Source organism: Photorhabdus aegyptia, from assembly GCF_000612035.1.
Lineage (GTDB): Bacteria > Pseudomonadota > Gammaproteobacteria > Enterobacterales > Enterobacteriaceae > Photorhabdus > Photorhabdus akhurstii.
On sequence record NZ_JFGV01000027.1, the window covers coordinates 1 to 57,671 of the forward strand.

Annotated in this window: 51 protein-coding genes; 29 read left to right on the top strand and 22 right to left on the bottom strand. The window is 40.9% G+C overall.

Translation table 11 applies throughout. From position 1 onward, the window contains the following. Positions 1–84 precede the first annotated feature (84 nt). Entirely contained in the window at positions 85–1,038 is a 954-nt protein-coding gene (locus BA1DRAFT_RS10095) for a methyltransferase (protein WP_036778472.1), read from the top strand. 657 nt (positions 1,039–1,695) lie between these two features. Further along, on the top strand, positions 1,696–2,652 hold the full coding sequence (locus BA1DRAFT_RS10100) for a methyltransferase (RefSeq protein ID WP_036778474.1): 957 nt from the start codon (positions 1,696–1,698) through the stop codon (positions 2,650–2,652). Positions 2,653–2,923: 271 nt separating this feature from the next. On the opposite strand, the gene fdoI is transcribed toward BA1DRAFT_RS10100, so the two are convergent. Genes fdoI through fdnG form a run of 3 tightly spaced genes read right to left on the bottom strand, consistent with a single transcriptional unit; the run spans position 2,924 to position 7,550 of the window. Further along, positions 2,924–3,565, bottom strand: coding sequence for a formate dehydrogenase cytochrome b556 subunit (gene fdoI / locus BA1DRAFT_RS10105; protein ID WP_036778475.1), 642 nt, complete (start codon positions 3,563–3,565; stop codon positions 2,924–2,926). Then, positions 3,562–4,491, bottom strand: a complete 930-nt coding sequence (gene fdxH, locus BA1DRAFT_RS10110; RefSeq protein WP_036778478.1) for a formate dehydrogenase subunit beta — start codon at positions 4,489–4,491, stop codon at positions 3,562–3,564. The genes fdoI and fdxH overlap by 4 nt, the downstream gene beginning before the upstream one ends. 11 nt (positions 4,492–4,502) lie before the next feature. Beyond that, positions 4,503–7,550: a formate dehydrogenase-N subunit alpha gene (fdnG, locus tag BA1DRAFT_RS10115; protein ID WP_152544302.1), complete on the bottom strand. Its 3,048-nt coding sequence runs from the start codon at positions 7,548–7,550 to the stop codon at positions 4,503–4,505. 181 nt (positions 7,551–7,731) lie between these two features. On the opposite strand from fdnG, the gene fdhD reads away from it, so the two are divergent. Next, positions 7,732–8,562, top strand: coding sequence for a formate dehydrogenase accessory sulfurtransferase FdhD (fdhD, locus tag BA1DRAFT_RS10125; protein WP_036778485.1), 831 nt, complete (start codon positions 7,732–7,734; stop codon positions 8,560–8,562). An 89-nt stretch (positions 8,563–8,651) separates the two neighbouring features. Here fdhD and BA1DRAFT_RS10130 read toward each other — a convergent pair whose 3' ends face one another. After that, positions 8,652–9,434: a GNAT family N-acetyltransferase gene (locus tag BA1DRAFT_RS10130; protein WP_036778486.1), complete on the bottom strand. Its 783-nt coding sequence runs from the start codon at positions 9,432–9,434 to the stop codon at positions 8,652–8,654. A gap of 754 nt (positions 9,435–10,188) precedes the next feature. Between BA1DRAFT_RS10130 and BA1DRAFT_RS10135 the strand changes: the two genes are divergently transcribed. The 5 genes from BA1DRAFT_RS10135 (at position 10,189) to BA1DRAFT_RS10155 (ending at position 17,719) form a co-directional block, all read left to right on the top strand. Further along, positions 10,189–11,109: a carbohydrate kinase family protein gene (locus tag BA1DRAFT_RS10135; protein ID WP_036778488.1), complete on the top strand. Its 921-nt coding sequence runs from the start codon at positions 10,189–10,191 to the stop codon at positions 11,107–11,109. Positions 11,110–11,156: 47 nt separating this feature from the next. Next, a complete protein-coding gene (locus BA1DRAFT_RS10140; protein WP_036778489.1) occupies positions 11,157–12,374 on the top strand; it encodes an MFS transporter in 1,218 nt (405 codons plus the stop codon). Positions 12,375–12,557: 183 nt separating this feature from the next. Further along, positions 12,558–13,670 carry a protein adenylyltransferase Fic gene (gene fic / locus BA1DRAFT_RS10145; RefSeq protein WP_036778490.1) on the top strand — a complete coding sequence of 371 codons (1,113 nt, stop codon included), beginning with the start codon at positions 12,558–12,560 and terminating at the stop codon, positions 13,668–13,670. 330 nt (positions 13,671–14,000) lie between these two features. Further along, entirely contained in the window at positions 14,001–16,982 is a 2,982-nt protein-coding gene (locus BA1DRAFT_RS10150) for an N-6 DNA methylase (RefSeq protein WP_036778491.1), read from the top strand. Then, entirely contained in the window at positions 16,979–17,719 is a 741-nt protein-coding gene (locus tag BA1DRAFT_RS10155; protein ID WP_036778492.1) for a hypothetical protein, read from the top strand. The genes BA1DRAFT_RS10150 and BA1DRAFT_RS10155 overlap by 4 nt, the downstream gene beginning before the upstream one ends. Before the next feature lie 298 nt (positions 17,720–18,017). Here BA1DRAFT_RS10155 and BA1DRAFT_RS10160 read toward each other — a convergent pair whose 3' ends face one another. After that, positions 18,018–18,881, bottom strand: a complete 864-nt coding sequence (locus tag BA1DRAFT_RS10160; protein WP_036778493.1) for a YicC/YloC family endoribonuclease — start codon at positions 18,879–18,881, stop codon at positions 18,018–18,020. Between the two features lie 126 nt (positions 18,882–19,007). Here BA1DRAFT_RS10160 and rph point away from each other — a divergent pair, with 126 nt between their 5' ends. Next, a complete protein-coding gene (rph, locus tag BA1DRAFT_RS10165; protein ID WP_036778495.1) occupies positions 19,008–19,721 on the top strand; it encodes a ribonuclease PH in 714 nt (237 codons plus the stop codon). Positions 19,722–19,806: 85 nt separating this feature from the next. Next, on the top strand, positions 19,807–20,448 hold the full coding sequence (gene pyrE / locus BA1DRAFT_RS10170) for an orotate phosphoribosyltransferase (protein ID WP_036778498.1): 642 nt from the start codon (positions 19,807–19,809) through the stop codon (positions 20,446–20,448). Positions 20,449–20,507: 59 nt separating this feature from the next. Here the strand turns inward: pyrE and slmA are convergent, their stop codons facing one another. The 3 genes from slmA to coaBC all read right to left on the bottom strand — a co-directional run bounded on the left by slmA (position 20,508) and on the right by coaBC (position 22,878). Next, positions 20,508–21,107 (bottom strand): nucleoid occlusion factor SlmA, encoded by a 600-nt coding sequence (gene slmA, locus BA1DRAFT_RS10175; protein WP_036778585.1) that lies wholly within the window; start codon positions 21,105–21,107, stop codon positions 20,508–20,510. A gap of 117 nt (positions 21,108–21,224) precedes the next feature. After that, positions 21,225–21,683 (bottom strand): dUTP diphosphatase, encoded by a 459-nt coding sequence (gene dut / locus BA1DRAFT_RS10180; protein ID WP_036778501.1) that lies wholly within the window; start codon positions 21,681–21,683, stop codon positions 21,225–21,227. Next, on the bottom strand, positions 21,661–22,878 hold the full coding sequence (coaBC, locus tag BA1DRAFT_RS10185) for a bifunctional phosphopantothenoylcysteine decarboxylase/phosphopantothenate--cysteine ligase CoaBC (RefSeq protein ID WP_036778504.1): 1,218 nt from the start codon (positions 22,876–22,878) through the stop codon (positions 21,661–21,663). The genes dut and coaBC overlap by 23 nt, the downstream gene beginning before the upstream one ends. Positions 22,879–23,075: 197 nt before the next feature. Here coaBC and radC point away from each other — a divergent pair, with 197 nt between their 5' ends. The 7 genes from radC to BA1DRAFT_RS10220 all read left to right on the top strand — a co-directional run bounded on the left by radC (position 23,076) and on the right by BA1DRAFT_RS10220 (position 29,225). Beyond that, positions 23,076–23,768: a RadC family protein gene (radC, locus tag BA1DRAFT_RS10190; protein WP_036778505.1), complete on the top strand. Its 693-nt coding sequence runs from the start codon at positions 23,076–23,078 to the stop codon at positions 23,766–23,768. 240 nt (positions 23,769–24,008) lie between these two features. Next, positions 24,009–24,245, top strand: a complete 237-nt coding sequence (gene rpmB, locus BA1DRAFT_RS10195; RefSeq protein ID WP_011148921.1) for a 50S ribosomal protein L28 — start codon at positions 24,009–24,011, stop codon at positions 24,243–24,245. An 11-nt stretch (positions 24,246–24,256) separates the two neighbouring features. Continuing rightward, positions 24,257–24,424: a 50S ribosomal protein L33 gene (gene rpmG, locus BA1DRAFT_RS10200; RefSeq protein WP_010847629.1), complete on the top strand. Its 168-nt coding sequence runs from the start codon at positions 24,257–24,259 to the stop codon at positions 24,422–24,424. Positions 24,425–24,638: 214 nt separating this feature from the next. After that, positions 24,639–25,760, top strand: a complete 1,122-nt coding sequence (locus tag BA1DRAFT_RS10205) for a glycosyltransferase family 4 protein (RefSeq protein WP_036778508.1) — start codon at positions 24,639–24,641, stop codon at positions 25,758–25,760. Positions 25,761–25,947: 187 nt separating this feature from the next. Then, entirely contained in the window at positions 25,948–26,970 is a 1,023-nt protein-coding gene (locus tag BA1DRAFT_RS10210) for a glycosyltransferase family 9 protein (RefSeq protein WP_036778513.1), read from the top strand. Continuing rightward, positions 26,951–28,069, top strand: coding sequence for a glycosyltransferase family 4 protein (locus BA1DRAFT_RS10215; RefSeq protein WP_036778515.1), 1,119 nt, complete (start codon positions 26,951–26,953; stop codon positions 28,067–28,069). The genes BA1DRAFT_RS10210 and BA1DRAFT_RS10215 overlap by 20 nt, the downstream gene beginning before the upstream one ends. After that, positions 28,050–29,225, top strand: a complete 1,176-nt coding sequence (locus BA1DRAFT_RS10220) for a glycosyltransferase family 4 protein (protein ID WP_036778517.1) — start codon at positions 28,050–28,052, stop codon at positions 29,223–29,225. The genes BA1DRAFT_RS10215 and BA1DRAFT_RS10220 overlap by 20 nt, the downstream gene beginning before the upstream one ends. A 33-nt stretch (positions 29,226–29,258) precedes the next feature. Here the strand turns inward: BA1DRAFT_RS10220 and rfaL are convergent, their stop codons facing one another. Next, positions 29,259–30,476 carry an O-antigen ligase RfaL gene (gene rfaL, locus BA1DRAFT_RS10225; RefSeq protein WP_036778588.1) on the bottom strand — a complete coding sequence of 406 codons (1,218 nt, stop codon included), beginning with the start codon at positions 30,474–30,476 and terminating at the stop codon, positions 29,259–29,261. 119 nt (positions 30,477–30,595) lie between these two features. Here rfaL and mutM point away from each other — a divergent pair, with 119 nt between their 5' ends. Further along, positions 30,596–31,405 (top strand): bifunctional DNA-formamidopyrimidine glycosylase/DNA-(apurinic or apyrimidinic site) lyase, encoded by an 810-nt coding sequence (mutM, locus tag BA1DRAFT_RS10230; protein ID WP_036778519.1) that lies wholly within the window; start codon positions 30,596–30,598, stop codon positions 31,403–31,405. Between the two features lie 64 nt (positions 31,406–31,469). On the opposite strand, the gene coaD is transcribed toward mutM, so the two are convergent. From coaD to waaA, 3 genes are read right to left on the bottom strand one after another with little or no spacing between them, the layout of a single operon-like run. Beyond that, positions 31,470–31,952 (bottom strand): pantetheine-phosphate adenylyltransferase, encoded by a 483-nt coding sequence (gene coaD, locus BA1DRAFT_RS10235; RefSeq protein WP_036778521.1) that lies wholly within the window; start codon positions 31,950–31,952, stop codon positions 31,470–31,472. Further along, on the bottom strand, positions 31,952–32,725 hold the full coding sequence (locus BA1DRAFT_RS10240; RefSeq protein WP_036778522.1) for a glycosyltransferase family 2 protein: 774 nt from the start codon (positions 32,723–32,725) through the stop codon (positions 31,952–31,954). The genes coaD and BA1DRAFT_RS10240 overlap by 1 nt, the downstream gene beginning before the upstream one ends. Beyond that, positions 32,726–34,003 (bottom strand): lipid IV(A) 3-deoxy-D-manno-octulosonic acid transferase, encoded by a 1,278-nt coding sequence (waaA, locus tag BA1DRAFT_RS10245; RefSeq protein WP_036778523.1) that lies wholly within the window; start codon positions 34,001–34,003, stop codon positions 32,726–32,728. It lies immediately after the preceding gene. A gap of 222 nt (positions 34,004–34,225) precedes the next feature. Here waaA and rfaQ point away from each other — a divergent pair, with 222 nt between their 5' ends. From rfaQ to BA1DRAFT_RS10265, 4 genes are read left to right on the top strand one after another with little or no spacing between them, the layout of a single operon-like run. Then, positions 34,226–35,290 carry a putative lipopolysaccharide heptosyltransferase III gene (gene rfaQ, locus BA1DRAFT_RS10250; RefSeq protein WP_036778524.1) on the top strand — a complete coding sequence of 355 codons (1,065 nt, stop codon included), beginning with the start codon at positions 34,226–34,228 and terminating at the stop codon, positions 35,288–35,290. After that, positions 35,287–36,417, top strand: coding sequence for a glycosyltransferase family 4 protein (locus BA1DRAFT_RS10255; RefSeq protein ID WP_036778525.1), 1,131 nt, complete (start codon positions 35,287–35,289; stop codon positions 36,415–36,417). The genes rfaQ and BA1DRAFT_RS10255 overlap by 4 nt, the downstream gene beginning before the upstream one ends. Further along, positions 36,414–37,517: a glycosyltransferase gene (locus tag BA1DRAFT_RS10260; protein ID WP_036778536.1), complete on the top strand. Its 1,104-nt coding sequence runs from the start codon at positions 36,414–36,416 to the stop codon at positions 37,515–37,517. The genes BA1DRAFT_RS10255 and BA1DRAFT_RS10260 overlap by 4 nt, the downstream gene beginning before the upstream one ends. A 45-nt stretch (positions 37,518–37,562) precedes the next feature. Continuing rightward, positions 37,563–38,648, top strand: coding sequence for a glycosyltransferase family 9 protein (locus tag BA1DRAFT_RS10265; RefSeq protein ID WP_036778538.1), 1,086 nt, complete (start codon positions 37,563–37,565; stop codon positions 38,646–38,648). A gap of 122 nt (positions 38,649–38,770) precedes the next feature. Here the strand turns inward: BA1DRAFT_RS10265 and BA1DRAFT_RS10270 are convergent, their stop codons facing one another. Next, positions 38,771–39,772, bottom strand: a complete 1,002-nt coding sequence (locus BA1DRAFT_RS10270) for a glycosyltransferase family 8 protein (protein WP_036778542.1) — start codon at positions 39,770–39,772, stop codon at positions 38,771–38,773. Between the two features lie 181 nt (positions 39,773–39,953). On the opposite strand from BA1DRAFT_RS10270, the gene BA1DRAFT_RS10275 reads away from it, so the two are divergent. After that, positions 39,954–40,913 carry a polysaccharide deacetylase family protein gene (locus BA1DRAFT_RS10275; protein WP_036778543.1) on the top strand — a complete coding sequence of 320 codons (960 nt, stop codon included), beginning with the start codon at positions 39,954–39,956 and terminating at the stop codon, positions 40,911–40,913. A 361-nt stretch (positions 40,914–41,274) separates the two neighbouring features. On the opposite strand, the gene rfaC is transcribed toward BA1DRAFT_RS10275, so the two are convergent. Genes rfaC through rfaD form a run of 3 tightly spaced genes read right to left on the bottom strand, consistent with a single transcriptional unit; the run spans position 41,275 to position 44,238 of the window. After that, positions 41,275–42,240 carry a lipopolysaccharide heptosyltransferase RfaC gene (gene rfaC, locus BA1DRAFT_RS10280; RefSeq protein WP_036778545.1) on the bottom strand — a complete coding sequence of 322 codons (966 nt, stop codon included), beginning with the start codon at positions 42,238–42,240 and terminating at the stop codon, positions 41,275–41,277. After that, positions 42,240–43,289: an ADP-heptose--LPS heptosyltransferase RfaF gene (rfaF, locus tag BA1DRAFT_RS10285; RefSeq protein WP_036778547.1), complete on the bottom strand. Its 1,050-nt coding sequence runs from the start codon at positions 43,287–43,289 to the stop codon at positions 42,240–42,242. Before rfaF ends, rfaC begins: the two co-directional genes overlap by 1 nt. A gap of 10 nt (positions 43,290–43,299) precedes the next feature. Continuing rightward, positions 43,300–44,238 carry an ADP-glyceromanno-heptose 6-epimerase gene (gene rfaD, locus BA1DRAFT_RS10290; RefSeq protein WP_036778548.1) on the bottom strand — a complete coding sequence of 313 codons (939 nt, stop codon included), beginning with the start codon at positions 44,236–44,238 and terminating at the stop codon, positions 43,300–43,302. Between the two features lie 233 nt (positions 44,239–44,471). On the opposite strand from rfaD, the gene kbl reads away from it, so the two are divergent. Together kbl and tdh are read left to right on the top strand one after the other, a co-directional pair. Continuing rightward, entirely contained in the window at positions 44,472–45,668 is a 1,197-nt protein-coding gene (gene kbl / locus BA1DRAFT_RS10295) for a glycine C-acetyltransferase (protein WP_036778550.1), read from the top strand. A 9-nt stretch (positions 45,669–45,677) separates the two neighbouring features. Further along, positions 45,678–46,703, top strand: coding sequence for an L-threonine 3-dehydrogenase (gene tdh / locus BA1DRAFT_RS10300; protein WP_036778553.1), 1,026 nt, complete (start codon positions 45,678–45,680; stop codon positions 46,701–46,703). Between the two features lie 137 nt (positions 46,704–46,840). Here the strand turns inward: tdh and BA1DRAFT_RS10305 are convergent, their stop codons facing one another. Together BA1DRAFT_RS10305 and envC are read right to left on the bottom strand one after the other, a co-directional pair. Next, complete coding sequence (locus BA1DRAFT_RS10305; RefSeq protein WP_036778590.1) at positions 46,841–47,752, bottom strand: divergent polysaccharide deacetylase family protein; 912 nt, start codon at positions 47,750–47,752, stop codon at positions 46,841–46,843. A gap of 4 nt (positions 47,753–47,756) precedes the next feature. After that, positions 47,757–49,064, bottom strand: coding sequence for a murein hydrolase activator EnvC (envC, locus tag BA1DRAFT_RS10310; RefSeq protein ID WP_036778556.1), 1,308 nt, complete (start codon positions 49,062–49,064; stop codon positions 47,757–47,759). A 355-nt stretch (positions 49,065–49,419) separates the two neighbouring features. Here envC and BA1DRAFT_RS10315 point away from each other — a divergent pair, with 355 nt between their 5' ends. The 4 genes from BA1DRAFT_RS10315 to cysE all read left to right on the top strand — a co-directional run bounded on the left by BA1DRAFT_RS10315 (position 49,420) and on the right by cysE (position 52,291). After that, positions 49,420–49,857 (top strand): rhodanese-like domain-containing protein, encoded by a 438-nt coding sequence (locus BA1DRAFT_RS10315; RefSeq protein ID WP_036778558.1) that lies wholly within the window; start codon positions 49,420–49,422, stop codon positions 49,855–49,857. A gap of 69 nt (positions 49,858–49,926) precedes the next feature. Beyond that, positions 49,927–50,403: a protein-export chaperone SecB gene (secB, locus tag BA1DRAFT_RS10320; RefSeq protein ID WP_036778561.1), complete on the top strand. Its 477-nt coding sequence runs from the start codon at positions 49,927–49,929 to the stop codon at positions 50,401–50,403. Continuing rightward, complete coding sequence (gpsA, locus tag BA1DRAFT_RS10325) at positions 50,403–51,425, top strand: NAD(P)H-dependent glycerol-3-phosphate dehydrogenase (protein WP_036778563.1); 1,023 nt, start codon at positions 50,403–50,405, stop codon at positions 51,423–51,425. Before secB ends, gpsA begins: the two co-directional genes overlap by 1 nt. 44 nt (positions 51,426–51,469) lie before the next feature. Then, a complete protein-coding gene (gene cysE / locus BA1DRAFT_RS10330) occupies positions 51,470–52,291 on the top strand; it encodes a serine O-acetyltransferase (RefSeq protein WP_036778566.1) in 822 nt (273 codons plus the stop codon). Between the two features lie 99 nt (positions 52,292–52,390). Here the strand turns inward: cysE and BA1DRAFT_RS10335 are convergent, their stop codons facing one another. From BA1DRAFT_RS10335 to galE, 4 genes are all read right to left on the bottom strand, one after another. Further along, complete coding sequence (locus BA1DRAFT_RS10335; RefSeq protein WP_036778568.1) at positions 52,391–53,089, bottom strand: class I SAM-dependent methyltransferase; 699 nt, start codon at positions 53,087–53,089, stop codon at positions 52,391–52,393. Between the two features lie 565 nt (positions 53,090–53,654). Beyond that, a complete protein-coding gene (gene trmL / locus BA1DRAFT_RS10340) occupies positions 53,655–54,143 on the bottom strand; it encodes a tRNA (uridine(34)/cytosine(34)/5-carboxymethylaminomethyluridine(34)-2'-O)-methyltransferase TrmL (RefSeq protein ID WP_036778571.1) in 489 nt (162 codons plus the stop codon). Positions 54,144–54,340: 197 nt separating this feature from the next. After that, positions 54,341–55,039: a class I SAM-dependent methyltransferase gene (locus BA1DRAFT_RS10345; protein WP_036778573.1), complete on the bottom strand. Its 699-nt coding sequence runs from the start codon at positions 55,037–55,039 to the stop codon at positions 54,341–54,343. Between the two features lie 605 nt (positions 55,040–55,644). Then, positions 55,645–56,673, bottom strand: a complete 1,029-nt coding sequence (gene galE, locus BA1DRAFT_RS10350) for a UDP-glucose 4-epimerase GalE (protein ID WP_036778576.1) — start codon at positions 56,671–56,673, stop codon at positions 55,645–55,647. Positions 56,674–57,671 lie beyond the last annotated feature (998 nt).

The following is a 57,671-nucleotide window of genomic DNA, read 5'->3' on the forward strand; positions in this document are numbered from 1 at the left end:
GAGTGCAGCCAACAAAGAGGCAACTTGAAAGATGACGGGTATATATAAAATACTTCATTTCTTTATGATATAAAGGATAACGCTATGCTAATCGAACTTATTACATCATGTAGGAAATCAACCGCAATTTATGCTTTTGTTGATATGGGTTTGTCTGTTCACTTTAAAGATGGAGCTTGCGTAAATATCAGCGAGCTTTCCCGTCAATATGGTCTTGATCATTCTCGCTTTAGCCGGTTATGTGAATATTTAATCAAAATAGGGGTATTGGTTAGCAGCAATGAGGGCGTTGCGCTTTCTGAGGAATGCAGTGCGCTTGCCGATCCTGAAAGTATGGAGTCATTAATGGTAAGGTGTGAAGTTAGCCCAGAATACTGGAATGCTTGGTCAATGTATTCAAAATCATTATATGAGAATAATAATAAAACGGCATTTGAAATAGCGCATGGAAAACCATTCTTTGAATATTTGGATAATCATGAATTGTTTAGATCAAATTTTGATTCTTTTATGTCAAAGAACTCGGACAAAATAATAGACAAAATCCTCGATATTTATGATTTTAATCAATACAAAAGAATACTAGATGTTGGGGGAGGAGAAGGGAAGCTTCTGATAAGAATGAATGAAAAAATAAAAGGAAAACATTACGCTGTATTAGATAGATATAATGAAATTCCTGTTTTAGAAGATATTGAATTTATAAATGGAGATTTTTTTAAATCAGTTCCATCTGGTTATGATTTATATATTTTAAAAAATATTATCCATAATTGGTTTGATAATAATGCAGTATTAATTTTGCAGAGCTGTAGAAAAGCTATGGATGATAATGCAACTGTTTTATTGATAAGCACAGTGAAGAAACCACGATTAGAAATAATTGACTCTACGGATATATTAATGGATGTATTATTATTAGGAAAAGAGCGTTATTTGAGTGAATTAGAGGAGTTAGCTTGCCAGGCAGGATTTGTCGTTAAAAGTATTAAAGAGATAAATGAGAAATATTCAATTATAGAACTAGGGGTAAAATAAATTATAGATAATCATAGAACTCCGTAAGAATAATCATATGGATATTGTGCATTTGAAAATAGGTATAACAAGTATGGCATCAAAATATCTGATGCCATATTTTTATCTTATTTTATAAAAACATATAGATATTTGAAATTTAATTCAGATATTTATAATGAACGTAATTTTCATAAGCATTATATTTTTAATGTTGGAATTAATTAGTAATAGGTAGGATGTCACTACCCTTCATTGATGATCTTTAGGGTGGAGCATCATTGATGTTTCTTTTCCTATTGCCTAAATAACACATTCAAAAAATACCTGTAATTTCTCAGGTTTTATAATTATCATTTTTTTATAAATGAATGTAAATGGCAATATATGCACTGCGTTATTTTCTGCTATTTAATTTTTAAGGGTTCTGAGAAGAGTTAATTGTGATCTTTGTCATTTCTTTTTATCAAATTTAATATAATCTGATAATTAACATCTTATGCTCAAAAATGCGGATGTAAGATGAATTGAATCTTTGCATGAAAAGATAACAAAGCTAATAATTACATTTTAGTTCAAATGGGTTGTCAGGATATCCAATCTATCATCATGGTATTTCTTGGATTTTTGATAAAATATTTAATTTATTAATAATATAAAGATATAAAGGATGGCTCAATGCTAACTGAACTGATTGCGTCAAATAGAAGATCAGCTGCAATTCATGCTTTTGTTGATACCGGATTATCTACTCACTTTAAAGATGGAATTTATGTTGATATAAGCGAGCTTTCCCGTAAATCTGGTGTTAATTGTGCTCGGTTTAGTCGATTATGTGATTTCTTAGTTGAAATGGGGGTGTTGGTTAGTAAAGATAATAAATTCAGGCTTTCTGATGAGTGCCAGGTGTTTGCCGATCCTGAAAGTTTTGAGACATTCATGATAAAGCTTGAAATTTGCTCATATTACGGTAACGCTTGGTTAATGTATGGAAAATCCTTATTTGAAGATGATGGCAAATCGGCATTTGAAATGGCACATGGCAAGCCATTCTTTGAATATCTGGATGGTAACAAATTTCTCAAATCAAATTTTGATGCTTTAATGACAAGAGTCTCAAATTTAATCGTTGAGGAGTTACTTGGTATTTATGATTTTAATCAGCATAATAGAATATTAGATGTTGGAGGGGGAGAAGGGGAGCTTTTAGCAAGAATTAGTGAAAAGGTAAAAGGAAAACATTACGCTGTATTGGATAGATATAATGAACTTCCCATTTCTGACAATATAGAGTTTATCAATGGAAATTTTCTAAAGTCAATTCCATCCGGTTATGATTTGTATATTTTAAAAAATGTTCTCCATAATTGGTCCGATAGTGACTCAATACTTATTTTGGAGAATTTCCGCAAAGCAATGGATAAAAACTCATCTCTATTATTGATAAATATGGTGAAAGAGCCTGAATTTTCTAGATCTTTCGATATATTAATGGATATGTTATTTGCGGGGAAAGAACGTAGTGTTGATGAGTTCGAATATCTGGCTAATCAAGCTGGCCTTGTCGTTCAAGAGATTAAACTGGTAGAACAATCATATTCACCATATTCATTTATCGAACTACGGATAAAATAAATTGTAGGAACTACAGATTATTCCCAAAGATGATTAATATGGATATTGTCTCTTTAAGGAACGGATAGATAAAATAAAGCATCAATTTTTTGATGCTTTATTTTATATCAAAGAAATAGATAGATTAAAATAGAAAGTGAATTTAATTTAAAATCTTATGATAAAAAATAATTTAAACAAAAATATTGAACTTAATATCTAATCATTCCTTGCACTTAATGCGTAATAAGCAGGATATGACTATCCTGCTTATGATTATATTAAAAACGCATTAACGTTTCTCTTCTTGTTGTTCCTGTTTCATCACTTCACGATACCAGCGTGGGTGATGTTTCTTAGCCCAACCACGGGTTACCCAACCTTCAACCATTGCTCGGAGAGATCCTTTCACCCAGAATGCCGCATAAGCGTGAACCATAATCGTCAAGATTAAACCAATAGCTGACATTGAATGGATTAGAAGCGCGATTCGAATTATCGGAATAGAGAAGAGATCAGCAAAATAGGGGCGCCAAATAATAACACCACTGACAGCGAGTAATATCAAGCAAATACTGATAGACCAATAGACCCCTTTCTGACCTAAGTTGTATTGACCAATATCGCCCGCTTCCTCATTTTTCATAATCTTATGGATGTTTTGCAGCCATACAATGTCATCTTTGTCGATAAAGTTATGTTTGAAATATCTGAAAAACATAAAGATAAATAAAATAAACATTGCTGAACCGACAAATGGATGCAAAATCCGTGACAATTGCGGCGTACCGAAGATATTCATCAGCCAGTTAAAAGAGGGGAAAAAGAATCCTAATCCACTAATGGCGGTAAATAGAAAACAGAGTACCACCGCCCAGTGGTTTACTCTCTCAACTGGTGAGTGACGGATAATAATATCTTTCCTGCCTTTCATCGCGGTTCCTCCCCATTGGCTGATTGCTGTGAAGGCTCGGCATCACGACGCGCATTTTCCTCATCTTCTTCCGTTATCCGGTTCGGACCAATACCCACATAATGGAAGAGGCTGGCAGCGAATGTGGCTGCAAATCCCACTGCGGCCAGCGGTTTCCAAATACCTTTCCAGAAGGTGACGGTCGGGCTAATAGCGGGATTGTCCGGTAGGCCATGATATAGTTGTGGTTTGTTAGCATGGTGCAGTACATACATCACATGGGTACCACCAACACCATCAGGATCGTACAAACCCGCATTCTCATAACCGCGGCCTTTCAACTCACTCACCCGTTCAGCCGCCAAATCCTTCATGGCTTTTTTACTGCCAAAATGGATTGCACCGGTCGGACAGGTTTTCACGCAGGCCGGCTCCTGACCGACGTTAACGCGATCAACGCACAGAGTGCATTTATATACCCGGTTATCTTCTTGGTTGAGTCGTGGCACATTGAATGGACAACCGGCGATACAGTAGCCACAGCCAATACAGTGTTCCGACTGGAAATCAACAATCCCGTTGGCATACTGAATGATCGCCCCTTCTGCTGGACAAGCCTTCAAGCAACCGGGATCAGCACAGTGCATACAACCATCTTTACGAATCAACCATTCCAGTTTGCCGTTCTCTTCAACCTCTGAGAAGCGCATCACGGTCCATGATTTGGCGGTTAAATCAGCCGGGTTATCATAAACACCAACGTTATAACCGATCTCATCACGGATATCGTTCCACTCAGAACAGGCCACCTGACAAGCTTTACAACCGATACAGGTTGTCACATCAATCAGTTTCGCAACGCCCTCCTGGTCATCCCGCACCCGTGGCGCAGGAGTAAAAGAATTTGTGGCAGAGCGGCGAATGATGTCTTGAGTTTGCAATGACATAATTTTTCCCTTTACACTTTTTCCACATTGACCAAGAACGCTTTGAATTCAGGCGTTTGTGTGTTCGCATCACCAACAAATGGTGTCAAGGTATTGGCAATAAAGCCTTTCTTCGCTGCCCCTTCAAAGCCCCAATGAATCGGAATACCGATAGTATCCACTTCACGACCATGTACATTCAGGGTACGAATACGTTTGGTGACAACCGCTTTCGCTTTGATGTAACCGCGATTAGAGCTAACTTTGACGGTATCACCGTGCTTGATGCCTTTCTTTTCTGCCAGTTTTTCACCGATTTCCACAAACTGTTCAGGTTGGATAATCGAGTTCAACAATGCGTGTTTTGTCCAATAGTGGAAATGTTCTGTCAAACGGTAAGTGGTTCCCACATAAGGGAATTTATCTGCCTTACCCATTGCTTCAAAGTCGCTTTTGAACACTCGGGCAGCCGGGTTGGATACCACATTCGGATGCAATGGATTGGTCCCCAATGGCGTTTCAAAGGGTTCATAGTGTTCAGGGAATGGCCCTTCCGCCATCTTATCAATAGCAAACAGACGCGCCATACCTTCCGGTTGCATGATAAATGGGCCAACATCCGTTTCCGGCGCAGCCACACTATAATCAGCAGTATCGACGCCACCCCACTTAATACCATCCCACGTTAGTAACTGACGTTTCTCATCCCAAGGTTTGCCCTGCGGATCGGCCGATGCGCGATTGTACAAAATACGACGATTTAACGGCCATGCCCATGCCCAACCGAGAGTATTGCCTAATCCTGACGGATCGGCGTTATCACGACGGGCCATCTGGTTACCTTCCGGCGTCCAGCTTCCGGCAAAGATCCAACAACCACTAGCGGTAGTACCATCATCACGTAGCTGCGCAAAAGAGGTTAATTGCTGACCTTGTTTCACTATGACGTTGCCATCAGCATCAATCAGATCAATCAGTGCCCGGCCATTACTCTCTTGGGCCACTTCTTCCGATGTAGGGCTGTCCGGGTTGAAGTAATTCCAGGTCATGCTCAGCAGCGGCTCTGGTGATGCTCCCCCTACCGCACGGTACATATCCCGCATGCGTTTGAAGATACCGGAGAGGATCTCTCCATCACCGATGGCTTCTCCCGGCGCATCCGCACCTTTCCAGTGCCATTGCAACCAGCGACCAGAGTTAACAATTGAACCGTTTTCCTCTGCGAAGCAGCAGCACGGCAGGCGGAAAACTTCTGTCTGAATTTTGGATGAATCGACATCGTTAAATTCACCGTGGTTCTGCCAGAAAGTTGACGTTTCAGTGTTAAGCGGATCGATAGTGATCAGGAATTTCAGTTTCGACAGGGCGTCAACCACTTTGTTTTTATTCGGAAAAGAAGCTACCGGGTTAAAGCCCTGGCAAATATAGCCATTGACTTCACCTTTCGACATCATGTTAAAAAATTGCAGGACGTCATAACTTTTGTCCCACTTCGGCAGCCAATCAAAACCCCAGTCGTTATCTTTACGGGCATTATCACCGTAGAAACTCTTCATCAGACTGATAAAGAATTTTGGGTAATTCCCCCAGTAGTTAATCTGACCCGGCAGCATCGGTTTGGGGGTATTTGCCTGGAGATAAGTTTGTAGATCGGCCTGCTTCTCTGAGGGAAGTGTCAGATATCCCGGCAAGCTTTGCGACAACAATCCCAAATCAGTCAATCCCTGAATATTCGAGTGACCACGCAATGCATTAACACCGCCACCTGCCATACCCATGTTGCCCAATAGCAGTTGGATCATCGCCATAGTTCGAATGTTCTGTGCACCCACTGAGTGTTGAGTCCAACCCAGTGCGTACAGGAAAGAAGCGGTCTTATCCTTAACACAAGTCTCTGCAATATATTCGCAGACTTTCAGGAAATCCTCTTTTGGTGTACCGCAAATATTACTGACGACATCGGGCGTATAACGGCTAACGTGCTCTTTTAACAAATTCCACACACAACGTGGGTGCTTAAGTGTGATATCACGTTGAGCAAAGCCGTTTTCATCCAGTGCATAGTTCCAACTGGTTTTGTCGTATTGACGTTTTTCTGCGTCATAACCACTGAACAGACCATCATTGAACGAATAATCTTCACGCACGATCAGACTGGCGTTGGTATACGCCTCAACATATTCATGGTTAATCTTATTGTTAGTCAGCAGATATAAAATCACACCTGACAAGAAAGCAATATCGGTACCAGAACGGATTGGAGTATAGAAATCCGCTACAGATGCTGTACGGGTAAAACGTGGATCAATCACAATTAACTTAGCGTTATTATGGATTTTGGCTTCCATTGCCCAACGGAATCCCACAGGATGCGCTTCGGCAGCGTTACCACCCATAACGACTATTAGATTCGCGTTCTTGATATCAACCCAGTGGTTGGTCATCGCACCGCGACCAAATGTTGGAGCAAGACTTGCTACCGTTGGTCCGTGTCAGACACGTGCTTGGTTGTCTACGGCGAGCATGCCGAGAGCGCGACTAAATTTTTGCGACAGATAGCCTGTTTCGTTACTGGAAGCCGATGCACACAGCATGCCGGTCGTCAGCCAGCGATTGACTGTCACGCCTTCTTGATTGGTTTTAATGAAATTGGCGTCACGGTCTGCTTTCATTAACTTAGCGATGCGATCAAATGCCTCATCCCAAGTAATACGTTGCCATTTGTCAGAACCCGCTGCGCGATATTCCGGGTATTTCAGGCGGCTTTCGCTATGGATAAAATCAACTAGGCCAGCCCCTTTAGGACAAAGTGCGCCGCGGTTTACCGGATGATCAGGATCACCTTCAATATGGAAAATAGTTGCTTTCGCGTTTTTTGCGCCATCGCCAAGGCTGTACATCAACAGCCCACAACCGACAGAGCAGTACGTACAGGTATTTCGGGTTTCACGCGCACGCAACAATTTATAGTTACGTGTTTGTGCAAGGGCTGCGGCTGGCGCAAAGCCCAACGCGGCTACCGTTGTACCTGCCATACCGCCAGCGCAGATCTTAAAGAACTGCCTTCTGCTGACTTGCATGGGAATCTCCTCACTCACATTGTCTTAAACAGTATCCATTCCATCATGGGAAAAATTTTGAATGTGTTCTTTTTTATTAAAACCACTTTCCGTAGTGGGATCAGATTTATTGCCTGACAAATAGTATAGACTCTTTTTTTCACACGATTATTATGTCGTAACACTATTAGGAACTCATCTAATGTATAACGTAAAATCAGGGAAGTTGTTACCATTTGGTGTGATCAAGGGGATAACACGAACGAACGTGCAACAAAAGCACCATCTTGATACATTAAAAGCTGATTGGATTGCAGAAGAAATTCCTGTTGCTTTAGTTTACAACGGTATTTCGCATGTCGTAATGATGGCAAGTCCTAAAGATCTCGAATATTTTGCTATTGGGTTTTCGCTTTCCGAAGGCATTATTGAATCTCAACACGAGATTCGCGGCATTGATATTATCGCTAATTGTAATGGCGGTATTGAGTTGCAAATCGAACTTTCTAGCCGTCGTTTTGCTGGTTTAAAAGAGCGCAGACGTAATCTGGCTGGACGAACAGGTTGTGGCATCTGTGGAACAGAACAACTTTCTGATGTTTTTCGCCCGATTTCCCCGTTGCCTTTTACTCAAACCTTTTCGTTAAGCCAGCTTGATCACGCTCTCTCTCAACTGACTAATGTTCAGGATGTTGGGGCATTGACAGGTTGCACTCATGTGGCAAGTTGGATTGATCCGGAAGGTAAATTATTGGGGGGATGTGAGGATGTAGGTCGTCACGTTGCACTGGATAAAATGCTAGGCATGAAGGCGAAAACAGGTTGGCAGCAAGGCGCTGTTTTGGTATCTAGTCGTGCTAGTTATGAGATGGTACAAAAATCAGCCGTTTGTGGTGTTGAGATTCTGTTTGCGGTTTCAGCAGCAACTTCATTGGCTGTAGAAATCGCTGACCGATGTCATTTGACCTTGGTTGGTTTTTGTAAACCCGGTAAAGCGACTATTTATACCCATGCTGAGAGATTAATAAGTTAAATGCGCATAAAAATAGGCATATCAAGAACGCTCGCATTTTCCTACTGTGATTAATATGAAAAGTTGATTTTTATATTAATCAACCGAGGTTATCGCAATAATTCTGCATCATGCAAGCTGTGAAACATCCATAGGTTGGGTTCAATGTAATAAGCCATTTGCTGTTGTATATCCACCACCAGTGGTACTAAACCACCAGGAATAATATATTGACCACTTTCGGGGAGTTTCATTCCTAGCCATTCCTGCCATTTATCAAGTGTGGCATCTATATGCATTGAGTGTATCGCCGGTCGAATAATCTTCGCTCCCAGACGCCAGTGTGCCCGAATCCAGGGATCAAAAGGTTCATTGTTATCATTTTTCCATTCACAGTATTGTACAAAATCCTGCAATGGATAGTTTTTTTTCAACGTCGGCCTCACGGGAACAACTAATGCTTTAAACCCTGCCTCGATAGCCGCTTGTTTTAAGCTGCCAATAAGCAATGCCGGTATATTCTTACCGCGAAATTCAGGCGCTACGGTTACTGATAATGCCGACAATATTTTTGTGACTGTTTTTCCACGAGCAAACATACCTCTGCGGAAAACTTCATCCCAACCATTATCTGGCAGTTGTTCTAATGAGTCGCCTTCCCAAGGGAAAGGTACTGAATTAGCAACACCAATTAATTTCTGCTCTTCCCCTTGTTGCAAAATAGCAAATTGCTGAAAATGGCTGAAATCTGGCTCAAATAATTTATTCCAATGTTCATATGTCACAGGGGAGTTCTGCATAAACAAAGGCCAATTATTATAAATAAGCTCATCAGTGGCATTTTTTAAATCAGGTCGTTGTTTGGCGGATTGAATAATGATGTGTGTTTTCAAAGTAGGATTTCCTGTAAAGGTAATTTGTAATATTGATAAGTACTTCATTAGTGGAAAATTTTAATTGTATAGAATAGCAGTAATATTTATGGACATAAATAGATAATATGTTTTAAGTAATTTCTACTAAGAGCCAATTAAATGAATTTTATATTTTTGATTAATTGTTTAACTTGAATTTTTATTTATCTTGCACTGATAATACGCCGTTGGAAATACAATAGAATCAACTCACTGTTTGTCCCAATAGAGTTATTTTATTTGCCGTTGTTGATCATAAAAGTGTTCTTGGGCAGTAATCAGATAAAAATGTTAGCTTTTGAATGCATTTCGCATTTAAATACGGCCGGACGGAAAAGTGATAATACTTTTACCTATTAAATAACTTGTTATAATATTGGGACACTTGGCTTTTTCATTCATTTTGGCTCTCCTCATGAGGCTAATTTCATGAATTAATCAACTTTTTCTATGAGTTTTTATATATTTTGGCAACAATGATTATATGTCACTATTTCACACAGGAATTATTATCGTCCTATGACCGATAAATTGGAAATCAATCACGTTGGTATCACATAATTGATACAGGTTGACTTTTATTGAACCCGATTAATGTTAAAGTATAAGTATTTCTTATGTATGTGAATTCGGCAATAATTGCTGCAAGTTTTCTTTCCTAAGTGATTTATCTGTTTCTTTTCCAATTTGATGTGACTATGGCTGATATTTAGGCCGGTAAGAGGAGAGCCTGATGGCGGGTTTACTACCGATTACTGTAATTGGTGCGGCGGCAGGAGATATTGTTCTTAGTTTACCGAGGCTTCCTCGCAGTGGGGCAGATCAGGAAGCTAAGGAAATTGATCGACAGATTGGCGGTTCTGGTTTTAATGTTGCTCGGGCCTTGGTCCGCCTGCAAGTCCCTGTGATCAATGGTATACCCGTTGGTAACGGATACTGGGGTAAGCAAGTCGCCAAAGAGATGCAAGCCCTTGGGCTTGAGGTCACATTGATCTATTCCTATCTTGATAATGGTTGGTGTTTGGCAATGGTTGAACCGGATGGTGAAAGAAGTTTTGTCTCCGTAAGTGGTTGTGAAGTTGACTGGAATACGGCCATGCTCTCTTCTATTGCTTTGCCGGAAAGGGGATATATCTACTCCAGCGGTTATGTCATGGCGGGTAAATCAACGGCGATTTTATGTGACTGGTTACTGGCGTCACCATCCGGGCAGACGTTATTGCTGGATTTTGGCCCACGTTTACCAGAAATAGATCCTACTTTCCTTGATGCATTACCTGTTGACCGGACCATTCTGACACTGAGTCGTAATGAAGTTGCTATATTGTGCGGGGAAGGCGATCCTGTCGTCCAAGCTAGCCGTTATTCCAGTAAAAGAAAAATCACTATTATTTGTCGGTTAGGTTCACAGGGTACGTGGATATGTCTGCCTGATCGTGAGCCAGAATATGTCGCGGCTTATAAAGTGAAAGTGGTGGATACCATCGGTGCTGGTGATGCTCATAGTAGTGGCATGCTTGCAGGTTTATCGCAGGGAATGTCGTTAAGAGATGCTGTTGAGCTTGGCAATCGTGTTGCTGCCATTGTTGTTAACCGTACTGGTGCTGCGGGCGCACCAACAATCAAAGAACTAGAGGAGTTTGTGTTTGAATAATTATTTCCAGACACTACGCCTCCTAGGCTTTAAGGGGCATAGTTAAAATGAGTGCATTACTTCCAGGTTGGAAAAGTAAAACGGCTTTATTTTTATCAGCTCAAACCATTTCTCTACTGGGGTCTTCCATTGTCCAGTTCTCTATCGTCTGGTATATCACCTTAAATACGTCATCGGGAGAAATGTTGGCTATTTCGGTACTCTGTGCATTTCTTCCTCAGGTATTGATCTCCTTATTTGCTGGTGTCTGGGCGGATACTTATAGCCGTAAGTTGCTCAGTATTGCCTCTGATGCAGCAATTGCATTAGTCACTCTTGGTTTAGCTATCTCTTTTATGCTCGGATTTAAGAGCATTGAGTTGTTATTTGTCGCGTTGATTGTCCGCTCATTCGGGACGGGCATCCAGATGCCGGCTGTTAGTGCTATTATTCCGCAACTTGTGCCGAAAGAGAAATTATTGCGGGTCAATGGTATTAATACGTCTCTGACTTCACTGATGATGTTGGCATCCCCTGCTATTGGCGGCTTTTTATATTCTCAAACTTCAATTGAAAATATTTTTTTGGTGGACGTAACGACTGCCATTATCGGCATCAGTATTGTTGCGTTTATTCCTATTCCTAAAATTGCTTCTGATTCCATACCGGATAATAAATTTCAGGCGATTTTAGCGGGCTTCCGTTATCTGCAAGAGAATAAATTGATCAGAAATCTTTTGATTTTTCTGATTTGTGTCTGCTTTCTGATTAGTCCGGCTGCATTTTTGACGCCTTTATTAGTTAATCGGACATTTGGAGAAGAGCCGTGGCGTTTAGCCGTTAATGAAATGACATTTAGTGCTGGCGCGGTTTTGGGGGGATTGCTGATCTCTTTCTGGAGTGAATATAAAAATAAAATGCGTATAACGGCGATAGCTTGCGCGTTTTTTGGCATATTTATGGTCGCTCTTGGTAATGCCTATTGGTTCCCACTTTATCTCGTACTCAATGTCTTTTTAGGTGTGGTAACACCTTGTTTTAACGCACCGATAACAGCGGTTTTTCAGGAAAGAATAGAACCTGAAATGATGGGTAGGGTATTTAGTTTAGTTCAAATTGCTCTGTCCTGTTCTCTGCCATTGGGTATGGTGTTGTTTGGTCCAATTGCTGACTATATTAGTATTCAATCTCTTTTAATGATATCTGGCGGGTTGATATTACTGACTGGCGCACTGTTTTTTATGTTTAACGGAGAAGACAGCCGAGAAAGTAGCAGCGCAGTTTAATCAGGCTTGATGTTGCCAGTTATGCGATAAGCGCAGCGCCGTGAATGGGTTTCCATATGTCGATTCTATCGACATATGGCTAATACATGTCGAAATTTATCGATTTTATCGACATGAAACCTTTACGTGTCGATGCCGTCAACATATACTCGCAACGTGTCGAAAAAAACAGGAAATATAAACATGACATGGCAGCCCGATGCGCCTTTTAATGCTATTCCCTTATTGCCACCAGTCATAAAGGTGATGGAGTCCATTGCGGTACTAAAAGCCTGTATACCTGCCAGAGCTGCACTGGCTGAGCTTAAGCAAGCGGGTGAATTGTTGCCTAATCAGGGGTTACTCATTAACTTGTTGCCACTGCTGGAAGCAAAAGACAGCTCAGAAATCGAAAATATTGTGACTACTTCAGACAAACTGTTCCAATATGCACAAGAAGACAGTCTGGCTGATCCTGCAACGAAAGAAGCACTACGCTACCGCACCGCACTTTATGAAGGGTTCATACAATTAACTCGGCGGCCACTATGCACGAGTACAGCTATTGAAGTTTGTAGCCGACTAAAAGCTGTTGATATGAATATTCGCAAAGTTCCCGGTACAACGCTGAGTAATCAGGCAACAGGTGAGATTACTTATACGCCGCCAGAGGGAGAATCTCAGATACGTGATTTACTCAGCAATTGGGAACAATTTCTTCATGCAGAAGATGGAATCGACCCATTAATCAAGATGGCTATTGCTCATTACCAGTTTGAGGCTATTCATCCATTTACTGACGGCAATGGACGTACCGGCCGTATCATTAATATTCTCTATCTTATTGAACAGCAGCTTTTGACATTGCCAATTATTTATTTAAGTCGCTACATTGTACAACATAAGAGTGATTATTATCGGTTGCTGACTCAAGTCACTGCCGCCGGGAAATGGGAAGAGTGGATTATCTATATGTTAACCGCAGTAGAGCAGACTGCTAAATGGACTACGGATAAAATTGCTGCGGTAAGAGAATTGATTGAACATACCAGTGAGTATATAAAACAAAGCCTGCCTAAAATTTACAGCCATGAGCTGGTACAGGTGATATTTGAACAACCTTATTGCCGTATTAGTAATTTGGTTGAATGTGATATTGCTAAACGTCAAACTGCTTCGGTTTATTTAAAACAGTTGGTCGATATCGGGGTATTACAAGAGAAAGTTGTTGGTAAAGAGAAACTGTTTATCCATCCAAAGTTGATGTGTTTGATGACACAAGACAACAATAGTTTTACGCATTATGTAAATGGCTGATAGAGGAGGATTTGTCAGCGGTCTGAAGCCATTATTTACAATAGCTTTTTTATCTAGGTGAGACGATCAGAGATCGCCTGATGAATCTGATGTTTATATATTGATTTTATTGTTTTTTCTGTTTTCTGCTATGTACGCGTATAAGTATATGGCAAATAAGGTAGAGCCTTTTCTCAGTGTTTACATTCACGAGCTTAAGAGAGACCCTGTAGCATTCTTTTGACCCTAAGCGTGATTTTCACTAAATAAACCTGTCGTTCTAGAATCCAATGGGTTAGGATAAAGCTATACATTGTCAAGGTTAAATTTGAATCGGAGCGTCAGACATTTATGGGAGCATCAATCACTGCAATAAATGTTGCTGCTGCCTTGAGTGTACCTGAGGATAAGGTATTAGAGCTTAGACCAACTTTATTATCTCCAGAGCATTTGGATTTTATTGGCTTAGTGCGCGCTGGTGAGCAACATAAATTTGTGCCTAACGCCGTCGTTTTGCACGATGAGCAACCATTCATTTATATCATTGATGATCAAAAGACGAGCAGCGTGTCTGAAAGAGAATTGCAAGATTCTATACGTTTTCTGGGCCTTCGGGCTGACGCTCCTTATGCAGCTGTTGTTAGACCCGGTATTGTTCAAGTCTATGCTTTGTCTAACATACGCAATGATCAGCCGCCGTTATTTGAGGTTAACCAGCTAGAACCTGGTATCCTTGCTCGATTGATGACAGGTGATGTTCTAGTTAACCCTAAAAGTGAAGTTAACTTCGGTGCGCATGAACTCATGCTCGAATTGCTCAACTCAGTTACAGACCATCTTGTTCACGCCAAAGGCATAGACCCAAGCGAGGTTTTGGCTCTTGTTGGTCGGGCGCTATTTATGCGGTTCCTAGGGGATCGAGGAATTATTCCTGAAGTTAGTCCATTACCAGATGTAGATAAGATTCAGGACTGTTTCAGTACAGCAAAATCTGCATCTGCGGCTTGTCGTTGGTTAGACAAAACTTTCAATGGTGATCTTTTAGAACTTCCAGATAGAGGCTCTATCGAGTATTTCCAGTGTTTAGACTCTCGTACTGCGGTTCTTAATGATCTGACCGCCATTATGCATGGGGATCGGCCACTTGGTGAGGGAGTTTATCAAACTCAGTTTTCTTGGGGGGACTTACATTTTTCTTATTTGCCCGTGGGGTTATTAAGCCAAGTATATGAGGTATTTTCTCACCGTTTCGATAAACGTGCCGCAAAGAGAGATAGTGTCTATTATACACCACACCACATTGCTGAAAACTTAATAAATCATGCTTTTAAGTCGCTTGGAACTGATGCGTATAAGTCGCGCGTTCTTGATCCAGCTTCCGGGGGAGGGGTTTTCCTTTTATCAGCGTTTAGACGCTTAGTTAAGGAGAATTGGCAAGCTACGGGGGTACAGCCTAATACGCGTGTTATTCGCAATATTCTCAATAATCAATTAGTTGGTTTTGATATTAACCCTGCTGCAAGACAACTAACAGCATTAGCGATATATTTAACTGCATTAGAACTTGATCCTGAAGCCGAAAAATTAAAGGATTTAGATTTTACTCCTTTACAGGATGCGGTTCTTATAGCCGCCGAAAAATGGGACAAATATTATCCTGAATTAAATCTTGGTAGCCTTTCACCAGAATCACTTGAATCTTATGAGGGAAAATTTGATTTAGTTATAGGAAATCCACCTTGGACTGCAACTAAAAATTCAATACGTCGTGATGTTCTTAATTCGATAGTTGCTACGCATATGGCTGAACGTGGATTAGAAGCGGTGCCCAACCCTGATGGTGTACCTGATCTTCCATTTGTTTGGGCATCTACTCGGTTAGCAAAACCTAATGGAATTCTTGCATTCGCACTCCATGGCCGTCTCCTTACGAAGATTTCTTCAATTGGTCATGCGGCTCGTGTTAGCCTTTTCCAAGGGATAGAAGTGAACTATATCCTGAATGGAATGGAACTGCGTAATACTTCTGTATGGCCGAATATGTCGGCACATTTCTGTTTGCTGGTTGCTCGTAATAAACGCGCAGATAAAGAGAGCCAATTTTATGCTGTCACACCTGTTGAAGATCCTGCACTGAATCGAGTCGGTCGTATTCGTGTTAACAGCAAAGATGCATGGATATCAGATGTGGCGATGGTTGAGAAGACTAGTCATTTATTTAAGACCTTGGCGAAGGGAAATGCTTTAGATATTGAGTTAATAGAGCGAATTGAAAATCTATATCCAAAAAGTATTGCAGATTATCTAAAAGATCTAAATATATCTGCCACTCATGGTTATCAAACCAAACAAGTTGGCGTCCCCGGAGTTGATTCTGCTTTTCTTTATGGTATGAAAAATATGCCGAAGCCGCAGGATGCCAATTGGTATATCGCCCCAGTTAATACTTTTTCAGATTTTCAATTTCAACGTGTTCATAGATTGCGCGAGCAAGAAAACTATGATGCCCCTTTAGTATTATTGAGAGAGTCGCCTAGTTCTAAAGATAATTGCCCAATGGCAATCCTTACATTTCAAAATGTAGCTTATAATCGTTCTTATATCGGATATAGTTGTAAGAAATCACCTGAGCCAGAATTACTAGCAGTATATTTATCTACTTTGTTTAATAGTCGATTGTTTTTGTATTTCACATTAATGACGAGTAGTAAAATGGGTTGTGAGAGAAGCACTCTACAGAAGGCTGAGGCAGAAATGTTTCCATTTTGCCCGTTGAATGAATTGAGTGAAGAACTTAAAAATCAATTAGTTTTAATTAAGGAAGCGTTCCTTACAAGCAGTGATGATGTTGAGAATTTAGTAGAAACTTTTATTCGAAAACTATATCACCTAAGAGTTGGAGATGTTAACCTTATTAACGATAGGCTTTCTGTAGGCCTTCCATATAAAGCTATTCGCACTAATGCCGTAAATGCTGTGGATAAAAAGATTATTGAGCGATTCAAGCAGACTTTACAAACGACACTGCTGCCATTTGATATGAGCGATACACCATTATGTATTGAAATATTGGATGTTGGTGCTTTTTCTCCATGGGTTTTTATACGACTTGGCGAACAAGAAAAGAGTGAAATCCCAAGTTCTGAACACCTAATGGCTACAATAGGAATGGGAGATTTCTTGGATGCTTCATTAGTTGAAATTCCGTTTAAAGACTCGTTATATTTAGGAATTCTCAATCAACGGCGATATTGGTCAAGTACATCAGCAAGAACATTAGCTCTTGATTTGATTAAACGTGGTCATCCAGTGTTGAATAGGGGATACAAATGACAGGGCTCGTCGGAAATCCTTTACCATACGTGACTGCACAAAATGGTTTTCCCGTGCAAGTCCCACCGAATATTATTCGTGTAGTTGCACAAGCTATAAAGTATGTTTGGGCGGAAATTAATGCAAACCCTGCAAAGCATCTTGTCAGTATAAGTCCGGGAGCTCCTGAAGAGGATGTTTATACTGATGCCATTTGTAATCTGCTATTGCAGATGTTAGAAATGGAAATACCGGTAGTTCCTGGTTTCTCTGGTGATACTTTCGAAACTGTTTGTCGGGGAGAAAATGTTCCTAATTACAATGGAAAGCTTCTTAATAAACAGCCAGATCTAATTATACGTCTTTCCAATAATCCTCTTTCGATAACCCGTAGGCTCGTTGGAATTTATATCGAGAGTAAGGTTGTATGTATGGCAAAACCAATGTATCTGTATACAACTGAGGGGATGTCGCGTTTTGTTGGTGGTGACTACGGATGGACTATGCAGGCCGGAATCATGTTGGCTTACCAAAAACCGAAGTTTCGCGAAATATCATCACTTGAAACACAATTAGTTAAAGAAAAAGAACTTCAAAGTAATGAGTCTAATGGAAAGTATTTAAAGATGTCTAATATATTTACGCCAATAACAGCTGTAAGCACACATAAACGGCAATGGAAATATTTAAATGGCGGTGATCCCGGTGAAATCAGTATTTGGCATATGTGGGACTTAATCGTACCAAAAATGCCATAAGTATAATGAACTGCCATCCTGCAAAATAATATTTTGAAATTTTGTCAGTTTTTTGGGCACAGCGACATAATTTTCTACCTATTGTGTCATGGCAAATCTCACCAATATTTTGACAAATTTGACGAAGGCGGCTTTGCAGAGTTGATTATAAAAATTCATTATGTACATAGATAGGTACACGCTAAACATGCGCTTTAGTGATACGTGATGAGACATTATGATAAAAGAACAGCCCGATTTTACGGGCTGTTTGAGAGGGTTCTACTAATGGTGAGACAATGCGAGATCGCCTGAAACCTTACTCAATATTCTGAATCTGCTCCCTCATCTGCTCGATTAGCACCTTCAATTCAATAGCGGAGTTAGTGATATCGGCGTTGATAGATTTGGAGGCAAGAGTATTAGATTCGCGGTTGAATTCCTGCATCATAAAATCCAGTCGGCGGCCGACGGCTTCTTTTTTCTTTAGAATATTACGGGTTTCTTTGGTGTGGGCATCAAGGCGATCTAACTCTTCTGCCACATCGAGGCGTTGAGCCAGTAAAACTAACTCTTGCTCAAGACGGTTATTTTCAAGCTGTACCTGTGCCTCTTCTAGTTTGGTTTGCAGGCGTTCCCGTTGCCATTGTATGATTTCAGGCATTTGTTGGCGAACTTTACCGACTTCTTCGGTTACTGCGTCCAAACGTTGTTCAATCATAATTTTAAGTGCATTGCCTTCGGCTTCACGGCTTTGAATAAAGGCATCCAGTGTTGTATCCAGTTCTTGCAGCAATTGAGTGCTGATAGCATCCAGGTCTTGCTCTTCTGCGGCCATAACGCCAGGCCAACGCAGAATATCAACAGGATTGATTTCACCTTCGTTACTCTGTTGCTTGACCCAGTTCGCCGCATTGACTAGCTGTTTTGCTAAAGTTTCATTCAGGATAAGTTCGCCTTGTGCGCGTGAGTCCAGTTCAAAACGCAGGTTGCACTCAACTTTCCCGCGAGTCAGACGGGAACGAATACGTTCACGGATTACCGGTTCCAAGCTTCTGAATTGTTCTGGTAGGCGAATATAAGTTTCTAAATAACGTTGATTAACGGAGCGCAGCTCCCAAGCCGCATTTCCCCATTTACTTTTGATATCTCGCCGTGCAAAAGCTGTCATACTACGGATCATGATTCGTTCCCAATTTAAACAAAAGATTAAGAGATTATAACGCTCGTTGTAGATGCAGGATAGGAATTAGCCCTGTTAGGCCGTATAATGCGCCCCCAATAATGGTTTAACAACGGAGATAACACTATGCGCCCAACAGGAAGAGCGGCAGAACAAGTGCGTCCTATCACTATAACCCGTCATTATACTAAGCACGCGGAAGGTTCGGTTCTAGTAGAGTTTGGGGACACCAAAGTGTTATGTAATGCATCCGTTGAAGAAGGGGTTCCTCGTTTCTTGAAAGGTCAGGGGCAGGGTTGGGTGACGGCGGAATATGGCATGTTACCGCGTTCTACTCATACCCGAAATGCTCGTGAAGCAGCTAAAGGCAAACAGGGCGGGCGTACGATGGAAATCCAGCGTTTAATCGCTCGTTCGCTACGCGCCGCTGTTGATCTAAAAAAACTGGGTGAACACACAATTACACTGGATTGTGATGTTATTCAGGCTGATGGCGGTACTCGTACGGCTTCTATTACGGGTGCTTGTGTCGCGCTAGCTGATGCGTTGAATAAAATGGTTGAAGCCGGCAAGCTGAAAGAGAGCCCTCTGAAATCAATGGTTGCTGCGGTCTCTGTTGGCATTGTAGGTGGTGAAGGCTGTTGTGATCTGGAATATGTAGAAGATTCCGCCGCTGAAACTGATATGAATGTCGTGATGATGGAAGATGGCCGAATGATTGAAGTGCAAGGCACCGCGGAAGGCGAGCCATTTAGTCATGATGAGTTGTTATCCTTGCTGGCCCTTGCCAAGGGAGGATTAGAGGATATTTTTGCAGCGCAGAGAAATGCATTAAAATAATAAATTGATTAGGCGACAGAGTAGTCGCCTTTTTTGTGCCTGTTGTATGGCGATAACGATGACTAAATAGAGAGGAGAGACACCAATGAAAGCCTATCAGCGCGAATTTATCGAGCTTGCGCTAAAAAAACAGGTACTGAAATTTGGGGAGTTTACCCTGAAATCAGGACGTAAAAGCCCGTATTTTTTTAATGCCGGGCTGTTTAATACTGGGCGTGATTTGGCGTTAATCGGGCGTTTTTATGCAGCAGCATTGTTGGATAGCGGTATTCAGTGCGATTTGTTATTCGGACCGGCTTACAAGGGTATTCCAATTGCAACGACAACGGCAGTTGCACTAGCAGAGCATCATGATATTGATATGCCATACTGTTTTAACCGTAAGGAAGCTAAAAATCATGGCGAAGGTGGTACTTTGGTTGGTAGCTCACTTAAAGGCAATGTTGTTCTGGTTGATGATGTTATTACCGCAGGCACAGCTATCCGTGAATCTATGGAGATTATCAAGCAGCATAATGCGACGCTTGCCGGCGTGATGATTTGTCTTGATCGTCAGGAGCGTGGGAATGGTGAAATCTCGGCAATTCAGGAAGTGGAAAGAGATTATGGTTGCAAAGTGTTTTCTATCATTACTTTGAATGATTTGATTAATTATTTGAGTGGTCAGCCAGAGATGAAAGCTCATCTGGATGCAGTAGAAGCCTATCGTGCACAGTACGGTATCTGATAGATAAGCTTCAAAAAAAGCCCTCGCCCAATAACGGGCGGGGTGAGTAGTAGAATAACTTATTGTAACTGAGCCAATAATAATGGCCAGCGTGCTTCAAATTCCTGCGTTGGACGATAGTGGAACTCAGAGCGTACAAAACGTGATAGCATCCCTTCACAAAACGCGAGTAACTGGGAAGCTAATAACGACTCATCATAACTGAAACCTTGCCCATCACGTAATTTTTTCTCTTTTAAAACTTGACGGATCTGTACTTCAATTCGTTCAAATAACTGATTTATGCGCCCTTGCAGCCGGTTTTGTTCAAACATTAGAGCATGACCTGTCATGATGCGGGTCAGACCGGGATTTTTTTCTGAAAAACCCAGAATCAGGATCAATATCAAGCGAATACGAGTCGTAGTATCTTTCTCATCTTGCAGAATCAGGTTAATCCGGGAAATTAATGAGTCTTCAATGAACTCAATCAAGCTGTCAAACATCCGGGTTTTACTAGGAAAATGCCGGTATAAGGCAGCTTCGGAAACGCCCACGTTGGCGGCCAGTTTAGCGGTAGTGATTCGATGGCTACCATCACTGGATTGCAACATATGCGCCAGCGCCTGCAAGATCTCCTCGCGCCTGTTTCTTTTCTTCGTATTTTCGTTTTCTGCCATGTCTGACAAGACCTTTGTTAAGAACAGCAAAACAAACAAATCAGTCATTCTTTGCCCAAGCGTATTTTGGGCAAAGAATATGATAATGGGTTAAATGGTATTAGGTTTTACAGAGATTTATTGGCGACCAGAATGACCAAAACCACCGCTGCCTCTTTCGCTGGTTTCAAAATCTGCTACCAGATTGAATTCAGCTTGGACAACGGGTACAAAAACCATCTGAGCGATACGTTCGCCTGGCTGGATAGTGAAAGTTTTATCACCACGATTCCAGACGGAAACCATGAGCTGACCTTGGTAATCAGAATCGATCAAACCCACCAGATTACCCAGAACGACGCCATGTTTATGTCCAAGACCTGAACGAGGTAGAATAACGGCTGCCAATTGTTCATCACCAATATGAATAGCAAGCCCGGTTGGCAGCAGTTCGGTTTGCCCTGGAGCCAGTTCTATCGCATTGTCCAGGCAAGCCCGCAAATCTAAACCTGCGGAGCCAGGCGTGGCGTAAGTTGGCAAAGGAAATTCCTCCCCGATACGTGGGTCAAGAATTTTAACGTCGATTTTTTTCATCATAGCGTCTGACTATCTCGTCTAATAAATGGTGGCTAAGTAATAACTTATTACTATGAGGTAAGCGGATTTCTCCCTCATGCCAGAACAAATGTAATGCATTAGTATCACTGTTAAAGCCGTGGCCAGTAAGGGATACATCATTTGCACAAATCAGATCCAAATGTTTTTGGTTCAGTTTTTTTCGTGCGTATTCTTCCACATTCTGGGTTTCAGCCGCAAATCCAACCACAAAGGGGCGGTTTTCTTGCACTGCTGCTACATTGGCAACAATATCCGGGTTTTTGATCAGGGTAAAAGTGATTTCATCACCCTGTTTTTTAATTTTTTCTTCGGCAATCTGTTTAGCGCGATAGTCTGCGACCGCAGCACAACCAATGAAGATATGCTGTGAACCCGCTACTGCCTGTACTTGTTCATTCATTTCCAGAGCGCTGGTAACATCGATTCGTTTGACTCCCGGTGGTGTCGGTAAATTAACGGGGCCAGTGATTAGGGTGACGTCTGCACCACGTGTTGCCGCAGCTTGAGCAATAGCAAATCCCATTTTGCCTGAGCTGTGATTGCTGATAAAGCGAACTGGGTCCAATGCTTCCCGGGTTGGTCCGGCGGTAATAGCAAGTTTTAGGTGAGCTAAGTCTTGGTTGGTTTGAAAATGTTGTTCGGCGAGTTCGACAATTGCTAGGGGATTTAGCATTCTGCCGGGACCAACGTCGCCACAAGCTTGGCTGCCATCGTCTGGTCCCCACAGGAGAATGCCTCGTTCTTCAAGGCGCTTGAGATTATGTTGTGTTGCTTGAGCTCGAAACATCTGTTGATTCATTGCGGGCACTGCGGCAATTGGGGCTGGGGAGGCCAAACAGACAGTTGTCACGAGATCATTTGCCATACCGACGACCAGGCGCGCCAGTAAATCAGCGGTAGCCGGAGCGAGAATAATCAGATCAGCCCACTTGCCAAGCTCAATATGCCCCATAGCCGCTTCTGCTGCTGGATCTAACAAATCATCAGAAACGGGATAACCAGAAACTGCCTGCAACGTCATTGGTGTAATAAACGCTTCTGCTGCTGGTGTCATCACGACACGTACTTGTGCGCCGCGATCACGCAGGCGACGTACCAGCTCGGGAGTTTTGTAAGCGGCTATTCCGCCGCTAATACCGAGCACAATCTGTTTGCCGGAAAGTCCTGCCATCATGATTGTCCGAATATTAAGTTGCAAGGGGCCAAGATTTTATCACAAGAGATTACAGAGTTGAGCAGAGTCTGAGCTTTGATTGTAAAAAAGAATAAGTTTGCGAGCGGCTACGCAGCTCTTGAATATGATATTCGCCCTGATATTTAAGGCATGGAATACTGCTTGTATCAGGTAAAACAGAGCAGGGAGATGAATATATGGGAATTGATATCGCTGAAAATACAGGAGAAATATATTCAAATTTAGCTCCCAGAGAAAAATTACTGGCTTATGGTTCGGTTTCTCTGACAGATGCTGAGTTACTGGCTATTTTTTTACGTACCGGGACCAGAGGACTTCCTGTTTTACGAATGGCGGAATTTCTATTGAAAGAATTTGGGTCTTTGTACCATTTACTCTCTGCTGATTATGATACTTTTTGTTCTCATAAAGGAATGGGATTAGCCAAGTATGCACAATTACAGGCTATTGCAGAACTGGCAAAACGTTTTTTTTCCAGCCAGTTCATGCATGAAGATATTATGAGTAGTCCAAGTGTGACTCAAGAGTATTTGCAAAATCTATTATCGGGGCGTGATAGGGAAATATTTGTTGTGTTGTTTCTCAATAACCAAAATAGAGTCATCTGTCATGAGGAGATGTTTAAAGGCACAATCAATAAAGTTGAAGTTCATCCTCGTGAAATTGTCCGATCAGCGATAAAGGTGAATGCTTCATCCGTCATTTTGGCTCATAATCATCCATCAGGTCATGCAGAGCCGAGTTTGGCAGATAAGATTGTTACAGATAAAGTGATTGATGCCTGTAATTTGGTTGGTATAAAAGTGCTGGATCATCTGGTTATTGGCCGGCAATGTTGTGTCTCATTTGCGGAGCGAGGATGGATTTAAGCTAACTTTTTCAAGATCCTTGTGGATCTTTGGTTGTGCGGGACTTGAGCGTCAGCGATTGAGGGCGTATACTACGCCACCTTTGAGGATCTTTGGTTTGGCGAGAAGAGCCTATCTCAGCACATTTTCTGAGTAAATGTGAGTCTTTTCAGTAGAATTTGCTGAGATGGGCTCCTAAGCCTGACGAGGCGGCCATACCCAATACAAAGCTCGAGCTGATTTGATTTTTGGAGAATAGACATGTCCCGAGTCTGCCAAGTTACTGGCAAACGCCCGATGAGTGGTAATAACCGCTCTCATGCACTGAATGCGACTAAGCGTCGTTTTCTGCCTAATCTGCATTCCCACCGTTTCTGGGTTGAGTCCGAGAAGCGCTTTGTGACTCTGCGTGTATCTGTTAAAGGTATGCGTGTGATTGATAAGAAGGGTATTGACGCAGTTTTGGCTGAGCTTCGTACCCGCGGTGAGAAGTACTAAGGAGCTGAAAAATGGCTAAAGGTATTCGCGATAAAATTAAGCTAGTTTCTTCGGCTGGTACTGGTCACTTCTATACCACTACGAAGAACAAGCGTACTATGCCTGAGAAACTGGAAATGAAAAAATTTGATCCAGTTGTTCGTCAGCATGTTATGTATAAAGAAGCCAAGATTAAATAAAACTTTGGTTGATTTGATAAAAACCCGGCTTAGGCCGGGTTTTTTGTTGTCATCCTTAAACCACCTCCTAGGGAGGTGGTCTTTTGTTGTCTGAAGAGTTTTAACAAATACTCACTGATTCTTCTCTGCATTTCATATATATCCTGTTATTCGTAGACGTAAGATGTTGTTTCGCTATACTAACGCCTTCCGGTAGGCTAGATATGAAACCGAAATGGCTAAAGAAAAACTAAATATTTTACATACAGAATCTTCTTGTGGTTGGGGTGGTCAGGAAATCCGTATCCTGACGGAATCCCAAGGAATGATAAGACGTGGACACAAAGTGGTTATTGTCTGTTGTCCCGGTTCTAATATCTACCGTGAAGCAAAATCTTATGGTGTGCCGGTAGTAGCCCTGCCTATTGAGAAAAAGCGGTTGTCCTGCTTTCTTGCTATGCGTCGTTGGTTGAAAAATGAAGGTCGTCAATTTGACGTTATTAATACACATAGCTCGACAGATGCATGGTTGGTTGCTGCGGCTTGCACGACGTTAAGGCATATGCCGCCAATGGTCAGAACCAGGCATGTTTCTACCCATGTTGCTAATTCAATATCAACTCGTTGGTTGTATTTGAGAGCGTGCCGACATATTGCGACTACAGGTGAAAAATTACGTCAACATCTGCATGCTAATAATCGTTATCCATTACAACATATGACATCAGTGCCTACCGGCATAGATTTAGATCGTTTCCGACCGGAAGATAAGAAAGTTTGCCGTCAGCGGATTGGGATTCAAGATAAACCGACATTAGGCGTCGTTGCGACCATGAGAACTTGGAAAGGGCATCGCTATCTGTTAGAAAGTTGGAAAATTCTGCACCAGAAATATCCTGATTGGCAACTTTTGTTTGTGGGTGATGGTCCACAACGTAAATCATTGGAACCATTAGTAAAGCGAGAAGGCTTGTCAAACAGTGTCATTTTTTTAGGCAACCGTCAGGATGTTCCTGATTGTTTGAATGCGATGGATTTATTTGCATTACCTTCTTTTGGTAATGAAGGCGTACCACAAGGCATTATGCAAGCAATGGCGTGTGGAATACCTGTGGTATCAACCTCTGTTGGTGCAATTGCCGAAGCGGTAATTGATGGTGAAACGGGTTATATCGTGGAACCTAGAAATACAGAGTTATTGACGAAATGTTTAGATTTGTTGATTCATAATAATGAACTGCGCTTGCAATTCGGTCATTCTTCATTAAAGCGGGCAATGGCTTTATTTGGCATAGATAATATGTTGGATAAAATGGAAAATATCTTTTTTCACAGCATTAAAGGTAAGAAACGTTAACATTTTTTAAGATTTATTCTGGTCCTTTTTCTTTGATTTATGGTTTTGGGTAATATCAACTTATTGATATTAAATTACTTTAAGGTTGATTATTAGTTAAATCACTCTGTTGCGATCAATTGTATACAAGATGGTTTTTTTGTATATTTTGTTGAATTTTATAGCGGATTAATCAGATAATTGTCTTATGCAGATCAAGAATATTCTGGTCATTATTATAGCTCGTTTCGGTGATACCTTACTGGTAACGCCGGTAATCCGTGCTTTAAAACAGAAATGGCCTGGTGCGAATATTGATGTTATGGCTCATAAAAGAACTAAACAGATCCTTGAAAATATAAATGATATCAATAAATTGACTGCTTTTTCGAAAGGTAAGGCAAAATGGTGTGGTTGGTTTACCTGTAAACATTATGACTTGGCTTTAGTCTATAGTGACGATAAACCTTTATTACAGTATGCAAAACGTAAATCGTGCTTAACAGTTTCGTTTTCAGATAAGTCCACGTTGCAATCTGATTGGCTAACTGTGGAAAAGCCAAAGGTGCTGATGCCAGCTCAACAGGAACGGGCCATGCTTGCTGGTGCGGTAGATGTTGAGGTAAGTGACTGGCGGTTGAATTATTGTGTGAGTGAAAAGGAGTTACGTTTTGCTGATGGTTTTATGCGGCAGTATCATTTAGAGAATAAACTCCTGATTGGTTTTCAGTTACAAAGCTTCCCGGCAAAAGCTTATCGTGATTGGCCGGTTGAACATTTTTACCAATTAGCGCAACACATTTATAGCTGTTATCCCCAGTCGCATATTATGTTATTAGGCAGTACTGACGGTAAAATTGCTGCACAGTCACTGGCAAAAAGATTAGGGGCTGAAAAGTGTACTTCATTGGTTGGTGGACTAACAATGCGACAGAATGCAGCAATAATGAGTAGATTTGATTTGTATGTTGGTGTTGATACAGGGCCGACATACTTAGCTGATGCATTGGGTATCCCGATGGTTGCTATGTATCATAGTTTTCATCCAGGCCGTTTTTTAGCGCCTCAACAGCATTCACATTTGGCGGTTATTGAACATCCGGTTCACTATATGCAAGCCACCCGCAAAGACTCGATGTCTGCAATATCTGTTGAACAAGTCTGGCAGGCAACGCAAAAGTTACTAGGAACTACGTCGTCAGGAAGAAAAGATGAAAATAGGTTTGGTTGATGTCACTGTAACTATGTCTTACGGTGGTATTCAGACGGCAGTCTGGGAACTTGCGAAAGCGTTGACTGATGCCGGGCATGAGATCCATATTTTTGGCGGCAAGGGTGATGTCCAGCCAGAGTTCAATGGAAGAGCAATCCAGGTTCATACTTTTCCATTTATTCCCAGAGAGAAAGTGATTAATATTGGTCGACGTTTTCAACGTATTATTGAACGCTACTCATTTGCTCGCCATGCTTGCGATATGGTTGTTGCTGGAGATTTTGACTGGGTTATTCTGACTAAGCCATTTGATTTTTTCTGGCCTCGAATGATGCCAAAAGAGAGTCGCACTAAATTTTGCTATATGAGCGGCGGCACCAGTTTTTTCAAGGGTGACAGAAAGCTGAGTAAACGAATTTCAGCTTGGGTGGCATGCAGCCATTTTAATGCCTGGCAGATTCAGCACCATTTTAAACAATTTCCGAAGGTGATTTACAATGGTGTTGATATTAATAAATTCAGGCCGATAGACTCTTCTGTCAGAACTCGTCTTGGGATCAGCGATAAAACATTTTTGCTGACCTTTGCTGGGCGGTTGGTTGGCTGGAAAGGCATACATGTGGCTATTGATGCAATGGCTCAACTACAGGATAAAGACGTTAAATTGCTGATTATCGGATCAGGTGAAGATCTGCAACGCTTGGAAAAGCGGGTTGCAGCACTGCGGCTGGAAAAACAGGTCATCTTCCATCCACCTGTAGGGCACGATCAGTTGCCTGAATATTATGCTGCTGGTGACGCGGGGATTTTCCCCAGTATTGGTGACGAAGCATTTGGGATTACGATTGCGGAAGCGATGGCGTGTGGCAGGCCGGTTATTGCCAGTTATATCGGAGGCATACCGGAAGTTGTCGGTAATGAAGGTAATTCAGGTATTTTGGTTACGCCAGGAGATGTTTCAGCAATTGTCGATGCGGTTAATTCTTTATTGTCTCAACCAGACAGGGGGCAAAAAATGGGAGAAGCGGCTCGTCAACGGATTGAAACAATGTATACCTGGGAGCATTCAGCAAATCGTTTACTAAAAGCGATAAATAATGAAGATTGCCTATATTGATCCCTATCCGGTTCCTGATTATCGGGTAGCATCACTGCAAATTTTGCAGAATGTTGATGCATTTGCTCGCCAGGGTGCTAGTGTATATCTGGTTACGCCTGAAGGTAAAAATACCGCAGAGGAGATCTTGGGGCGTTCATTATCACTATCCGCTAAACTGATCTCTTTACGCAATATTCGGCGTAAATGGTATTTTCCATTCAATACCCAAAAAATGTTCTATTTCCAGGTTTCCCATTGGTTGAAGAGAAATGAGGTAGATGCCGTTTTTACCCGTAATCTGAAAATGGCAAAGTATTTATTATGTGAACATCCAGAAATTCCGCTGTTTTTTGAGAGTCATGAGATTTTTGCCCAATCATTTAAAGAATCTCATGATTTAAGTAAAAATAAAAATCAGCGTAAGTATCAGAAGCTGAGAGAGATCGAGCACTTTGTTTATCGTCAGTCCAGGATTGTTTTCGCTCTGACGTCGTTACTCCGTGATGATATTATTAGTGAATACAATGTCAGCATACCAATAGTTGTTGCGCCGGATGGTGTGGATCTGCGGGCAGTCGAATCGGTGTCATTAGATAAACGTATATCAGACGATGGTGAATTACCAACCCAGATCCTTTATTTGGGCAGTTTGCATCATTGGAAAGGTGTTCCTACGGCGATCAAAGCGATGGCTTACCTTGAGAATGCAATATTGAATATTGCTGGTGGTGAACCAGAGCAAATTCAGCAATTACGACAGATTGCTCAGCAAATGGGAGTTGGCGATAAAATCAATTTTCTTGGATTTATTCAACCTAAATTACGTTTTCAGATAATTGCAGATAATGATATTTGTCTGTTGCCATTAACTAAAACTAGCATTGGCAGTCGCTATACTTCGCCACTGAAACTATTTGAATATATGGCGATGGATAAGCCTGTGGTTATCTCCGATTTTCCTTCGATTCGTGATGTGGTTGATGAAAATGCGGTCAGTTTTGCTGATAGTGAAAATGCGGAGAGTTTTGCTCAACAGATTCAGTTAATAAGAGATAATCCAGAAAAAGTTAAGTCACAAGTCAGTTATGCGAAAATGTTGGTGACAGTGCGTTTTAATTGGGAACAGCGAGCGAAGCTTATTATGCAGACAATATCAAAGGATATTTCTGCATAATAATCGGTTTGATAGTATAGCCGTGAGATCTGGTTAATCGTTTTTCTGCTGATATAGAGCAATCATCAGGCCGAATAGAATACCTATTTCATTGATATAGGTATTTTCAAAGGCGCCTCGGACGATAAATAATCCGATAAATCCCGTCAGTAGAATAATACTGGCCTGCTTTATTACGCCATTGTTACGGCTAATAATATGGCTACCCGTGTATAGCGCTGAAAAGGTCATCAGCAAAGTGGTAATCAAACCGATGATTCCACCGGCAAACCAGAGTGCCAGAAAGATATTATGGGGGCCGATGGATGTGCGATATATCCAGTCTGGATAGTCAGCAGCTCGTTCATTGTAGACCTTGTGATAGACTTTATTGCCAAAACCGTAGCCTTTAATCGGGTTTTCTTGAATTAACTCAAGAGCAGCACCCTGTGTGCCATTTTTATAACGATGGCTGCTATCAGTTTGAGTCAGCTTCCAAAATAATAATTTAGTATTTTCATTAGCTATGATCGTAGTTTGAGAAAGTACAACTGAAAAACTAAGGATTAAACTCGCTATTATGGTCAGTTTCCATTCACGATTAATGATGATGATAAAAGCAGTGATGACGGCAACGGCGACCCAAGCGCCACGAGCTAAGGTACCTAATAGCAAAAACAGACTGATAGCGGAAGCAACAGCCAGTATTAGCCAACTCACTAAGGTATGTTTCTTCCACAATGCCCAAGTACACAGTAAGATGGGGAAATAGAAAATAAAGCCGTAAGAAAATTCTCGATGGTTGAAGTTGGTAAAAGGCATTTCACCTTTATTGTAGTTAATAATGTATTTACCAATATCAGTGAGGCATATTGCCAGCATACCAATGGCAAATGAGTACAAAATCATCTTGGCAATACTTTCTTTGTTTTCTTTGTACAGGACAACAGGAAAAGTAAAACTGAACAATAACAGCCCATTCAGGATGGGTTTATTCATATCCTTAAAACTCAATGCCGGATCGACGGAAATCGCCACTGAATAGAACATGGCTAAAACGAATAACAAAATGGACAGAAATAGTGAATTACGCATGGAGCGCATCACTTGACGAAAATCTGTCACCAGATAGGTTAGTGCTGTAATGCCAATAAGAGCGATAACCAGGTTTTTATATCTCGTTATATCGGGCAGATAAACAAGGGCTATATAAATCCCAATGATGGATAGATTCCATAATGATCTTTTATCACGACTTTTAATATTAAACATATTCATCAATCTGCTTTCGTTTCTGTTGAGTTTGGTTGGAAATAATACATGAAAAGATTATCTTAATCTGCTCAGATGCAATAGAGTTGAAACAATATACATAGTTAGGAGTTATTACCATGCCAGAACTACCAGAAGTAGAAACCAGCCGGAGAGGAATAGAGCCACATCTGGTAGGGAATGTGATCCAGTATGCGGTAGTCAGGAATGGTCGGCTACGTTGGCCGGTGGCGGAAGAAATTATGAAATTGAGTGACCAGCTTGTGCTTAGCATTCAACGCCGTGCCAAATATTTGCTGATTGAACTGGCAAATGGTTGGATTATTGTCCATTTGGGAATGTCGGGCAGTTTGCGTATCTTGCCAGAGGAGCGCCCTGCGGAGAAACACGATCATGTGGATTTAGTGATGGCAGATGGTAAGGTTTTGCGTTATACCGATCCCAGACGATTTGGGGCGTGGTTATGGAGCGATGATCTTGAACGATGCTCGGTATTGGCTCATTTGGGGCCGGAGCCACTTTCTAATGATTTTAACGGTTCTTATCTTTACACCCGGTCAAATAAGAAAAAAACCTTGATTAAGCCCTGGCTAATGGATAACAAACTGGTTGTTGGAGTCGGTAATATCTATGCAAATGAGGCGTTGTTTACTGCCCATATTCAGCCTGATCGTCCCGCGCAGACTTTAACTGAGCGTGAAGCCAACTTACTGGCGGAAACGATTAAGAAAGTTCTACAACGATCTATTGAGCAGGGTGGTACGACACTCAGAGATTTCCTGCAATCTGATGGTAAACCGGGCTATTTTGCTCAGGAATTGTTTGTTTATGGTAGAGCAGGAGAGCCATGCCGAATTTGTGGTGAAAAAATAGAGAGTATTAAGCTTGGGCAGCGCAGTACTTTCTTTTGCCGTCACTGTCAGTATTAGTTGATATCGGATAGTTAGGGGAGGCGTTGCATAGGGAGTATCCGCCTCCAGTGAATAGAGTAAATTACTTGCCCAGTTTTTTTAGCATGGCTTGGGCGACAGGCTCTGGTAGGAATGATGAGATATCGCCATCGTGGAGAGCGACATCTTTAATCAAGGATGAAGAGACAAACGAGAGATTTTGTGATGGCAGCAGAAAAACACTCTCTAATTCGGGCATAAAGTGGCGGTTCATATTAGCAAGCTGCCATTCATACTCAAAATCAGATACTGAACGAAGGCCACGGATAAGGATATTGGCTTGCTGTTTTTTGGCGAAATTAGCCATCAATTCACAAAAACCTATCACTTCCACATTATCCAGATGTGAGGTCACCTCTTTTGCCAGAGCAATGCGCTCATCCAGAGTAAACATAGGATTCTTTCTGGCACTGTTGGCGATAGCAAATAGAACGTGGTCGAACATATCCGCGGCTCGGGTGACGATATCAATATGACCGTAGGTGACAGGATCAAATGTTCCGGGATAAATGGCTTTGGTTTTCATCAATTTTTACCCTTCTGTTGTCTCTTTTCCCACAACGCGACGTACTTATTAAACGTATATTGAGCATTGACAATAGCCAGTACTAACCCTTGTTTACCATCAAGAAAGCCAGCTCGCAACAGCCAGGTTTTAAAAAAAGCCCCAAAAGTGTGACTGAAAATTGAGAAATAACCGCACTGTTTACCTTGCTCATAGCGTTGTTCTGCCCAGGCTTTAGCATAATTTAGCTGTTTTCTCTGAAATTCCATCAGATCACGGCAAGTAAGATGAAGTAAATCCCCTTGCAGAGTGACAACCGGCGAACCATTGGTTTCAAGGGATTCATGAACCTGATTGTTATTGTATTGATAACGGTCACGAGCATAGAGGCGGATGACCCGATCCGGGTACCAGCCGCTGTGTTTCATGAAACGGCCAAGAAATAGATTCCGGCGGGCGCAGCTGTAGACTTTGCTGTTATCAGCATATGTTAGAACCTGTTCTATGGATGCTTTCAGTTCTGGTGTTACGCGTTCATCAGTATCGATCATAAAAATATAATCGCCAGAGGCATATTGCTGAGCTAGCTGACGCTGACGACCAAACCCGGGCCATTCTGTGTTAGAAAATACTTTTGCGCCCATTGCCTGTGCTATCTGGCAAGTATCGTCTGAACTACCAGAATCGAGCACGATGATTTCATCAGCCCAATGGACTGAGGTAAGACAATCTGCTATCAGATCCGCTGAATTCTTGGCGATCATGACAACGGAAAGACGTTTTTTGTCACTCATTCAGTGGCTCCGAGGTGGGAGATAGGGTTCCAGCAGTTTAAGCAGGCGTTGAAGAGCGCCTTGATTTTCATGCAGCACTTCTGCTGCGTGGCGACCATAATACAGGCGATAATCTTCGTCAGTCAGTAAACTGTTGATCTCGGTGAACAAAGAGTGGCTGTCCGAAACGGTAATCAGACCATTAGCTTGATTCAGCTTGGCGCAGATATCTTTAAAGTTAAAGGTATGTGGACCCATTAGCACCGGAATAGCATGGGCTGCCGCTTCTAGCGGGTTGTGACCGCCACGTTCAACCAGACTGCCGCCAACAAAGGCCAGATCGGCAATACCATAAAGCAGCATCAGTTCACCCATCGTATCGCCGATAACAACCTGAATATTGGCGTCAGGGATTTTATCAGAACTGCGAAGAATATAGCTGAGTCCAGCTTTCTTGGTTAACTCTTCCGCTTTAATAAAACGTTCAGGATGACGAGGAACTAGGATCAATAACAGGCTTGGACACTGTTTCAGTAACTTGCAATGAGCATCTAGAATAATACTCTCTTCCCCATCATGGGTGCTGGTGGCTATCCAGACAGGCCGACGAGCAGCCCATTGGCGCCGTAATGTCACGGCTTTAGCGGCCAATTCAGGCGTTACTGAGATATCGAATTTCAAACTGCCGGTAATAGCCAGTTGAGAGCGTTTTAAACCCAGTTCAATAAAGCGTTCACCATCTTCTGGATTCTGAGCGGCAATCAAGGTAATGCTACGCAAAATTGTTTTTACGAAATTCCCTACTTTTTGGTATCCCGCAGCGGAACGTGCGGACAAACGGGCATTAGCAATGACCAGAGGAATGTTGCGTTGGTGAAGTTGGAAAATCAGATTAGGCCAAAGTTCTGTTTCCATGATAATGACTAACTTTGGATTAACTTGATTGAGGAAGCGCTCCATAGAACCGGGAAGATCGTATGGCAAATAGACATGATTAACATCATTTCCCAGAGCAGAAAGCACCCTTTCTGAGCCTGTTGGCGTCATCGTTGTCACGGTAATGGGTAAAAAAGGGTAGTGATGGCGCAAGGCTCTGACTAAAGGGATTGCGGCCAGCGTCTCACCCACGGAAACGGAATGGAGCAGGATGCCTCCAGCGGCAACTTTACCAGCACAGAAACCATAGCGTTCACCCCAGCGTTGACGGTAAGCCGGGGCTTGGCGACTGCGGAGCAATAAACGCAACCAAATCAGAGGTTGGATAAGGTAGAGAAGTACCTGATATAAACGCAGTAACATTCTATCAAATTCATTTACATAAATTAGCGCCAATAGTATCACATTGCTTCAAAGAAAGTATGAAAATGCGTATGGCTTCTAGAATCTGAACAGAATTAGAAAGGTAAATTAGGATTTTTAGGCAAGATCGTGTTTCTATTAATATGAAAGTAGCACGGATTTTTTGCAGCTTCTGCACATGGTCGCGGCAGCTTTTTCGTTTATCTTTATACTGGGAATGCAATGAGTAAATTACACGCTCAATTTGACCGTATTCTGATAATAAAGTTACGACATCATGGTGATGTATTATTAATTACACCAGTTATTAATACCCTTAAGGATAATTATCCTGAGGTGGAAATTGATGTTTTACTCTACAAAGAAACCGAACCAATATTGGCTGATTTTTCTTCTGTGGATAATCTATTTTCTATAGATAGACAATGGAAAAAACAAGGAACCAAAGCACATCTTGGTCATGAATGGAGATTGCTTAGACGATTAAGATATCGTCAATACGACTTGGTTATTAATCTAGCTGATCAATGGTATAGTGCATTTGTGGCACGATTTACTGGCGCAAAAGTGCGTATTGGGTTCGATTTAGTAAAACGACGCAGCCTGTTTTGGAAAAAATGTTTCACAAATCTTGTTCCGACAGAGCATAGCCAGTTTTTGCATATTGTTGAGCAGAATTTGTCAGCTCTTTCGTTGTTAAATCTTCCATTGATCAACACTAAAGTGACGATGAGTTACTGTAAGGAGGATAAAGAGATTGTTTTGGCGCTTCTTGGTAAGCATGGTGTGAATCAAAAATATATTGTTGTGCAACCAACATCCCGCTGGCTTTTTAAATGTTGGGATGAAAAAAAGATGAGTGAAACGATTAGTGCATTGCAGTCTGATGGTTGGGTAATTGTTGTTACCTCCGGGCCAGATCGTAAGGAGGAGGAGATGGTGGAGAAGATTTTAGCAAACTGTCCAAAAGAAAGAGTAGTTTCTTTTGCTGGCCAGTTAACTTTACCGCAACTTGCAGTGCTGATTGAGGGGGCTAATTTATTCATAGGGATGGATTCCGTTGCTATGCATATGGCTGCTGCGTTGAAAACACCGGCTATCGCTTTATTTGGGCCATCAAAGTTAGTATTCTGGCGTCCGTGGGAAGCGAAAGGTGAAGTTATTTGGGCTGGTGATTATGGTGATTTACCTGATCCTGATGATGTTGATACTAAAACGGATATACGTTATCTGAATGTCATTCCCAGTGATATGGTTATTGCAGCCGCCCGGAGAAATTTATTATGAAATTAGTACGTCTTGCGATTGTTCGGCAGAAATATCGTCCGGATGGTGGTGCAGAACGTTTTGTCTCCCGCGCCTTAGAAGCTTTGGGAAATGAAAATTTGGAGCTTAACGTTATTACACGTTCCTGGCAGGGAGATGTTAATCCTGATTGGCATGTGCATTTAGCAAATCCTCATAAATGGGGACGCATCAGCCGTGAGAGAGGATTTGCTAAAGCAGCCAAAGTAATATGGGAAAAAGAGCAGTTTGATCTTGTTCAAAGTCATGAACGTATTGCTGGTTGCGATATTTATCGTGCGGGTGATGGCGTTCATCAGCGCTGGCTACAGCAGCGTGCGCGTGTTTTATCTCCTTGGCGAAGCAAATTGCTTTTTACGAGTCGTTACCATCGTTATGTAATGGACGCTGAACAAAAGATGTATTCGGCGCCAGAGTTAAAAATGGTTATTTGTAACTCGGAAATGGTAAAAAGGGAGGTCATGACAGATTTTGGGCTTTCTGAGGGAAAAATATCGGTTATTTATAATTCGATAGACAATAAACAATTTTTTCCGGCAACTGAATCTCAGAGAATACAATTAAGGAAAGAATATAACCTTCCCGTACAGGCTAAATGTTTAGTTTATGTTGGTTCGGGGTTTGAGCGAAAGGGATTAAAGGCAGCGATTCAGGCAGTGAGTGCGACTGATGCCTATTTGATAGTTGTAGGGCAAGATAAAGAAGAAAAGAAATACAAGCAGTTAGCTAACTCGCTGGGATGCAATGGGCGAATTAGATTTATGGGTATTCAAAAAAAGACGTTGCCCTTTTATCAGCTTGCAGATGGCTTGTTGTTGCCGACCTTATATGATCCGTTTCCAAATGTGATACTGGAGGCGATGGCTTGCGGGCTTCCGGTAATAACTAGTACGACATGTGGCGGCGCTGAATTTATTAACTCTGGGAGTAACGGGTTTGTATGTGATGCCTTGGCTATTTCGGATATTACGGAAGCGATTCAGAATACGCCTTCAAATCATTTGAATAATAAAATGTCAGAATTAGCGAGAACGGGAATACTCTGTTATACACCGGAACATTTATCACAACAGCTCATTGGATTATACGAAAAGGTGCTTTCATCATGAAAGGACATATATTATTTATCATTGATGGATTACCTGGTGGCGGTGCAGAAAATGTCACTATCCGGCTTTGTGATGGTCTGCAACAGAGGGGATATGATGTTACGTTGCTCTCTTTGGCGGAGAAATGTGAATATTCGGTACCTGATGGTATTGAACTGATCATTGATGCTGATAGGTACAAAGGGCTTTTTAGAAGACAGACTGAGATTTGCCGTCGGGCTAAATCTATGGATAAGGTTTTAGAAAAAGTTTTTCTTCGCAAGGGCATCCCTGCGTTGATTGTCTCAAACTTGCATAAAACTGATCGTATTGTCGTGCAATCAAAAGTGTTAGCGGGGTTAAATGTATGGTTTTGTATTCATGGGGTATTTTCAAACTCATATCTTGGTAATAAAGCGGGATTATCTCGTTGGATCAAGAAACAAAAAATCAAGTGGACATATAATAACCGGAATTTAATTTGTGTATCTGATGCTGTAGGGAAAGATTTAAAAAATAATTTGTCACTTACGCCTAATGAAATGGTGACAATTTATAATCCTTTTAATATCCCAGATATTAAACAAAAATCACTGCAAAATAACCCTTATGCGGATGAGACCTATTTATTACATGTTGGTAGATTTCACCGGGTTAAACGGCATGATCGTTTATTAGAAGCGTTTGCGCAAGCAGATATTCCGTGTAAGTTATTGATTGTTGGTCACGGAGATGAGGTTATTACTCAACAGATAAAGCAGAAAATTGTGGATTTAAACTTACAGTCTAAAGTGATTTTAACGGGATTCCTCGAAAATCCATTACCTGTTATCCGTGGAGCTAAAGCGGTTGTCTTGAGTTCTGATAGCGAGGGATTAGGTAATGTACTGATTGAATCATTGATTTGTGATACGCCAATTGTTAGCACGATGTGTCCTGGTGGAATCAATGAAATTATGGTTGGTGAGCTGGAAAAATATAAATCAGAGCTGACAGTTGATTCGCTTGCAGAGAAAATGAAGTTTGTCTGCTATGAACCGCCTGTAATTACAGAGGATATGTATAAGAAGTTTGATTTAGATATTATTTTGGTAAAATATTTAACTTTGCTAAAGAAATAAACATTGTTGTATCAGCTTTTTAAGCTTGGTTGTTGAGATAAGAGAATGAATAAAAAAAAGTTCCAGAAATTAAGAGAACTGAATAGAAAAAGAAATTACTTTTTGAAATCTCTAAAATTTAATTTTTTAAAATTATTTGTCGATAAAATCAGAAGAGATAACTTTATATCATCAGACATCAAAAAAGTTTTATTTTTGCGAGATGATGATAAGATTGGTGATATGATTGTATCCACGCTTGTTTTTAGAGAATTGGATAAAAAAGGGATAAAGCTCCATGTATTATCAGGGAAAGCGAACTACTGTGTGATTGAGAGTAATCCATATATTGGCAGAGTATATTTTTATCCCCAAAAAACTTTTGATATTATAAGATTAGCATTTTCCTTAAGAAAGGAAAACTTTGATCTGATCATTGATATGGGTGATCATATACCTATTACCTATCTTTTATTCATAAGAATAATTAATGCTAAATATGTTATTGGATTTAATAAAGAACATATTAATACTTATAGTAAGAGCATTAAATATTTGGAATATAACTCTCATATTACAGAAAGATATAAACTTCTTTTGCACGCTATGGATATTAATCAATATAATATAAGATATGATATTCATATTCCAGAGGATACAATTGAAAAAGTAAATAACTTTTTATTAGGGTTATTAGATGGTATTACCGTAGTCATTAATCCGTTTGCCGCGGAAAGGAGAAGAGATATATCTAGAGAGCAATTAGTTGGTATTGTTGATTATTTCAAAGGTCTAGATAGTAAAGTTAATATTATTCTTATTGGTAAATTTGATAAGTTAAAATCGCTTTCTTATTTGAATGGATGTATCTGTAACCCTTTTGGTGATTTTTTAAGTGCTGTGGAAATAATAAAGAATGCTGATTTAATAATCTCTCCGGATACATCAATAGTCCATGTGGCAGCTGCTTATGAAAAAAATACAATTGCATTGTATGGTAATGATCTTCATGGTAAATTTGTAAATAATGATGTTTGGGGGCCTGGAAATAAAAATGCAGTCCAACTCATTAGTAAAAATGGGAAAATAAGTGATATCCCATTGTCTGATATCTACATAGCGATAACGGATAAGATACTATCAATCCATTAGATATTATAATATTGCATACATATTGGATTTCCATTTATTGGGATTATTTAATAAAGATATAGTAAAGATATAGTAATAAAAGCACTGATGACTTTATCAGCGCTTTTATAGAGACAAGATATCTATAATTTTATTTTATAGTATCGGTACTTTGCATAATATTTTAGAAAATGGATAATCATTTTATTTTTGGCGTAAAATTTATAAGCTGCTCTTAATTGTACTATATTTTTAGTTTCTAAAATATAAGGTGAGTTTTTCCAGGGAGAATAGGCTGTGGCTTTTATGTAGAGTTTTGAACACGGTAATTCTGAATACCATGGGAACCAGGGCTTCTTATCACCAGCAAAATGTAAGAATACAATTTTATCTGTATTTAATATGTTTGAATTTACTTCTTGCGAGTTTACTAAACAATTGTATTTGTCATCTAAACATTCTATCTCGTTGGACAAGCAACCATTTATAGCATCTTGATCGGGGAAATCAAATTCTCTAGTATCATTTAAAACAAAATTAATGATTTTTTTAGTTAATTGCTTTTCTATCCAGGGTTTATTATTAAAAACAAGAACTCCTGAATTGAAATAATTCTTATCTTTTAGACCTAAAAATTCAATTCTTGATTTTGCCGAAAAATAGCAATCTCTGACAGCTTTTAATGTACTGTTGCTTGATTTTATGAATAGGTCTTCTATATTATTTATACATATGACATCACTGTCAACGTATAGAGAGTAGTCATTATTAGAAAAGTAAGGACATAATATTCTGAAAAAGGCAGCGATTGAGTATTTACTATCGAATTCCTTATTGTTAAGTATAGTATCCTTTAATTCATGAATGATTATTTTTATTTTTTTATCTTTAACCCATTCTTCAATGGAGTATTGGTAATTTAATAAATCATCAGAAGAAATAAAGTGATATACAAAACTAATGTTTCTGTTATTCTCAATTATTGAGGCAGTAGTCGTTATTGCATGCCTTAAATAATCATTGGTTACGCCAAAGAAGACATCAAAATGTTCCACAGAGGGATCAAATTTATCGCCTGGGAAAGCAAAATTTGTTACTTTACAGTCACCGAAACCGAAATTAATAATATTCTCTGATATTTCCATATGTTGCTTAATAGTAAGTGTATTATGAGCTGAAATAACATCTATATTGTTGATTTAACAATGCGAAGCATGAAATTTAATTAAGATATAGAGCTACTATACGTATGATAAGAGAATTGCACTATTTTATAGATCTGCGTACTATAAAGCCATCATTTTATTCTATTGTGGGCATATTCTGATGACTCGACCTGCATTTATTATCACTATTGATACTGAGGGTGATGACCTGTGGCAAAACCACGGTCAGATCTCGACAAAAAATACCCATTATTTACCAAGATTTCAGCATTTATGTGAGCATTTTGGTTTTAAGCCAGTTTGGTTGACGAACTATGAAATGGCAATGGATGATTTATACATTGAATTTGCCAAAGATATTATTGCCAGAGGGCAGGGGGAGATTGGTATGCATTTACATGCCTGGAATAACCCACCACTTGTTCCTCTTACAGACGATGACATGCGTTATAAACCTTATCTGATTGAATTTCCAAAAGAACAAGTTAGAGCCAAAGTTGATCTCATGACTAAGTTATTGGAAGACAAACTACAGGTTAAAATGTTAAGCCATCGGGCAGGTCGTTGGGCATTTAATGAATATTATGCTGAATTGCTGGTGGAATATGGTTATCAAGTCGATTGTTCAGTAACACCACGGGTTAATTGGCGTTTCACCAAAGGCGATCCTAATGGTAATGGTGGAACTGATTATCGTTACTTTCCATCTTATGCCTATTTTATGGATTTGCAGGATATTGCTAAAGAAGGTGATTCTTCTTTGCTGGAAGTCCCTATGAGTATTCAATATAAACACTCTCCGTTGATGAATTTCCTTAAACAGAAATATGACAGCTTACGTGGGAAACAGCGTTCTCCCTCTGTTAACTGGTTAAGACCAAAAGGGGGCAATTTGGAACAAATGAAAAAAGTGGTCCAGCAGACATTAGCAGAAGGCTGTGATTATGTTGAATTTATGCTGCATTCATCCGAATTTATGCCTGGTGGTAGCCCGACGTTTAAAAATGAAGAACAGATTGAATTACTTTATCAGGATCTAGAGGCACTATTTAACTACTTACAGCCACAGGTTAAAGGAATGACATTGGCTGAATATTATCAATTTAAGAAGTCATCATGATTAATAAAATAGCATTAACATAAAGATATTAATAGAGATTCACTTAATTTTGGGCAGATAATACTGCCTAAATTAGGTTAAGTGTTAAATGTATTGTTTTTTTAAATTAGATTTCATTTTATTAATAAGATTAAATTGAAAGCAATTTTGTATAATATAATTTACGATAAAAACAGTTTTAATAATATATTTATATTATTAAACTAATTTGGAATTATTTAAATCTATTATAAATCGCTTATTTTAGCGTTTGAATAGGAAAATAGATAATATGGGGTAGGGTTTATAGCGAATTATCTGTTTTCAGTTAACAACTAAAAAATTAGGCGTCTACCAGAAACGCCTCATATTTAATCATTAATCAGCCAATATTTTTTTGAAGATGAGTTAATACCTTCGATGGGGTAATACTTTTGATATTCCCATCCCCCGCTTTTAACGATATTTGTTCTTTGCCATAGCCACCAATTAGTCCTGGATCTGTCGGACCAAACAACGTGATATTAGGGCGATCCAATGCGGCAGTGAGGTGGCTCAGGCCAGTATCAACAGAAACAACCGCTTTTGCACCGGCCAACTCTTGGGCCACTTGTGCCAAAGTCAGCTTTGGTAGTACTTCCACATGAGGGAAGTTTTTTGCCAGTCTCAGCGCACGTTGGTATTCATGTTCCGCGCCCCAAGGGAGCTTAATGCGTACACCTGTCGGCTGAATTTCGGTAATAAGTTGTCGCCAATGGCTTTCCGGCCAATGTTTTTCATCGCGAGTTGTAGCATGGAGAAAAACCAGATAATTGCTCTGGTTTTCTGGGTGTTGATTCAGAAAATGACGGGCAATCCCATAATCGCCCTGTGCTGCCGGTTTGGTATAACCCAGGCTGACAGCAAACAGTTCCCGGATACGTTCTACGGCGTGCTGTTGCTTGCTGACTGCATGACAATAATCATAAAAGAAACTTGCTAATGGCTCACGGATACTTTTGCGGTCGTAACCATGTTTAGGGCCATAAGCTAATCGAGTGACTAAAAATGCGCTTTTCAATAACCCTTGAGCATCGATGATGGCATCATATTGATGTAATTTTAATTTTTCTCTGAATAAACGACGTTCTGTACGAATTTCTGGACTAAACCAGTTTTTACGCCAGCGGCGAATAGCAACAGGAATAATGTGATTAACAGTGCTGTGCCAGCCAGGGATTTGGGCAAAACTTTCCTCTACTACCCAATCAAAACGGACGTCAGGTAAGTTTTTTTCTGCATCAGTTAGTGCAGGGAGCGAGTGGAGGACGTCGCCCATAGAAGAAGTTTTAACCAGTAAAACCCGCATTAACTCTGGTTCTCCGCTTGTAATAATTTTTCCAGGGAAGCTATCACCTGCTCTGGTTGGATATCAATCAGACTCTGATGATAGCCATGTGCGCTGTCGCCTTTTCTGACTTTGTGATAACCAGTAATAAGACGGATAATTTCCGCTTTATCGGATAATGGTGGGGTAAAATCTGGGCTACTTGGACCGTAAAGTGCAACCAGAGGGCGATTAAGCGCTGCGGCAACATGCATTAAACCAGAATCGTTGGTCACAATAGCATCACAGGCGGCGATAATATTGACTGCCTGTTCAAGAGAGGTTTGTCCGGCAAGATTAATACAGTGTTCACGAGCTTCTTCCGTCAGTGACTTGCGGATATCCTCTCCACCTTCGTGATCTTTGGCTGAGCCAAATAGCAGAATTTGATAGCCCTTTTGAGTAATAAGCTGTTGAGCTAACGCGGCATAGTGATAATGCGGCCAGCGTTTCGCCGGGCCAAATTCTGCGCCGGGGCAGAAACCGATGATGGGCCGATGATCAGAAATATTGAATGCCGCGGTGGATTCAGCAATATCTTCATCACTGACATCTAGTTGAGGCCAAAGTAATGGTTGAGGCAGGTCTGCCGCACTACTGGGTTTTGCATCGTAAGCCAATGCGGCATAGCGTTGAACCATTAATGGGAAGGCTTCTTTATTCAATGTGCGAATATCATTGAGCAATCCATATCTCATTTCACCGCGCCACCCAGTGCGCAGAGGAATATTGGCGAAAAAAGGCACCAAGGCAGATTTGAAAGAATTTGGTAGCACATAAGCGCGATTATATTTACGTTCACGCAGGGCGACCCCTAAACGACGGCGTTCGCCTAGTGCTAATGCGCCATGACCTAACGGCATAGCCAATGCTTGATTGACCTCCGGCATTTTGTCCAGCAGTGGGCGGCACCAGGCTGGGGCCATCACATCAATTTCTGCATTAGGATGCAAAGCCTTTAATGTCCGGTAAAGGCTCTGCGACATCATCATGTCACCCACCCACGAAGGGCCGATCACCAATATTTTCATAGCGAGTAGATTATTTATCCTGATTAAGCCAATGCATATATTCCGTTACTCCTTCGGCAACGGTTTTGAATGGTTTATCATAACCCGCCGCCCGAAGTTTAGTCAGATCTGCTTGCGTGAAACGCTGATAACGGCCTTTCAAATGTTCTGGGAAATCAATACGCTCAACAGGTAGTGATTTATCTTTATGGAATTCAACAACCGCATCTGCAACCGCCTGGAAAGACTCAGCACGACCCGTTCCACAGTTATAAATCCCGGAAACGCCGTTTTTCCAGAACCAAAGATTAACCGCCGCGGCATCACCAACATAGATAAAATCACGTTGAAAGCCTTCACTGCCAGCGAAGAGTTTTGGGTTTTGTCCCTGATTGATTTGATTATTCAAATGAAAGGCGACACTCGCCATACTCCCTTTGTGCCCTTCACGTGGTCCATATACATTGAAATAACGGAAACCACAAATTTGTGAATCAGCTTGAGGCAAGATCTCCCGAACGTATTGGTCGAATAGAAACTTAGAGTAACCATAAATATTGAGTGGTTTCTCATATTGACGCTCTTCGATAAAATTATCAGTGCGGCCGCCATAGGTTGCTGCTGAGGAGGCGTACAGGAAAGGAGTGCCGCGTTCAAGGCAATAGTGCAGCAATTCTTTGGAATATTGATAGTTATTATCCATCATATATTTGCCGTCCCACTCGGTTGTGGATGAGCAAGCGCCTTCATGGAAAATAGCGTCAATATCACCGAAGTCATCACCGGCCAGAATACTGGCAATAAACTCTTCCTTGTCCATGTAATCAGCAATATCCAAGTCAACCAGATTGGTGAACTTAGTACCATCTTTTAGATTATCTACGACCAGAATATCTTTATATCCTTCGTCATTTAGTGCTTTGACAATATTGCTGCCAATAAATCCAGCACCGCCAGTGACAATAATCATCCGACTCACCTCTACAATCGGGTTAATGAAGCAAATTGCGTCTATAATAACATCTAACATCCATGACGACAGCAGCTTAAGCAGGGGAATATACTGAAATATCATGGTAATTCAGGTCGCATGACGTGACGGATACAGCAAAGTTAATATTATCTGCCTGATAGTGTCGTCAGTAGCCTGATCAATGAGTAAAATATCTAACGACCCTTCATTTATAAATCAGGAGAAAATAAATGTCAGCATCATTTTATCAGCAAATTAATGAACAATTAGAACAAGCCCATTCGGAAGGGTTGTTCAAAAATGAACGTATCATCACTTCTGCACAAAATGCTGACATTGCTGTAGCCGATGGCAGCCACGTTATTAACTTCTGTGCAAATAACTATTTAGGTTTGGCTAATCACCCTGAGCTGATTGCCGCTGCTAAAGCTGGGATGGATAGCCACGGTTTTGGTATGGCCTCTGTTCGTTTTATTTGTGGAACTCAGGATACTCATAAAGAGCTGGAGAAAAAGCTGGCAGAATTTTTGGGTATGGAAGATGCCATTCTTTATTCTTCTTGTTTTGATGCTAATGGTGGTTTATTTGAAACGTTGTTTGGGCCGGAAGATGCCATTATCTCTGATGCGTTGAACCACGCTTCTATTATTGATGGTGTCCGTTTATGTAAAGCGAAGCGTTATCGCTATGCTAATAATGATATGCAGGAACTGAGAGTACAGTTAGAACAAGCCAAAGCAGATAATGCACGCCATATTGTGATTGCAACCGATGGTGTGTTCTCAATGGATGGTGTGATTGCTGATTTAAAATCTATCTGTGATCTAGCTGATGAATTTGATGCCCTGGTCATGGTGGATGACTCCCATGCTGTGGGTTTTGTTGGTGCGCATGGCCGCGGTACCCATGAATATTGTGATGTCATGGATCGTATTGACATCATTACCGGCACATTAGGTAAAGCATTAGGTGGTGCTTCCGGTGGCTATACCGCGGCACGTAAAGAAGTTGTTGAGTGGCTGCGCCAACGTTCACGCCCATATCTGTTCTCTAACTCACTGGCTCCGGCGATTGTAGCGGCATCCATTAAGGTGCTGGATATGCTGAAAGAGGGCGATGCATTGCGTGATCGTCTGTGGAAGAACGCTAATCTGTTCCGTGAAAAAATGACCGCAGCAGGTTTCACGTTAGCAGGGGCTGACCACGCTATTATTCCTGTCATGTTAGGCGATGCAAAATTGGCACAGGAGTTTGCCGCAGAATTATTGAAAGAAGGCATTTATGTTACCGGCTTCTTCTATCCGGTAGTCCCTAAAAATCAGGCCCGTATCCGCACGCAAATGTCAGCCGCGCATACGGAAGAGCAAATTGAACGTGCAGTTGCGGCGTTCACGCGAATTGGTAAGCAATTGAGCGTAATTGCATAAGGCATCTCTATGAAAGCATTGTCAAAGTTAAAAGCAGAAGAAGGCATCTGGATGACCGATGTGCCCGAGCCAGAGTTGGGGCACAATGATGTGATGATCAAAATCCGTAAAACGGCGATTTGTGGTACGGATGTGCACATCTATAACTGGGATGACTGGTCGCAAAAAACCATTCCTGTACCTATGGTTGTTGGTCATGAGTATGTTGGCGAAGTCGTGGCTATTGGTCAGGAGGTAAAGGGTTTTAAAATTAGTGATCGGGTGTCTGGCGAAGGGCATATTACTTGTGGTTACTGCCGTAACTGTCGTGGTGGCCGTACTCACTTATGCCGTAATACCATTGGCGTAGGGGTAAACCGCCCTGGTTGTTTTGCTCAATACTTGGTTATTCCTGCATTTAATGCGTTCAAAATCCCAGATAACATCTCTGATGAGCTGGCTTCTATTTTTGACCCATTTGGCAATGCTGTTCATACCGCGCTCTCGTTTGATCTGGTTGGCGAAGATGTGCTGGTTTCTGGTGCAGGTCCAATTGGTATTATGGCGGCGGCAGTGTGTAAACATGTTGGTGCGCGTCATGTTGTTATCACCGATGTTAACGAATATCGCCTTGAGCTGGCCCGTAAAATGGGTGTCACCCGTGCGGTGAACGTCAGTCAGGAAAATCTGACCGATGTCATGGCAGAATTGGGCATGACCGAAGGTTTTGATGTTGGTTTAGAAATGTCCGGCGCTCCGGCGGCGTTTCGTACCTTATTAAATACCATGAATCACGGCGGCCGTGTTGCACTGTTGGGCATTCCTCCATCAGATATGGCAATTGATTGGAATCAGGTGATTTTCAAGGGCTTGTTTATCAAAGGTATTTATGGTCGTGAAATGTTTGAAACCTGGTACAAGATGGCTACATTGATTCAATCTGGTTTGGATCTGACACCCATTATCACTCACCGGTTCTCTATTGATGATTTCCAGAAAGGCTTTGACATCATGCGCTCAGGGCAGTCTGGTAAAGTTATTCTGAACTGGGATTAACCGACCAAGTGAGTTATCACTAAAATTAATAGGCGCTTTTAGTTCTTGAGCGCCTATTTGAGGCATTAGCAATATTGCAAGCTATCATCGAATAAATAGAAATAACAGGATAATTAGCCATTTCTAAATATGAATTTCTATTCTGTTTTATCCTGAGACTTATCTCCGGCCAGTTTCTGGATATATTGGCTCACCGTGTTCACAATAGGATTATCAACCAGAGTATCGCCAATAACGGCCAGATAATCTTGGCTGGTAACTGTAATGGGTGCCTCTTTTATTTCACACAGCTTGCCCCATTTATGGTGATTATCACCAACAGGTTTGCCACTTAACAACCTACTGGGGCTAACTAACTCAATATCAGTGGGAAGCGTTGGCAGCATCTGCTGTAGTGCACGAATGGTTGTTGAATGAGGATGACCGATAGCAATAGCGGAACCATTTTTACGAGCGATGGAAATCGCACGATTTAGCTGATGGCGAGTTTCTGCTTCTGATTGCACATCATCAAGGAAAATATTACGGCGGATAACGCGAACAGGCGTGCCTTGTGCTGCCTTTGTCGCCTGAGTATTGCCAATCGTCACGCTGTCGAGAAAATAGAGGTTATAACGAGACAGTGAGCGCATCACTTTTTGCATTCCCGGCAAGCTCGAAGTCATAGCACTGCCCATATGGTTATTGATGCCTACAGCATAAGGGACTTTTTGTATTGCACGCTGGATGATGCGGTCAATTTCTTCACTGCTCATGGTTGGCTGGAGAGTATCCGGCTCTAGCAGTTGCTTACTTAAAGGTGCCATTGGCAGGTGGATTAAGATCTCCCGTCCTTGTTTATAGGCTTTTTCAGCCATATTTCTGCCATGCGGTGAATCTGGCAGAATGGCGATAGAAACCGCGACAGGCATCTGCAATATTTTGTTTTCGTTATGAGGACGATAGCCAAAGTCATCAATAACAATTGCCAGACGAGCAGCACTGGTTTGTAGGCTTAAAAGTAACAGGGCGGTAGTACCAATGAGTTTTGCTAATTTGCGTTGTCCCACCTGATTATCTCCCAAGCCACGGTTGTGGGTTTACCGCTCTTCCTTGACGGCGGATTTCAAAATAGAGTGCGGGTTGTTGCTGACCGCCACTGTTACCGACCAATGCAATAGGTTGTCCTGCGCGAACTTGCTGGCCGACATTGACCAGAGCGCTCTGATTATAGCCGTAGAGACTCATATCACCTTTACCGTGCTCTATCACGACAACCAGCCCATAGCCTTGTAACCAATCAGCCAGCAGTACCCGGCCATCGGATATCGCTTTAACTTCAGTACCTTCTTGGGCAGAAATCACCATGCCTTTCCAGCGCAATTCGCCTTGCAGCGCTTCACCAAACTCATGTATCACTTTACCGCGGACAGGCCAGATTGCCTGACCCGCCGGACGGCCAAGGCCACCGGTACGCGCCATTAATGCGCGTTCATCCTCAGTTGGCTTGTAGCTGGAACCTTTTTGCTGCGCTTGCTTCTGTTTCGCTGCAATCTGAGCACGAACACGGGCAGCTTCTCTGGCTTCTCGTTCAGCACGTGCTTTCGCTTCCTGTTCTGCTTTAGCGATTTTATCTCGTAGACGGATTTCATTTTGTTTTAGTTCAGCGAGATTTTTCTGGTCTTTCTTTAAGGAAGATTCCAGCTCAGTCAGGGTTTTTTGCCGGGCGTTGCGGGCTACTTCCATTTGCTGCTTTTGTTGTTGTTGTTCAGTTAGAACTTGTTTTTGCTCTTCCTGTTTCTGCTGCTCAAGTTTTTTTTGTTCAGTTAAATCAACGGCTGTTTGTTCAAGCTTAACAATGGTGTCCTGACGGGCTTGATTAAGGTAGCTATAGTAAGCGAGTATGCGCTCACCTCTCTTGCCCTCTTCTCCTCTGAACATCAGTTCAAGCCCTTGATGTTGCCCTTGACGAAATGCAGCATCCAATTGGCGTGCCAGCATATCTCGTTGCGCTTTTTGTTGTTTTTCCAGTTTTTTGATGTTGGAGACGAGAGCAGCAATCTCTTTATTCAGCTTACTGAGTTGAGTTTGAGTGTTGTGTAGAGATTGACCAATTTTGGAAATGGTATTTTCCTGATCTTTTAGCTGATTTAGCAAAGAACTACGTTTTTGCTGCTGTTGTTGCACACTTTTCTCTTTCTCCGCGATGTTTTGTTGGAGATCTTTGAGCTGATTTTTATTGGCGATAATTTGATTTGCGAAGGTATTAAAGCTGAAAATAACCAATAGGAAAACATAGAACAATGAGGCGCAGATATTATTCCGCCATGAGTTCTGATTGCGCCGATAATTACGGCTATCTATTTCCTTGTTGTCAGCCATTTCTGTAAATGTACCCTGCTACTATGTGCGTTAGATTATTTCATGATGAACAAAGAGTTACCAGATGTTACGCTGATTTTTTACACTTTCAGATAATGCTGTCTTAACATCGAAATTAAATGATAATAAACATATTAGCCTACTTATCGTTGAAATTCCTGCATGCATTGAGTGTGACAGGGCAATGCTGGTGATGTACTTAAAATGCTTCATTTTCAGGATATTTTTATTTTTTCTCGAAACTCTCCGCAAAATTTGCATTGAGCTTATGCTATTTGGCTGTAATTGACGCAACACAAAGGTATACTCTGGAACCTTAGAAATTTGTTATTAACCAACGGGAGTTGTTGCCCCCATGCTGCAAGAAATCATGCAATTTATTAACCAGCATATGACCTTAAGCCTCATTTGGATTGCACTGCTGGTTGCCGTTATTGTGACTACAACGAGAGGTTTCTTCTCTAAAACCAAAGAGATAACTCGTGCTCAAGCTATTAATCTGATCAACAAAGAAGAAGCCATCGTCGTGGATTTACGTTCCCGTGAAGATTTCCGCAAAGGGCATATTATTGGTGCAGTAAACCTGACTCCCTCTGAAATTAAAGACAACAATTTTGCTGAGTTGGAAAAACATAAAAAGCAGCCTGTAATTGTTGTTTCTGCGAATGGTACTGAATCTCGTACTCCGGCAGAGAATCTTATTCGTGCCGGTTTTGAACGCGTATGCTCCTTGAAAGAGGGCTTGGCGGGTTGGACAGGTGAAAACTTGCCATTGGCGCGTGGTAAAAAGTAATCATTTTGGGCGTGAATGGAGACATTCACATAAAAAATTTAATAAGGACATCTAAAGGTAACAATTATTATGTCAGAACAAAGCAATACAGAAATGGCTTTTCAGATCCAACGTATCTACACCAAAGATATCTCTTTTGAAGCACCAAACGCTCCACAAGTGTTTCAGCAGGAATGGCAGCCGGAAGTAAAACTGGATCTGGATACAGCTTCCAGTGAGTTGGCTCAAGGGGTTTATGAAGTTGTTCTGCGTGTGACTGTAACAGCAACTTTAGGAGAAGAGACAGCATTCCTGTGTGAAGTACAGCAAGGGGGTATTTTCTCTATTGATGGTATTGAAGGAACTCAGCTAGCTCACTGCTTGGGTGCATACTGTCCGAATATCCTGTTCCCATATGCTCGTGAATGCATCACTAACTTGGTTAGTCGTGGTACTTTCCCACAACTCAATCTGGCTCCAGTAAACTTTGATGCCCTGTTCATGAACTACCTGCAACAGCAGGCGGAACAGTCTCAGGGTGGTGAACAAACTGAACAGGAAGCTTAATGAATAGTACTGTTTCTATGACAGTTATCGGTGCCGGTTCATACGGCACCTCATTGGCTATTACGTTGGCTCGTAATGGTCATAATGTTGTACTTTGGGGGCATAATCCAGAACATGTTAGGGCATTGCAACAGGCGCGTTGTAATCAGGAATTTCTGCCGGATGTTTCCTTTCCTGATAGTTTATTGCTTGAAACAGACCTCATAAAAGCACTAACAGCGAGTCGCGATATTCTTGTTGTGGTACCTAGCCATGTGTTTGGTGAAGTGTTAAAGCGGCTAAAACCACATCTACGGGCTGATTCACGTATTGTCTGGGCAACTAAAGGCTTGGAAGCGGATACTGGTCGGTTATTACAGGATGTGGCCCGTGAGATATTAGGCGATGCAATACCGCTAGCGGTACTTTCTGGGCCAACATTTGCTAAAGAGTTAGCGGCTGGTTTGCCCACTGCGATTGCTATTTCCGCGACGGAACCTGCTTTTGGCGATGAACTTCAGCAATTATTCCACTGTGGTAAAAGCTTCCGGGTTTATAAAAATCCTGATTTTATTGGAGTTCAACTCGGTGGCGCCGTAAAAAACGTGATTGCCATTGGTGCGGGAATATCTGATGGTATGGGTTTTGGCGCTAATGCTCGTACTGCCTTGATTACTCGTGGGTTGGCGGAAATGAGTCGCCTTGGTACAGCGTTTGGTGCTGATCCTTCAACCTTTATGGGCATGGCGGGATTGGGTGATTTGGTCTTAACTTGTACTGATAACCAGTCACGCAACCGTCGTTTTGGCATGATGCTAGGGCAGGGAATTAGTGTCGAAGACGCCCAGAATCAGATTGGGCAGGTTGTTGAAGGTTATCGCAATACCAAAGAAGTACGTGCATTGGCTGATCGTGTCAATGTAGAAATGCCGATTGCAGAACAAATCTATCAGATACTCTATTGCAATAAAAATGTGATAGAAGCTGCTCAGGCATTATTAGGAAGAGCCAGAAAGGATGAGAGCGATGATGTGCGCTCTTAAATAAAAATCTAATGAAATAGGTTCTAAATGTGAGAGTAAAAAATATGTCGCTAGAGGAATTGGACGAAGTTTGGAAGAACATAAAAACAGAGGCGAGAGCACTGGCTGAATGTGAACCGATGTTGGCCAGTTTTTTTCATGCAACATTACTCAAGCATGAAAATCTTGGTAGTGCCTTAAGTTATATGCTGGCTAACAAGCTGGCTACGCCGATTATGCCGGCTATTGCGGTTAGAGAGATCGTAGAAGAGGCTTATGGCTCAGATCAAAAGATGATTGTCTCTGCTGCCCGCGACATCATAGCAGTACGTCTACGTGATCCCGCTGTAGATAAATACTCAACTCCTCTGCTATACCTCAAAGGATTTCATGCTCTACAAGCCTATCGCATTGCCCACTGGATTTGGGGAGAAGGGCGTAAGGCATTGGCTATTTATTTGCAAAACCAAATCTCGATGTCTTTTGGCGTTGATATTCACCCGGCGGCAAAGATTGGTTGTGGCATTATGCTTGACCATGCTACAGGCATAGTGATTGGTGAAACGGCAGTAGTGGAAAATGACGTTTCTATCCTGCAATCCGTCACTCTTGGTGGTACGGGTAAAACAGGGGGTGATCGTCATCCGAAAGTTAGGGAAGGGGTGATGATTGGCGCAGGTTCAAAAATATTGGGTAATATCGAAATTGGCCGTGGGGCGAAAATTGGCGCAGGTTCAGTTGTATTGCGCTCTGTTCCACCACACACAACAGCCGCTGGGGTGCCTGCCCGTATCGTCGGTAAACCTGAAAGCGAAAAGCCATCATTGGATATGAACCAACACTTTAATGGTATCAACAATGGCTTTGAGTATGGTGATGGAATTTAATTTTTCGAAATATAGATATTAGTAATCATTATCATATTTTCACATATTAAATGTGGAAATATGATTTTGCATGCTTAACTTATTTAGAGCTTTTATAAATTATTTTCTTGCTACACCTATTATAATATAGTGCCAATGTTTAGGAACGACTTTATTTATAACTTTATTATCTAACATCCCTAAAAATCTTCTTTGAAATTCATTCCTACCAAACGTAGCAAGGAAGCCTAATGTTGTATAATCGACATTTGAAAATGCTGATAGATAATCTGTCATTTCCCTGGCGGTAATATAGCCCCAGGTATTTCCCCAGTTAACATAATTTTTCCTGAGAAATTTATGTAATGGTGATGCAACCAGATTTTCTGCAAACCAAAGCTCACCGCCTTCTTTTAATGAATGAAAGATCTGATTAATAGCTTCTTTTTGTGCTATTTTATTGAAATTATAACCGACAGCACCTAATACTGACTTAAACATAACAATATCGAAATGGTTCTTATATTTGATATCCGATGCGTTTAATTTATCATATTGAATACTCTTTTCTATATGATAACGTTCATGTTTCTCCAGTGCTTTTGGCGTGGGGCCATCTAAATCAGTACATAAGACATTTGCTCCATTTAATGCTGCCCATAATGATAGCCCACCATTTCTACTACCTAGCTCTAGAATATTAGCTGATTTTAAGTCTAATCTAGAATGATCTTGCCAATATTTTAAGGAATAACTCCAGTTATATATGTCCCATTCTATGACATCATGGAGAAATTCTTTTGAATTTTTTGCTTTCATAGCGTAACCAATATATATCAATGAAAATGAGTTACCTTAATACTAACTTTATTAAATTATTATGATCTAAATAGTCGATCACTTGGGGGAAGCAACCCCGATTAAGTTATATGAATCGATTTTCAAAGAGAAAAAATTCCTCAATAGGGTTAAATTATACTAATCATAGCACCTACGTCCTGTGATAAATGATGATTTAGCGCAAAAACTTGTTCAGAAAACCCAGGATAAAAACTATGTCCTTGATGTCTTACTGCTTTCCTAACGATACATCATGGTCATTCTGCCACTTACATCGTCAAAGCCTGTTGTACTCTGTCCATCTTCTGTTGGATGTGATATTGGAATATTGAGCTGATAACTATCATGGCCGTACCATGCTTTATCTATCTGAGGAACATGACGAAAAGGGTTGTTTGGTTCTCACCGTGGGTCTGATGCAGAGCGGTTCCTATACTGCATTTCTGTGACCCACGTAAAGAGGAAAAAATTACCGTGATATGATCAATAACACTTGGAACCATTGCAGAAGTATGTAGCGATATTAGGCATATTTATTGGCACACTATTTTCTGATGATAGCGCCTTGATAATCTAGTTGCCGCCAGGCTTCAAAAACAACAACGGCAACTGAATTGGAAAGATTCATACTGCGACTGTTTGCTAGCATTGGGATACGAACCTTTTGTTGCGGTGGCATATTATCCAACACGTAAGGTGGTAACCCTCGGGTTTCCGGCCCAAACATTAAATAATCCCCGGCTTGATAACTTACAGCACTATGTGCCGGAGTTCCTTTTGTTGTGAGAGCAAACAAACGAGCAGAAGACACTCCTGCTAATCCTTCATCCTCTAAAAAAGTAAAATAATCATGATGTTGTTTAACATTGGCGAACTCATGATAATCCAGCCCGGCTCGACGTAGCCTTTTATCATCCCAGGTAAAACCCAGAGGCTGAATCAGATGCAATTGAAATCCGGTGTTAGCACAAAGACGAATAATATTACCGGTATTAGGTGGGATTTCAGGTTCAAATAAGACGATATTTAGCATAATGCCCCCTAGAAACGAGGGGCACAGGTTAGCAGAAATCAGGAAGGGATGCAGGGGGATCTTCATCGATATTCTTATTTATCTGTTGGAAGATCTTTCCCTGTTGAGGTACTTGATTGTATTGTCAATAAAATTAAAAGTGAAAAAACATCACTAGATATAATCTAACATACTAAATTCTTTAGAGATTCTCTGGATTATTTTTTTGCCACACCGATTATAATATAGTGCCAATGTTTAGGAACGACCTTATTTAGAACTTTATTATCTAAAATCCCTAAAAATTTTCTTTGAGATTCATTCCTGCCAAACGTAGCAAGGAAACCTAAAGTTGTATAATTAACATTTGAAAATGCTGATAGATACTCAGTCATTTCGCTGACAGTAACATAGCCCCAAGCATTCCCCCAATTAACATAATTTTTTCTGAGAAATTTATGCAATGGCGATGCAACCAAATTTTCTGCAAACCAAAATTCACCCCCTTCTTTTAATGAATGGAAAATCTGATTAATCGCCTTTTTTTGTGCCGATTTATTTGAATTATAACCGATGCCACCTAATACTGATTTAAACATAACGATATCAAAGTGGTTTCTATATTTAATATCTAATGCACTTAATTTACCATATCGAATTCTATTTTCTATATTATAACGCGTATGTTTCTCCTGTGCTTTTGAAGTAGGGCCATTTAAATCCGTACATAAAACATTACCTCCATTTAATGCTGCCCACAGTGATAATCCACCATTTCGGCTTCCTAGTTCTAGAATATTAGCTGACTTTAATTCTAGGTTAGAATGGTCCTGCCAATATTTTAAAGCATGACTCCAATTACATATATCCCACTCTATTACATCATTGAGTAGCTCTCTTGAGTTTTCTGTTTTCATAAAAAAATGACCAATAAACTAATTATTTTGATAATACTTTTATAGTGAATTATTAAGATCTAGTGATACATTATTTTTTGATGACGGTATTCTAGCAAAAGATTACCGTAGGGCTTGCTTAGCAAGAATTTCAGATAGATAGGCTGTGCTCATCGTTACTTTTGTTTCAATCTTATCCTTAAATATTTTAGTGTTATTCAGTACATTCACTGCAATGTGTTTTATCTGAGATGACAATTTCCCTGAGTTACTGCACTGAATTGGGAGTGCCTGACGGTTTTTCCATCTGTGGCACCCCTGAGCTTTTCGTCAGTTCACGGCAAAATCCATCCATTCATGAAACACTTTTGAAGCTGCTTGACACTGATATAGCTAACATATGGGCTACGGTGTTATGAGTTAAAATACCCTGTTCAAATTCACTGTATTGCTTTAACTATCCTTGACGCTCAACACCAAAATCTTCAATTTCTTCCTAGCTTTTGGCGCCAGCAATTACGGCACCGATTTGTTAATGGCAGAATATCTGTCAGCTTATAGCTATTTGCTGTTCTGACTAAGATTGCGAATAACCGAGTGGTTACTAAGTTAATCGTAAAAGGCTCTTAGAGTTCCTTCTCGGAACGAAAACCATGAGGGTTATTCTTCTGCCAATTCCAACTATCACGCATCATATCGTCAATATTGCGTATTGCTTGCCAGCCAAGGATATTCCGAGCTCTGGATGGATCAGACCAACACTCAGCAATATCCCCAGGACGTCTATCTGTAATTTTATATGGAATATCTTTACCTGATGCCTTTTCAAAAGAATGAAGTAGTTCAAGTACAGAATAACCAGCACCAGTGCCTAAATTAAAAACTTCATAGGATTGTTGTTTATCCAGATAGTCAATCGCAGCAATATGACCTTCAGCCAAATCCATCACGTGGATATAGTCACGAACACCGGTACCGTCTTTAGTTGGATAATCGTTGCCATACACGGATAAACATTCCAGACGACCAATAGCAACCTGAGTGATATAAGGTAGTAGGTTATTAGGAATACCATTAGGATCTTCTCCAATCATACCTGATGGATGAGCACCAACAGGATTGAAATATCTTAAACTGGTGATTTTGAAGCTTGGCTCGGCTGCGGCAAAATCTTTCAGAATCTGCTCAACCATCAGTTTAGAAGTGCCATAAGGGTTGGTAGTGCCGCCTACTTTCGCATTTTCCGTGAGTGGTACAAATTCAGGATCACCATAAACCGTTGCGGACGAACTGAAAATCAGTTGATGTACACCATTCGCACGCATAGCCTGCAACAGAACTAGGGTGCCAGTAACATTGTTCTGATAATATTCAAGAGGTTTTCTGGTAGATTCACCAACGGCTTTTAAACCGGCAAAATGGATAACTGTGTCTATTTTGTTTTCTTGAAAGATTTGATTCAGTAAATCTAAATCAAGGATATCACCTTGGTAAAACTTCACTGATTTGCCAGTAAGCTTTTCAACTCTACGAACAAACTCTGGTGATGAATTGCAAAGGTTATCGATAACAACAACATCTGCTCCTTTTTCCAGAAGCGCTAATACTGTATGTGAACCGATGTAGCCGGTTCCGCCGGTGACTAGAAATAACATTAGAATTCCTTATTAAGTTATAATTTTTTATAGTGGGTTCTAAATTGCCTCATAAGAAGTTAGAACATTCTCAATGAAGCTTTCCCCATAACTATTTACTTGTTTGTAATTTACAACCTGATTTATCATAAGATAAATAGTTAATTTTTATGAAGTCTTATCAAGATAAAAAGTTCATAGGACAATTATATTGAAAAACATTTAAACCAATGCTAAGGTCCCAATCGTATCGATAGGAGGGGTTTCTTAGTGTTTTTTCAGCAAACTGCCTGAGACATATAAATAAGTCAATACCTTAATAAGTCCGTTAAGTGAGTGGATATGATGAATAGGCAGTACATTCCAGTTAGAAATAGCACTCTGGGAGCTGAAACCCAGTGCGGTAGCTATGCCTTAATCTATTTGGGTTCTTGTTAACTTAAGAATTCAGTTTTTTCCATCCCAGTGATTATCTCTATAATAAAGTCAACCATATGGATGTCTTAGTTACAGGTGCTGATGTTAAAGAGAGTAAATATCTATGACTATGCTTGTCCTAAGTTCAAGTTCTGACTCAGAATTTTTTATGTACAGGTAACCCTATTCACTTCTGAGATATTTTAGTAGTTGCGAGTGCTTGAGTGTGACGTCATGTTTATGTTTTGTAGATCAATAAGTTATCGTGGGGAATTAGGTTCTTTCCGTTTTCTCAAAGAGACTTTCATCGTCATATGCTGAAATTAAGTTGAGTAGTGAATGACAGATTACAAATCGTAAGAAATATTTGATAATTATTTGCATGGTAAAGTTACTAGGTAGCTAGCAAATCGCAAGACGTTAAGCATGTGTAAAGCAGGATCATCGGTATGTGTATAGATAAAGACTCAGTAGAAATTATGAAGAAATATTAATGTAAGAAAATGTTTTTGTTTTTCTAAGGGTTATTTTCATCAATAATAGGTGAAATGTAATAGAAAATTTCTCTGTTTTTTAATAAATGCTTCTATTGTGTTTGTGGA

Excerpts from the sequence above, each read along its gene's own strand:
- BA1DRAFT_RS10095 (WP_036778472.1), top strand. The coding sequence starts at position 85 with ATGCTAATCGAACTTATTACATCATGTAGGAAATCAACCGCAATTTAT.
- BA1DRAFT_RS10100 (WP_036778474.1), top strand. The coding sequence starts at position 1,696 with ATGCTAACTGAACTGATTGCGTCAAATAGAAGATCAGCTGCAATTCAT.
- fdoI (WP_036778475.1), bottom strand. The coding sequence starts at position 3,565 with ATGAAAGGCAGGAAAGATATTATTATCCGTCACTCACCAGTTGAGAGA.
- fdxH (WP_036778478.1), bottom strand. The coding sequence starts at position 4,491 with ATGTCATTGCAAACTCAAGACATCATTCGCCGCTCTGCCACAAATTCT.
- fdhD (WP_036778485.1), top strand. The coding sequence starts at position 7,732 with ATGTATAACGTAAAATCAGGGAAGTTGTTACCATTTGGTGTGATCAAG.
- BA1DRAFT_RS10135 (WP_036778488.1), top strand. The coding sequence starts at position 10,189 with ATGGCGGGTTTACTACCGATTACTGTAATTGGTGCGGCGGCAGGAGAT.
- BA1DRAFT_RS10140 (WP_036778489.1), top strand. The coding sequence starts at position 11,157 with ATGAGTGCATTACTTCCAGGTTGGAAAAGTAAAACGGCTTTATTTTTA.
- fic (WP_036778490.1), top strand. The coding sequence starts at position 12,558 with ATGACATGGCAGCCCGATGCGCCTTTTAATGCTATTCCCTTATTGCCA.
- BA1DRAFT_RS10150 (WP_036778491.1), top strand. The coding sequence starts at position 14,001 with ATGGGAGCATCAATCACTGCAATAAATGTTGCTGCTGCCTTGAGTGTA.
- BA1DRAFT_RS10155 (WP_036778492.1), top strand. The coding sequence starts at position 16,979 with ATGACAGGGCTCGTCGGAAATCCTTTACCATACGTGACTGCACAAAAT.
- BA1DRAFT_RS10160 (WP_036778493.1), bottom strand. The coding sequence starts at position 18,881 with ATGATCCGTAGTATGACAGCTTTTGCACGGCGAGATATCAAAAGTAAA.
- rph (WP_036778495.1), top strand. The coding sequence starts at position 19,008 with ATGCGCCCAACAGGAAGAGCGGCAGAACAAGTGCGTCCTATCACTATA.
- pyrE (WP_036778498.1), top strand. The coding sequence starts at position 19,807 with ATGAAAGCCTATCAGCGCGAATTTATCGAGCTTGCGCTAAAAAAACAG.
- slmA (WP_036778585.1), bottom strand. The coding sequence starts at position 21,107 with ATGGCAGAAAACGAAAATACGAAGAAAAGAAACAGGCGCGAGGAGATC.
- dut (WP_036778501.1), bottom strand. The coding sequence starts at position 21,683 with ATGATGAAAAAAATCGACGTTAAAATTCTTGACCCACGTATCGGGGAG.
- coaBC (WP_036778504.1), bottom strand. The coding sequence starts at position 22,878 with ATGATGGCAGGACTTTCCGGCAAACAGATTGTGCTCGGTATTAGCGGC.
- radC (WP_036778505.1), top strand. The coding sequence starts at position 23,076 with ATGGGAATTGATATCGCTGAAAATACAGGAGAAATATATTCAAATTTA.
- rpmB (WP_011148921.1), top strand. The coding sequence starts at position 24,009 with ATGTCCCGAGTCTGCCAAGTTACTGGCAAACGCCCGATGAGTGGTAAT.
- rpmG (WP_010847629.1), top strand. The coding sequence starts at position 24,257 with ATGGCTAAAGGTATTCGCGATAAAATTAAGCTAGTTTCTTCGGCTGGT.
- BA1DRAFT_RS10205 (WP_036778508.1), top strand. The coding sequence starts at position 24,639 with ATGGCTAAAGAAAAACTAAATATTTTACATACAGAATCTTCTTGTGGT.
- BA1DRAFT_RS10210 (WP_036778513.1), top strand. The coding sequence starts at position 25,948 with ATGCAGATCAAGAATATTCTGGTCATTATTATAGCTCGTTTCGGTGAT.
- BA1DRAFT_RS10215 (WP_036778515.1), top strand. The coding sequence starts at position 26,951 with ATGAAAATAGGTTTGGTTGATGTCACTGTAACTATGTCTTACGGTGGT.
- BA1DRAFT_RS10220 (WP_036778517.1), top strand. The coding sequence starts at position 28,050 with ATGAAGATTGCCTATATTGATCCCTATCCGGTTCCTGATTATCGGGTA.
- rfaL (WP_036778588.1), bottom strand. The coding sequence starts at position 30,476 with ATGTTTAATATTAAAAGTCGTGATAAAAGATCATTATGGAATCTATCC.
- mutM (WP_036778519.1), top strand. The coding sequence starts at position 30,596 with ATGCCAGAACTACCAGAAGTAGAAACCAGCCGGAGAGGAATAGAGCCA.
- coaD (WP_036778521.1), bottom strand. The coding sequence starts at position 31,952 with ATGAAAACCAAAGCCATTTATCCCGGAACATTTGATCCTGTCACCTAC.
- BA1DRAFT_RS10240 (WP_036778522.1), bottom strand. The coding sequence starts at position 32,725 with ATGAGTGACAAAAAACGTCTTTCCGTTGTCATGATCGCCAAGAATTCA.
- waaA (WP_036778523.1), bottom strand. The coding sequence starts at position 34,003 with ATGTTACTGCGTTTATATCAGGTACTTCTCTACCTTATCCAACCTCTG.
- rfaQ (WP_036778524.1), top strand. The coding sequence starts at position 34,226 with ATGAGTAAATTACACGCTCAATTTGACCGTATTCTGATAATAAAGTTA.
- BA1DRAFT_RS10255 (WP_036778525.1), top strand. The coding sequence starts at position 35,287 with ATGAAATTAGTACGTCTTGCGATTGTTCGGCAGAAATATCGTCCGGAT.
- BA1DRAFT_RS10260 (WP_036778536.1), top strand. The coding sequence starts at position 36,414 with ATGAAAGGACATATATTATTTATCATTGATGGATTACCTGGTGGCGGT.
- BA1DRAFT_RS10265 (WP_036778538.1), top strand. The coding sequence starts at position 37,563 with ATGAATAAAAAAAAGTTCCAGAAATTAAGAGAACTGAATAGAAAAAGA.
- BA1DRAFT_RS10270 (WP_036778542.1), bottom strand. The coding sequence starts at position 39,772 with ATGGAAATATCAGAGAATATTATTAATTTCGGTTTCGGTGACTGTAAA.
- BA1DRAFT_RS10275 (WP_036778543.1), top strand. The coding sequence starts at position 39,954 with ATGACTCGACCTGCATTTATTATCACTATTGATACTGAGGGTGATGAC.
- rfaC (WP_036778545.1), bottom strand. The coding sequence starts at position 42,240 with ATGCGGGTTTTACTGGTTAAAACTTCTTCTATGGGCGACGTCCTCCAC.
- rfaF (WP_036778547.1), bottom strand. The coding sequence starts at position 43,289 with ATGAAAATATTGGTGATCGGCCCTTCGTGGGTGGGTGACATGATGATG.
- rfaD (WP_036778548.1), bottom strand. The coding sequence starts at position 44,238 with ATGATTATTGTCACTGGCGGTGCTGGATTTATTGGCAGCAATATTGTC.
- kbl (WP_036778550.1), top strand. The coding sequence starts at position 44,472 with ATGTCAGCATCATTTTATCAGCAAATTAATGAACAATTAGAACAAGCC.
- tdh (WP_036778553.1), top strand. The coding sequence starts at position 45,678 with ATGAAAGCATTGTCAAAGTTAAAAGCAGAAGAAGGCATCTGGATGACC.
- envC (WP_036778556.1), bottom strand. The coding sequence starts at position 49,064 with ATGGCTGACAACAAGGAAATAGATAGCCGTAATTATCGGCGCAATCAG.
- BA1DRAFT_RS10315 (WP_036778558.1), top strand. The coding sequence starts at position 49,420 with ATGCTGCAAGAAATCATGCAATTTATTAACCAGCATATGACCTTAAGC.
- secB (WP_036778561.1), top strand. The coding sequence starts at position 49,927 with ATGTCAGAACAAAGCAATACAGAAATGGCTTTTCAGATCCAACGTATC.
- gpsA (WP_036778563.1), top strand. The coding sequence starts at position 50,403 with ATGAATAGTACTGTTTCTATGACAGTTATCGGTGCCGGTTCATACGGC.
- cysE (WP_036778566.1), top strand. The coding sequence starts at position 51,470 with ATGTCGCTAGAGGAATTGGACGAAGTTTGGAAGAACATAAAAACAGAG.
- BA1DRAFT_RS10335 (WP_036778568.1), bottom strand. The coding sequence starts at position 53,089 with ATGAAAGCAAAAAATTCAAAAGAATTTCTCCATGATGTCATAGAATGG.
- trmL (WP_036778571.1), bottom strand. The coding sequence starts at position 54,143 with ATGCTAAATATCGTCTTATTTGAACCTGAAATCCCACCTAATACCGGT.
- BA1DRAFT_RS10345 (WP_036778573.1), bottom strand. The coding sequence starts at position 55,039 with ATGAAAACAGAAAACTCAAGAGAGCTACTCAATGATGTAATAGAGTGG.
- galE (WP_036778576.1), bottom strand. The coding sequence starts at position 56,673 with ATGTTATTTCTAGTCACCGGCGGAACCGGCTACATCGGTTCACATACA.